This window comes from Chromobacterium sp. IRSSSOUMB001 (assembly GCF_023507765.1).
Classification (GTDB): Bacteria; Pseudomonadota; Gammaproteobacteria; order Burkholderiales; family Chromobacteriaceae; genus Chromobacterium; species Chromobacterium haemolyticum.
Genome location: NZ_JALCYU010000020.1, coordinates 1 through 57310, shown reverse-complemented (window position 1 = coordinate 57310; position 57310 = coordinate 1). Strand labels below are relative to the sequence as shown.

Here is a 57310-nt window from a genome sequence, read left to right as displayed (position 1 = left end):
CCGCTTTTTGCAGCAAGGCAAACGCCGCGGGCGCGTCAAGACGCCGGCAAGCCTCGTCCATGTTCGCCAGCACATCCCGCATTTCCGCTTCCGGCAGACAGTATTCCTGAGCGCGCATGATGCGCTCGTGATCCGTGGCCAGCACGTTGTCGCCGATCAACAGCTCCTCGTACAGCTTCTCCCCCGGCCTCAGGCCGGTGATGCGGATCTCGATGTCGCCGCCGGGCCGGCTCGCGTCCTTCAACTCCAGGCCGGACAGATGGACCATGCGCCGCGCCAAGTCGATGATGCGCACCGGCTGCCCCATATCCAGCACGAACACGTCGCCGCCGTCGCCCATCGCGCCGGCCTGTATCACCAGCTGCGCCGCTTCCGGAATCGTCATGAAATAACGGGTGATGTCGGCGTGGGTCAGCGTGATCGGTCCGCCTGCCTTGATCTGGGCGCGGAACAAGGGCACCACCGAGCCGGAGCTGCCCAGCACATTGCCGAAACGCACCATCACGAAGCGGGTGGCGCTGCCGCGCGCGTGCCGGGTCTGCAGCGTCAGCTCCGCCATGCGCTTGGTGGCGCCCATCACATTGGTGGGCCGCACCGCCTTGTCGGTGGAAATCAGCACAAAGGTGTCCACGCCGCAATCCTCGGCCGCGCGCGCGGTGGTGTCGGTGCCAAACACATTGTTGACGATGCCGGCTACGGGATTGTGCTCCACCATCGGCACATGCTTGTAGGCGGCGGCGTGATAGACGGTGTCCACCTTGAAGGCGCGCATCACCTGGACCAGCCGCTGGTAGTCGGTGACCGAGCCCAGGACCGGCGTGCGCTCCGGCGGCGCGGCGACGCGGCCCAGTTCCTGGTCTATCGCGTACAGCGCGTATTCGGACTGCTCGAACAGGATGATGCGCGCCGGCTGGTTCTTGGCGATCTGGCGCACCAGTTCGGAGCCGATGGAGCCGCCGGCGCCGGTGACCATCACCACCTTGCCGCGGATATTGCGCGCCAGCAGTTCCTGCTTGGGCGGCACCGGGTCGCGGCCCAGCAGGTCTTCGATCTCGACCTCTTTCAACTCCTCCACCCGCGCCTCGCCGGACACCAGATCGGCCATGCCCGGCAAACGCTTGATCGGCACTCGCAGCAGTTCCAGGGTTTCCAGTATCTCGCGCTGGCGGCTGCGGCTGACCGAAGGCATCGCCAACAGAATGCACTTGGCCTCCAGATCTTTGACCAACTGCGGCAGATCGCGCGGCGGATGCACCGCCACGCCTCGGAAAGTGCGGCGATGCAGCTCGGGATTGTCGTCGACAAAGGCCATCGGCCGATATTCGCGGCCGGCTTGCAAGGCCAACATCAACTGCACGCCGGCACGACCGGCGCCGTAGATGATCACGTGCTCGCGCGGCGCGTCCACCGCGTCGATGCGACGCACCAGGCCGCGCAGCAGAAAACGGCTGCCGCCGATATAGGCCATGGCGAACACCCAGAAGATGATCACCGAGGTGCGCGGCATCGCCCAGATATGGGCCATCTGCAGCACCGCCTGCAACACCAGCACCGACAAGGTCACCCCGGAGAACACGGTCAGGATGATTTTGTCGTCCAGGTATTTGAGCACCGCGCGGTACAGGCCCAGCTTGATGAAGATGGGAATCGCCCACAGCGGCGGCACGATGAAAATCCACAAATGCGGATTGAGCTTGGGGTCCCAATAACCGCCCAGGCGGAGGAAGACCGCGCTCCACAGCGCCAGCGGCAACAGCAGCGCGTCCATCAGCGCCAGCATCGCCATCTTGTTGTGGCGGGAGAAGGCGAGCAGTTTTTCAAACATGGTCATTCTTTCGCGTCCGGCGGCCGTTGATACAGCGCATCCGGGCAACATTCCTCGTTATCTTGGCCATCGCTCAGGCTTAGCAGCGCAAAGCCATGCGTCTCGTAGAAGCGGCGCGCGCTTAGATTGGCCTGGAACACGAACAGCCGGCAGGCCGGCGCCGGGGGCGACAACAACTGTTGCAGCAACATTCCGCCGACGCCCGCGCCGCGATGCCCGGCGTCGACATATAGCTGATCCAGCCATAGCACATCGTCTTGCAGCGACGCGGCGGCGAAGCCGGCGATATCGCCGTTCCGTTCCGCCAACCATGCTCCGCCGGACGGCAACAGCGTGCCGGCGAACCAGGCCCTCACCTCCGCCTCGGCATGCGCCAGCGGCGCGTAATTCATCTCGCGACGGCAGGCCAGATAAATGTCCGTTAAAGCGACCGCATCGGCGGGTCCGGCCAAGCGGATGGAAACCGTCATCGGCTGACGATCTTCATCAGCGTGGCGACGATGATGCGGACATCTTCAAACAAGCTGTGGCTTTCGGCGTAGCGCACGTAATACGCCAGTTTCTCCGGCAATACCTGCTCAATGTAAGCGCGCTCCGGATCCTCCGCCCGGCCCAGGATTTCGTTCTCGTCTATCATCTTGATCGACGCCCAGTCAGTGATGCCGGGGCGCACCGACAACACGATGTCGCGGACTTCGTCCGGATAGTGGGCGACGTACTTGGGCACCTCGGGCCGCGGGCCGACCAAGCTCATATCGCCGAACAGCACGTCGATCAACTGTGGCAGTTCATCCAGCTTGGTCTTGCGCAACAAGCGGCCGGCGCCGGTGACGCGCGCGTCCGCGCCGACGGTCAGCTGGCCGTGTCGCTCGGTGTCCACCTGCATGGTGCGGAATTTGTGGATACGGAACAATGTGCCGTTCCGCCCCACGCGTACCTGGCGGAAAAACACCGGTCCTGGCGAATCCAGCTTCACCCACAGCGCCACCGCGAGCAGCGGCAGCGCCAGCACAGCCAGACCCAGACCCGCCGCGACGATGTCGAAACCTCGCTTCAGCAGCCGCGAACCGTGGCGGCGCGGACGGCAGCACGGCGGCAGCAAGCCGCCGCGGTCTGAACCACGCTCGCTCATGCGCTCAGAATCTCGCGCACCGCGGCGATGACCCGGGTCTGGTCATCATCCGTCATCCGGGTGTACAGCGGCAAAGTCACTTCGGCCTCGAAGGCGGCGTCGGCCACCGGGAACTGCTCGCGCGTCAGCTGATAGCCATCGCGCCACACCGGCTGGCGATGCAAGGGAATGAAGTGCACCGAGCAACCGATGCCCTTTTCCGCCATCCGAGCGATGAAATCATCACGGCTGACGCCGGCTTCCGGCTTGATACGCACCGGATACAGATGCCAGGCGTGGTTGCTGCCCGCGTCCTTCGGCCGCGCCGGCAGGATCAGCGGCAGATCGGCCAGCTCGCGGTCGAAGCGCCGGGCCATCCCCTCGCGCAACTCCTGGAAGCGGCGGATCTTCTTCAACTGGTGGATACCCATTGCCGCGGCGGTGTCCGGCATATTGTATTTGAAGCCGGGCGCCACCACTTCGTAAAACCAGGCCGGGGTCTTGGACACATAGCGGTCGAAGGCGTCGCGGCTGATGCCGTGCAGACGCATCACTTTGCAACGCGCGATCAAGTCCTTATTCTTGGACACCACCATGCCGCCTTCGCCGGTGGTCATGGTCTTGTTGGCGTAGAAGCTGAACACGGTGACGTCGGAGTCCAAGGTGCCCACCAGCTTGCCCTTGTAATAAGTAGGCAGCGCATGAGCGGCGTCTTCAACAACCTTTAACCCATGCTCGCGGGCAATGGCGATGATCTCGTCCATCTCGCAGGCTAGCCCGGCGAAGTGCACCGGCATGATCGCCTTGGTCTTGGCGGTGATCGCGGCGCGGATCGCATCCGGGCTGATGTTGAAGGTAGCCGCATCCACGTCCACGCATACCGGATGCGCGCCCAGATAGCGCACCACTTCGGCGGTGGCGGTGAAGGTGTAGCTGGGCACGATGACCTCGTCGCCAGGGCCGATGCCTATCGCTTCCAGCGCCAGATGCAGGCCGGCGGTGGCCGAGTTGACGGCGATCGCCTCGACGCCGTCGCCGATGAATTGCGCGAAGTCGGACTCGAACTGCTTGGTCTTGGGACCGGTGGTGACCCAACCGGAACGCAGCGCGTCGACCACTTCGTTGATCTCTTCCTCGCCGATGTCCGGCAAGGCGAACGGCAGGAATTTTTGTTCGCTCATATCATTCTTTCCGCTATCGTAAGCACGGCGGGCCTCGCCTGCCGTCATATGAAATCTTTTAGCCCCGCCCGGCGCCTTAGCGTCGGCAATCTCCAGAATCGCCGTCATACGGCAACACTCGCGGAGCCCCCAAGCGCACGACTTTCAACAAACGCGCCGTGTCGTTCACGTCGCTAGGCATCAAGTCGGCGATATAACGATCCACCTGTACCGTCGCTTTGCCCCTCAGTTCGCAGGTCTGTTTCAGCTTCAGCAAGGGTAAGACATTAAACATGCGTTTGGCCTGGGCGGTATTCTCAAAACAGAACCAACGACTTCTATCATCGCCTCGCTCTCGCGGAATCCGCTTCGCGGACGATTTCGTCGGCGTGAAACAGAATTGATCACCCACCATGTCCATATCGCTTGCGCCACGGGCGTAAGCGTATTCCCCCTCCAGCTGCACCGAGCCGGAATAGAAATATTGGCTACCCTCCACTTTCTGTTTCACCAAACCATCGGCACAAGCCGGAGTCACGCATGCGGCGACCAGCAAGCCTAGATCCTTTTCCACCTTGCCAAAGTACTGCAGCCGCTTCTTGTAGGCGTCGCGTACGCACAAGGCATCCTCACACTTGTTGCGCACCTGCTTCAGCCAGTGCGCTTGCTCTTTGCCGTAAGGATCAAGCCGTTTGCCGGTATCGCCGTCTATGCCTTGAGTCTCACCCTGAATCAAGGTGAAGCGCTTGGCCAGTTCCGAATCCAGCGACGACAGCTCGGCGTCGGCACAGATCATTTTCTCCACCTCCAGCTTGGCGTAAGCGCAGTTGAAGCCGGCAGACTGGGCTGGCAGCGTAACCAAGCCTATGCAGACGGTCACCCCTGCCATCCAGATTTTCTTCATCATATTGTTCTCTTTCTTCTTATCGCCACATCTAGCGGAACGCCCGAAAACAGGCTTCCTGGCTACAGTTCGGTTACCGCGTCACCGCCGCCAGGAAGCGCCGCGCCAGCACCGCGTAATCATGGTGTTCCAGCACATAGGCCTTGCCCGCCGCGCCCATGCGCCCGCGCTCCTCGGCCGGCAGCGCCGCCATCCACCGCGCCGCGTCGGCGATCGCGGCCGGATCCTCGGCGCCCACGCTGATGCCGGCGCCGGCGTCCTTCACCATATCGTTGCCGGCCTCCACCGAATGGATCACCGGCTTGCCGGCCATCAGGTAGTCGAACAGTTTATTGGGGTTGATGCCAAAGCGATAGATCCGCAGTTTGCGCCAGCCTATGAACAAGGCGTCCATTTCAGCGAGGAAGCCCGGGACCGCGCGCTTGGCGATGGCCGGCAGCAACATCACATTGTCCAGCCCCAGTTCGGCGGCGCGTGCCGCCAAGGCCTCCTTGTCCGGGCCGTCGCCGACCAGAACGAAAGTCACCGGCGCGTCCCGCATCAGCGCCGCCGCTTCCAGCAGGTAATCCAACGCATTGGCCAAGCCATGCCCGCCGGCATAGCCGATCAGGAAACGCCCCTGCGCTTTCAGTTCCGCCAGCCGCATCCGGTGCTCGGCCGGCAGCGCCTCAGCCTCTCCCCGCCATTCCCCGACATCGACGCCGTTGGGAATCACCACGTACTTGGCCGGGTCCATGCCGTGCGCCACCATATAGTCCTTGGCGCAGGGCAGCATGGACACCACGGTGTCGGCCTTGCGGTAGCCGAAATCCTCGGCCCACTGCAGCAGACGGATGAAGGGATGCTTGGGCGACATGCCGCCCACCTCCACCGGCGTCAGCGGCCACAGATCATGCACCTCGTACACCAAGCGCGCGCCGGTCTTGGCGGCGATCCAGGCCGCCGGCACCGTATCCAGCGGATAGGTGGACGAAGCGATCACCACGTCCGGCTTCCAGTGTTTCCGATAGCGGCCGGACAAGCCCATTACCCGAGCCAGGAAGCTGAAGATATTGAGCACGCGGCCCACGCCGTTGCCCTCGTAAGGACGCGTGCGGCACCAGGTGTAACGGATGCCGTCGATATCCTCGTCGCGGTATTTGCCGTCCACTTGCGGATGGGTCTGACGCAGATGGGACACATCGGCGGCCAGCATATTGACTTCGTGGCCGGCCTTCACCCATTCCCGCGCCAGATAATAGGGGCGGAATTCCATGCCATGCCGGGGGCTGCCGGCATAGTGGTTGATGTAGAGAATTTTCATGATTTACAAGGTCGCGTACAGCTTGACCAACTTGTCGGCCTCCGCCGCCCAACTGTATTTGTTCAATACCGCCTGCTTGCCGGCTTCGCCCAGCGCGCGCATGCGCGCTTCGTCAGCCATCAGTTCGTTGACGGCGGCGGCGATGGCCGCCGGGTCCTGCGGGTCCACCAGCAGGCCGCAGCCGGCGTCGGCCACGATTTCGCGCCACACCGGAAAATCCGACGCGATCACCGGCATGCCGGCGGCCATGTATTCGAACAACTTGATCGGCAAGGCATCGACATAATTCGGCGTCGGAAACAGCGTCACCAGGCCGATCTTGCTCTTGGCCAGCACCTCGGCCACGCCCTTGCGGTCCAACACGCCCAGGTCATTGACCCGTGCCCAGCCGGGCCGGGCCGACACCCGGGCCTTCAGGTCACTCTCGCTCCACGGCCCGGCCAGGTTCAAGCGCGTCGCGGTATCCGGCAGCGCCTCGACGATGGGTTCGATGCCGCGGATGCGCGAGATGCCGCCGATATAGCACAATTCGTTGCGGCGCTGTTCCCACGGCGTGTCTCGCACCAGTTCTTCCAGGATGGGGAAGTTGCACACATCCAGTGCGCGCGCGCCCAGTTTCTCGAAGCGCTTGCGGATGTGCGGCGTCGAAGTCACCACCGCGTCGAAGCGGCGCGCCGCCCAGTCCTCCAGCGTTTCAAAGCCGCTGGACACCAGGGGCCGCACCGCGCCGGGTATCCAGTGCTTGGCCAGGATTTGGCGCGGCACGTCCTCGTGCACGTCGTAGACCACCTTGATGCCGGCCTGCTTAAGGCGCAGCGCGGCGGGGATCAGCTCCGGGTCGTGAAAGTGGACCACGTCCGGGCGCAGCTTCAGCGCAGCCTGGTAGACGCGCTTGACGGTGCCGGTCATCCGCGCCAGCCGGCCGCCGGATTTGGGGCCCACATCGTGAAAGCGCACGCCGCGGTTGATCTCCTCGCCCTGGCCGTCGGCCACGATCAGCGTCACCTCATGCCCTGCCGCGGCCAGGCTCGCGCACTCCTTGACGAAGATTCGGATGTCGTGACGGGGATGAGCGGAAGTGAGATGGGCAATTTTCATATTAAGCTCTGTTTTGCGGCCGCCCGGCCCGCAACGATCTCGGGCCCGCGGCAAAATCCTAGTTGTCGGAACCCAGCAGTTCCCGGTACAGCCGGGCAAAGCCGGCCATATTCGGCTGATGCAGCCCCTTGTCGGCCACCAGCCGGCGGTTGAGCGCGGCGGCCTCGTCCAGCTTCGCGTCCTCGCCGGCCCATTCCATCGCGCGCAGCAAGGCCTCGTCCAAACGCCCCACGTCCTCGGCGATCACGCCGTTGAGTCCGTCTATCACCCATTCGCCGTTGGCCGGCAGATTGGACAGCAAGGGCAAGCAGCCGTGGCCCATCGCCTCCAGCAGGCTGATGCTGGTGGCGTCCGAGCGCGGCACGCTGACGAAGACTCTGGACTCCGCGTACATCCGCCCCAGCGTCGCGCTGTCGACGAAGCCCGCGAAGTCGACACGTTGCAGCCCCAGCTCGGCGGCCAGGCGCCGCAGCGCTTCGGTTTCGCTGCCGCTGGCGGCCACGGTCAAGCGCCAATCGCCAAAGCGATCGCCGCGTTCCACCCGCTCCCAGGCGCGCAGAATGGCGTCGATGCGGTACAAGGGCTTGTGCAGCCGGCAGGACAGCACTGTCTTGCTCTTGCCCGCGCTGGCCGCCGGCGCCGGCATGGCGTCCATGCCGTAATTGAGCAGGCGGATGCGGCAGTCCTCGCCGGCCAGCTCGCGGATCTTCGCCGCCATGTGCAGGGAGTCCGAGGTGATCGCGTCGGCGGCGGCCAGATTGGCGCGCACCATCGCCCGCATCAGCGGATTGCGGTCAGGCAGCAGCAGCACATCGGAGCCCCAGGCGGTCAGCGCCATCGGCAAATCCAGGCTGGCGGCCGCGCGGCTGCCGTGCCAGGCCACGCTGTTGGCCTGATGGATGTGCAGCAGCTGCGGCCGCGTCTCGCGCAGCCAGGCGCGCAGGCGCGCCACCGTGCCCAAGGCCGCCAGGCGGAAGTCCACGCGCAGGCTGCCGGCCAGCAAGGGCGCCACATCCGCCGGAACCTCGCCGTTGCAGGCCAGGAATAATTGATCCACATGCGGCGCGATGCCGCGCAAAAAACGCCAGGTATGCACCGAGGCGGCCCCCACCACCGCAACGCTGGCGATCTTGCTTCTCACAGGCTCAATCATGCGCCCATGCCTCGTACAAGGGCAGCAATTCCGGATGCTCGTCCAGCCATTTGGCGTCCATCTCGCGGGTATCGCCCACTACCCGCGCCGGGTTGCCGGCCAGGATGGCGAAATCGGGATAGCTGCCGGCCGGCACATAACTGTAAGCCGACACCATGCTGCCCTTGCCCAGCTCCACGCCCGGCATCAGCACCGAGTGCGGGCCTACGAAACTGTACGGGCCCAGCTTGGTGGGCTTTTTCAGATAGCCGACGTGATTGTTGCTCTCCAGGTAGCGGTCGCCGTACAGGCGGATGGCCACATGGCTGGAGTGGGTCAACAGCGAAACATAGTTGGTGATCTGACAACCTTCTCCGATATACAGGCCGCCGGAGGCGTCGATCAGATTGAAATGGCCGATGTAGACATTGTCGTCCACCATCAGCTTGCCGACATGTTCGATGCGGGTCATGTTGGACACCCGGGTGCGTTTGAGGAACACCCCGTCGCCGCGGGTGAATCCATACACCATTCTGGGCTGCACCCACGCCGACAGGCGGAAACGGATGCGGCGGAATAGAGCGTGCCAATTCATCGGGCTGCCTTGTAAAGCCATGAAAAATAAGCCAGGAAGTACGCGGCCATCACCACCGACACCAGTTGGAAGGTGGCCACCGCGTCGTTCCACAGCATGAAACCGGCCCACATCGTGCCCAGAAACAACACAGCCTGCAGCAAGGACCACAGAAAAGCCTGGCGCTGGCGATTGATCACCGGCGGCACCATGCCCAACGGCGAGGCGACGAAGTGGAACAGGATATAGAGCGACATCGCCTCCGCATAACGTCCGGCGGTAGCCCAGTTCTGTCCGAACACCAGCGAGAACAAGGGTTCCCCGGCCAGTTGTATCACCAGAAAGGGCAGCAAGGCCATGCCGCCCAGCGTCAGCATCATCTTGCGCAAAATGGGCCGCAGCGGCTGACGCTGATTGCGGGCGTCGGCCAGCTCGCGATAGGCCACTTGCGCCACCGCCTGGCCGATCAGCGCCGCCGGCAACTTCAACACACGCATCATCAGGCCATAGAAGCCCACGGAGGCGGTGCCCGCCAGCATGGTCAGCGCCACCAAGGTCGCTGAATCCAGCAAGGCGGTGCTCAAGGCGTGCGGCGCGTTGATCTTGGGAAATTCGATATAGGCGCGCGCCACCTCGCGCATACCGGCGCGGCTGAGTTCATGGCGCCAGGCGAAGCGGGCCTTGAGGTCCTGCCAGGTCTGCGCCAACAGGGAGCCGAGCTGACCGGCCAGTTGGCCCAGGATCAGGCCGGCCGCGCCGGCGCCGGCCCAGCCGAGCCCCACCTGGGTGGCGGCCATGCTCAGCGACTGCAGCATGCGGCCGTTGGCGTTGGCCTGGTAGCGGCGATGGCGGTTGTTCCAGTTGGTCCAGGCCTGCATCAAGCCCGCCAGCGCGACGGACAAGGGCAGCAGCAGCAGCCAGGGCTCCAGTTCCGGCGCGCCCAGATGGCGGGCGATATGGGCGTGGCCGTCAAAGGCCACCACCACGGCCACCAGCAGGGACAAGGCCAGCGCGCAGGCGATGGACAGACCCATCAGATTGCCGGCCCGCTTCTCCTCGGCCGGCAGCACGATGGCCATCTCGTAACGGGCGGTGGCCAGCACCGCCAGCGTGGACAGCCAGGAGACGTAGACCGCCTGCACCCCCACCTCGTGCGGGTTGTACAGGCGGGTGATCAACGGCGACACCAGCAGCGGAATCACCTGCGCCACCGCCGCCCCGGTGATCAGGGTGATGATGTGGCGGATGAAGCCGCTCTTGGGCAGGCGGGACAGCAACAAGCCCATGCGCTCAGGCCAGCGCCTGCTTGACCGCGGCGACGACGGCGTCTTGCGTCGCCTCGTCCAGGAAGGGGTGCATAGGCAGGCTCATCACGCGGCGGCCGGCGGCCTCCGACAGCGGGAAGCTGCCTTCCGGCAGGTTCAGGTGAGCGAAAGCCGGCTGCAGATGCAGCGGAATCGGGTAATGCACGGCGGTGGGCACGCCCAACTCCTTCAGCTTGGCCTGCACCGCCTCGCGATCGTCCACCTCGATGGTGTACTGCGCGTAGACATGACTGTTGCCCTCGGCGATCACCGGCACCCGCGCCACCTCGCGCAGCAGCGCGCTGTAACGCGCGCCGATGCGCTCGCGCGCCGCCACTTCGTCGGCGAAGCTAGGCAGCTTGGCCAGCAGCACCGCCGCCTGTATGGTGTCCAGCCGGCCGTTCAGGCCGATGATGGGGTGGTGATAGCGGCGGTCCTGGCCGTGCACGCGAATCTCGCGCATTTTCTTGGCCAGCGCGTCGTCGTTGGTGAAGCAGGCACCGCCGTCGCCGTAGCAGCCCAAGGGCTTGCTGGGGAAGAAGCTGGTGCAGCCTATGGTGGACAGATTGCCGGACTTCTTGCCGTTCTGGCTGGCGCCGAAGCTCTGCGCGCCGTCCTCGATCACCGCGACGCCGTGTTTGGCGGCGATGGCGTTGATAGCGTCGAAATCAGCGCACTGACCGTACAGGCTCACCGGCATGATGGCCCGGGTGCGGGGCGTAATCGCCGCTTCCAACAGCGCCGGGTCCAGGTTGTAGCTGACGGGATCGATGTCGACGAACACCGGCTTGGCCCCCAGCAAGGCGATCATCTCGCCGGTGGCGATGAAGGTGAACGGGGTGGTGATCACTTCGTCGCCGGGACCAATGTCCAAAGCCATCATCGCGATCAGCAGCGCCTTGGTCCCGTCGCAGACGCCGATGGCGTGCTTGGCGCCGGTGTATTCCGCCAGCCCCTGCTCCACCTCCTTCACCTCCGGCCCCATGATGTACTGGCCGTGGTCCAGCACCGCGTGGATGCGGACGTCGATGTCGGCTTTCAGGTGCTGGTACTGCGCTTTCAGATCAATGAACTGGATGGACATAACGGGATCAACCCCAAATCAATTTTTGAAAGATATCGCATCAATAGCGACACGTAGAACAACTGAGCAGCGCCCTGAAGCAAAGCCGCATCAGGAAGGCTTGTCAGTCGTTCTTGAGCGGCGAGCAGTGATTGCCGCCCACCTCGTAATGCTTGCCGCAGGCCGGGCAGCTGTGGGTGCCGATGTCGTTGGCCAGCCTCTCGCCGCAGGAACACATCCAGCCGATGCGTTTGGCCGGCGTGCCCACCATCAGCGCGTAGGCCGGCACATCGCGGGTCACCACCGCCCCGGCGCCGACGAAGGCGTACTCGCCTATGGTGTGGCCGCACACCACGGTGGCGTTGGCCCCGATGGACGCCCCTCGCTTCACCAGGGTGCGGCGGTACTCATTCTTGCGCGCGACATGGCTGCGCGGATTGTTGACATTGGTGAACACCATGGACGGGCCGCAAAACACATCGTCCTCCAGCGTCACCGCATCGTAGATGGACACATTGTTCTGCACCTTGACGTTGTCGCCGATCAGCACGTCGTTGCCCACGAACACGTTCTGGCCGAAGGAACAGCCGGCGCCGATCTGAGCGCCGCCGCAAATATGGACCCAGTGCCAGACGCGGGTGTTCTCACCGATCTGCGCGCCGTCGTCGACGATGGCGCTGGGGTGGATGTGAACCTGGCTCATTTTTGCCGCTCCCATTTGTCCAAAATCTTATCCAGGCGGATTAGTTGTTGTTCGGAGTGCGCCATGGAGTGCTCCTGGCGCTCCAGTAATTTCTCGCTGCGCGACCATTGATCTTCCACGTCGCCGGATTGGACCGCTCGGGCGTCAGACTGGCGTCCTGCCTGCTGATGGCTGTTGAAGGACGAGAACATCAGCATCAAACCGCCGCCGACCAACCAGAACCCCAAGCCCCACAGCACGCCGTCCAGAATCTTCCGCATCATGCCTAGGTCTCAATAATCCAGCGGCAGGCTGACACGGCGGCCGTCGCGCGCGGACAGGTACATCGCGATAAGCAGCTCAAGCGACTTCAACCCTTCGCGGCCGTCCGTCTCCGGCTCGGCTTCGCCGCGCATGGTCTTGATCACATTGTCGTAGTACAAGGGGTGGCCGAAACCGTAAACGCTGGTGGTGGCGTAGCTGGCCTGCTTGATGTCTTCGTCCATCGCATGCGGCTCGGCGAATTCCCAATGCTGGATTTCATTGACCGCCATGCCGCCCACGCGCACCGAGCCCTTCTCGCCCAGGATGGTGATGCTGCCTTCCAGGTTCTTCGGGTAGGTCAGCATGGTCACGTTCATGCTGCCCAGCGCGCCGCTGCGCCATTTGACGCTGACGGTCCCGGTGTCCTCCACCTCGATATTGCGCGCCAGCGTCGCGGTGTAAGCCTGCACGCTTTCCACCGGGCCGATCAGCCAGTCCAGCAGATCCACGTAATGACTGGCCTGGTTCATGAAGGCGCCGCCGTCGAACTCCCAGGTGCCGCGCCAGCCGGCCGCGTCGTAGTACTCCTGCGGACGGGTCCAGAACACATTGACGTTGACCATGTAGATACGGCCAAAGCGCTTCTCCCGCATCGCACGCTTCAAGAGCTGCAAGGTGGCGTTGCGGCGGTTTTGCTTGACCACGAACAGATGCTTGTTGGCGCGGTCGGCGGCCTTGACCATTTCCAGGCCATCTTCCCATCGGGTCGCCATCGGCTTTTCCGTCATCACGTGGAAACCGGCTTCCGAGCAGGCGATGCTCTGGCTCGGATGCAAGCCGGAGGGCGTGGTCAGGATAACGATGTCGGCGTCGGTCTTGCCCAGCATCTCGGCCAGGCTGGCGTGGCCGCGCGCACCGGTGCGCGCCACCGCCGCCGTCAGGGCGGCCGGGTCGATGTCGCAAACGTCGACCAGCTCGGCGCGGTCGGCGTGCTGCTCCAGCGCGCCGAAGTGGTTCTGGGCGATGCGGCCGCAGCCCACCAGCGCGAAGCGGATCTTGCGGTCGGTAATCGGGGGAAGGTGCAATGTTTGCATGGTTCTGCCTCAAATTCCTTCAAAACACGCGGGCGCATCGCTTAACGATGCACCCGCTTGGGCACTTGTCTCACCACGCCCGGCAAGCGCAGGGACAAGACGCGCGGCGTTGCGGCTTAGGCCTTGACGATGTTGTCCGCCGGCTCCAGATACTTGCCGCGGCTGTCCACCACCAGTTGCGCGTGCGCCTTGATCTGCGCGTAGTCGAACTTGTCGTGGTCGGTGGCCAGCAGCACGCAGTCGTAGCCGGCCAGGCTCTCCGCGCTCAAGGCCACGCTGGACAGCTCGAAATGATGCTCGCGCATCTTGGGGAACACCGGCACGTGCGGGTCGCTGTAGGCCACTTCCGCGCCCAGATCGCGCAGCTTCTCCATCAGGAACACCGACGGGCTTTCGCGCATGTCGTCGACGTTCTTCTTATAGGCGATACCCAGCACCAGCACGCGGCTGCCGTTGATGGACTTCTTGCGCAGGTTCAGCGCGGCCGCCACTTTGGACACCACGTAGTCGGGCATATTGCTGTTCACTTCGCCGGCCAGCTCGATGAAACGGGTGTTGACGCCGTATTCGCGCGCTTTCCAGGTCAGGTAGAACGGGTCGATCGGAATGCAGTGGCCGCCCAGCCCCGGACCCGGATAGTAGGGCACGAAGCCGAACGGCTTGGTGGCCGCCGCGCGGATCACTTCGTGGATGTCGATGCCCATCTTGTCGGCGACGATCTTCATCTCGTTGACCAGGCCGATGTTCACCGCGCGGTGGATGTTTTCCAGCAGCTTGGTCATTTCCGCGGCGCGGGTGGAGGACACCGGCACCACCTTGTCGATCACCGCGCTGTACAGCGCCACGCCGATTTCCTGGCAGGCCGGGGTCACACCGCCGCACACCTTGGGAATGGTGCGGGTGGTGAAGTCCGGATTGCCCGGATCTTCGCGCTCCGGCGAGAACACCAGGAAGGCGTTGTCGCCCACCTTCAACCCGCGCGATTCCATGCGCGGCAGTAGTTCTTCGTCGGTGGTGCCCGGATAGGTGGTGGACTCCAGCGACACCAGGTGGCCTTCGCGCAGATAGGGCACCAGGCTGTCTATGGTGTTCAGCACGAAGGACAGATCCGGCTCGCGGTATTTGTTCAACGGCGTCGGCACGCACAAAATCAGCGTGTCGGCTTCGACAGCGCGAGAGAAATCGGTGGTGGCTTCGAAACCGCGGCTCAGCGCGGTGGCGATGCTGTCCGCGCCGATGTGTTCGATATAGCTTTGGCCTGCCATCAGGGCGTCCACCTTGCCCTGGTCGATATCGAAGCCCAGCACTTTGTAGCCGACTTCGGCGAAGCGCAGCATCAGCGGCAGGCCGACATAGCCCAGGCCCACGATGCCGATGACGGCGGATTTGTCTGCAATCCGATTGAGCAGTTGCTGCTTGATCACGGTATAAGTCCCAACAGTATGTAAATACGATAGCGGCGGATCCGACGACGTTCACGACAAGCGGCGCGAAAGCGAAACCGCCCGCGCCGTGCCTGCCCTAAACTGTCCGATCCACCGCCATAAAGTTCATTCAACGGCAAGCCAGCTTGCCGCCTTCCGTTTCTGTCCGTACTGATCTGCCTCAGAAACCGCTCAAGCGGATTCTCTTCGCAGTTGAGGCGAGGGTGCAAACCATCCCGCAAACACCCTTGGCCGCAGTTAACCGCCCGCTGACGGCATGTATGCCGGCATTATACGCCGCTTACCCACAGCCATTGAGTAAGCAAATGTACGCCGGGCGACATCGTTCAAATCAGCAGATGGCCCGCTGTGTGCTGATTAGTCAACTTCAAGCGATTGACGAACTCTCCGAACTCCAACCCGAAACGGCACTCCATCCGGTCGGCCCGCTCCTTCAAGGCCTCCCATTGAGTCAGCGTCGGGCTTTGACGGAAAGCCATGACCGCCACATTGCCATGACTGGCGGAAGGCAGCTCCAGCACCCTGCCCTCGAATACATTAAGCAAACGTTCGACGAAGCTTTGATAGCGTTTGTCGCCGCTCCACCAATTGGTGACGAACACCCCCTTGGGACTCAAGGCGCGCTTGCAGTCCTCAAAGAAGTCCTCGGTGGTCAACTCGTCAACAATCTGCAAGCCATCGAAACCATCCACCAGGATGGCATCGGTGGAACCGCGGAAAATTTTCACGTAGTCCGCGCCGTCGGCCTCGATGATTTCGAAAAAGTCGCCTTCCTCCGGCAGCTGGAAAAAAGCCCGCGCCACCGCGATCACCTGAGGGTTGATATCCACCGCCACGCTGACCGTGTCCGGCAGATATTCATCGATGAAGCGCGCCAGCGAACCACCGCCCAGCCCAATCTGCAAAATATGCTGCGGTTCGTCGTTCCACAACAGGAAACCCATCATCGCCCGGCTATACGACAACACCAGTTCGGCGGGGTCATCCAGATCCATAGAACTCTGTATGGTTTCCGAACCCAAATGCAGCGAGCGGATATTGCCGGCCTCCGATATCTCCACCTCCGGCATTTCATCCACAGCGGCGCGCACGCGGCGGCGGAACGGATGCAAGGCCCTACGCGCCACAGCCGGAGCCCTCGCCCGCTGGATTACGCGAATCCAGAATACTGATGGTGCGCTTCTTCGGCGCCGCTTCGGCCTCGTCGTCCCTAGGCGGCGGCGGATCGCGGAATTCTTCCTTGTCGAAAGCAGTATCGCCGCCTTCGAACGGGGCGTCGCCGGTCTTCAGGCCGGCAAAGTCGAACAAAGCGGTGTCGGCCAGGTGGGACGGCACCACATTTTGCAGCGAGCGGAACATGCTCTCCAGCCGGCCGGGAAAGCGACGGTCCCAGTCGTTGACCATTTCCTTGACCACTTGGCGCTGCAGATTGGGCTGCGAGCCGCACAGATTGCATGGAATGATGGGGAATTCGCGCAGCGCGGCGTAGCGTTCAATATCCTTCTCGCGGCAATAAGCCAGCGGGCGGATCACCATGTGGCGACCATCGTCGGACACCAGTTTGGGCGGCATGGATTTCAGCTTGCCGCCGTAGAACATATTCAGGAACAGAGTGTGCAGGATGTCGTCGCGGTGATGACCCAGCGCGATCTTGGTCGCGCCCAATTCGTCGGCCACGCGGTAGAGAATGCCGCGGCGCAGCCGCGAACACAGGCTGCAAGTGGTCTTGCCTTCGGGCACCAGCCGCTTGACGATGGAATAAGTATCTTCTTCGACGATGCGGTACTCCACGCCGATGGAGTCCAGATATTCCGGCAGCACATGCTCGGGGAAGCCCGGCTGTTTCTGGTCCAGATTGACCGCCACGATGGAGAAATCGATAGGCGCGGACTTCTGCAAGCCGCGCAGAATGTCCAGCAAGGTATAGCTGTCCTTGCCCCCGGACAGGCAGACCATCACGCGGTCGCCCTCTTCTATCATATTGAAGTCATTGATGGCGTCACCCACATGGTGGCGCAGGCGCTTGGCCAGTTTATTGCCTTCAAACACGGCCTTTTTGGCCTTGTCGTCGAGGACGCTGCTTGCTTCGGACATGGAGTACGGCTAAGAAATTGAAAAACAGGCGATTTTACTGTTTTTCCGCGGCGAAATCCATGACGACGAATATGGCGCGGGCGCGGCCGATCCCTCCCGCGGCTACAACACCACGCTGCGGCCGCCGTCCACCGCCAGAATCTGGCCAGTGACGTAGCCGGCGTCCAACAACAAGAAGGCCACTGCCTGAGCGATGTCTTCCGGCACCCCGGTGCGCCGCAAGGGAATACTGGCCTCTATCGCCGCGCGCTCCGCCGCATCGAAAGACGCGTCGTCCTCCGGCCACAGATTCACCCCGGGCGAGACGCCGTTGACCCGCACCGACGGCGCCAGCTCTATCGCCAGGCTGCGAATCAGTTGGGCATGGCCGGCCTTGGCCAGGTTGTAGACCACGTGCCGAGCCATTGGCCGCTCCACATGGATATCGGCGATGCCGACGATGGCCCCGCGACGCTTGGCCAGCTCGGGAGCCAGCGCCTGGGACAGGAATAATGGCGCCTTCAAATTGCTGCCCATCAGATCATGCCAGGCCGCCTCGTCGATCCGACCCACCTCAGTGGGGAAGAAACTGGATGCGTTGTTGACCAGACCGTCCAGCCGCCCAAATGCCGCCACCGCCCGCGCCGCCAGCGCCGGCAAGGCCTCCGTGTCCAGCAAATCCCCCTGCAGCAGCCGCGCGGAGTCCTGCCGCTCCGTGTTCAACTCCGCCGCCAAGGCCTCCGCCTCGCCGCGCGAACCGCGATAGTGCAGCACCACCCGCAGGCCGCGCGCATGCAAATGGCGGGCGATGCCCGCGCCCACGCGCCGCGCCGCGCCGCTGATCAGCGCCACCCGCTGTTCCCCTGTCGTCCCCTGATCCGCCATTCCCGCTCCTCTGAATCTCCGCCTGCCGCCGCAGGCTCCCATACACGCGTTGCGCCGCGATGACGCCGGCCGCAACGCCTACTTCTTGCCCATGCAAGGCAGGGCCACCGCCAAAGCCGCCTGGCTGGACGGCGGCAGCGTGAAGCGCGCCTCCAATTTGCCGTGCTTGCGGCTAGCTCCGTCTATCGTCACCAGCAGTTCCTTGTGCGTGGAGGACTGCCAGGCGAAGAATTCTCCCTGCGACGGCCACTCGAAGACAAAGCGCCCGTCCGCCTCGTACCAACCCGCGAAATGGCTGTCCGTGCCGCGGCGCAAACCCGCCATGCCCAGCTTGAGCTTGCGGCGCTCGCCCAGACCGCCCGGCCCCTCGAACGGGCGCACGTCCCAACCGCCCAGTTGGTCGGACACATGCAGCGACATCCGCAGCGGCGGGCTGTCGGCTCGGCAGGCCAGCTCCAGCATCGCTGGAAAACGACTGCGCCCCACCGTCGCCTCGCCGTCCAGGCTGGCCACCTGCAAGGGCTTGTCCGGATACGGCTTGCTCACCGTCCACTGCGGCGCAGCCAGCGCCGGTCCCAGCATCAGGCCGCCCGCGCAGCCGGCCATCCAACGGTAAAATAGCGTCACCCTCTTCTCCTGTCCGCCAGTTTCCACCACAATCGCGGCACATTGTAGCAGGATGCCCGCCATGACCACCTTACCCGCCGCCAGCGCCGACGCGCTGGCCATCAGCCAACGCCTCGTCCACGCCATCCAGGCGGAAATCCGCCAGCGCGGCGGCTGGATGCCGTTCTCCCGTTACATGGAACTAGCGCTGTACGCGCCCGGCCTCGGCTACTACGCCGCCGGCAGCCGTAAACTGGGCGCGGCCGGCGACTTCACCACCGCGCCGGAAATGAGCGCCTTGTTCGGCCGCGCGCTGGCGCGTCAACTGGCGGAGTTGCTGCCGCAAACCGCCAACATTCTCTACGAGTTCGGCGCCGGCACCGGCAAGCTCGCCATCGACATTCTCAGCGAACTGCAAGCGCTGAACGCGCTGCCGGAACGCTATTGCATCGTCGACCTGTCCCCGGACCTGATCGAGCGCCAGCAACATAATATCCGCCAAGCTCTGCCCCATCTGGCCGAGCGCGTGCAGTGGCTGGACCAGTTGCCGGAGCAGTTGGACGGCGTGATCATCGGCAACGAAGTGCTGGACGCCATGCCCTGCGAGCTGATCCACTGGACCCCCGAACCACAACAGCGCGGCGTGGCGCTGGACGGCGAACGCTTCGTCTGGGCGGACCGCGCCATCGAAGACCCGCAACTACTGCAACTGGCCCAGGCCATTGAGCCGCGTCACAACGACTATCTGTCGGAAATCAGCCCGGCCAATATCGGTTTCATCCACACCCTGGCGCAGAAGCTGGCGCGCGGCGCCGTGCTGCTGCTGGATTACGGCTTCCCCGCCGCCGAGTACTATCACCCGCAGCGCCATATGGGCACGCTGATAGGCCATTACCGCCACCATACCGTGGACGATCCCTTCTTCCTTCCCGGCCTGATGGACCTGACCTGCCACGTTGATTTCAGCGCGGCGGCCCAAGCCGGCATAGACGCCGGCCTGGACCTGATCGGCTACACCACCCAAGCCCAGTTCCTGATCAACGCCGGCATCACTCAATTGCTGGAGCAACTGGACCCGGCGGACGCCGCCGCTTATCTGCCGCATGCCGCAGCGATCCAAAAACTACTGTCTCCGTCGGAAATGGGCGAGCTGTTCAAAGCCATAGGCTTCGGCAAGGGCGTGAGCATAGACTGGAGCGGGTTTCTGCGCGGCGATCGCTGCTACACACTGTGAGACGGCCGCCGCGAGAATCTTGTTGACAGCCGGCTTTCGGCTGCGTATATTTCGCGTCTCGGTGCACTCGTGCATCGAAAAACGTGGCGAATTAGCTCAGTCGGTTAGAGCGACGGAATCATAATCCGCAGGTCCGGGGTTCGAGTCCCTGATTCGCCACCACAGTTTGCGAAGAATTGTTTTCGACAAGTCTTCATGGCGAATTAGCTCAGTCGGTTAGAGCGACGGAATCATAATCCGCAGGTCCGGGGTTCGAGTCCCTGATTCGCCACCAAAATGAAAAGGGTCAGCGCAAGCTGACCCTTTTCGCATTTCCGCCGCCTTCCCCCTCCCCGCCTAGAGCCGCACCTCGCAGAGAGCCTCGCAAACAGTACAAGTCTTCCCCCCAGGAGGCGCAACGCAGGGTCAGGGGTGTTATGAGCGAGCCTTATCCACAGGATGAAGCGAGAGCGTCAAGTTATCCCCAACCGCCCAGCTATAGTGAAGCATTTCCCGCTGGAGCCTAACCATGCGCCGCCTGCAAGCCGGAACTCTCCGCGCCGCTGTCCACGGATTGATCTGCGCCGCGGCGCTATGTGCCGGCCCAGCCCTGGCCGCGCCTCCACTAACACCGAGCGTCTGCAGCCTGAGCGTAGGGTGGGACAGTTGGCCCCCATACCACTACCTGTCCGCGCGCCAACAGCTGGACGGCTACTCCGTCGCCGTGCTCAACGAAGCCGCTCGCCGGACCGGCTGCCGGCTCAACTATCAGCAAATGCCCTGGCCGCGGACCTTGCTGAGCCTGAAAAACGGATTGGTGGACCTGGCGATGGAAGCGCTGAAAACGCCGGAACGCGAGTCTTTCGCCCGCTTCGTCTGGGCCTACAGCCCCACTACCGTGCGTTTGTGGGGCCTGCGCAGCCGCGTCGCGCAATGGCCGACGCACCGGCTGGAGGACCTGGGCAAGCACGGCAAGCTCATCCTCGGCGTCACCCGCGGCGATAGCTACGGGACGAATATAGACGCTTGGCTGAAACAGCCGCCGCCCACGGTCAGCGTGGATATCGGGCCGACGCTGGACATCAATGTCCAAAAACTGCGGGCCAAGCGGCTAGACCTGTTGCTGGCCAATAGCGCCACCATGCGCGCGGCGCTGCAGGCCCAGGCTACGGAACCGGAGATCGTGCCGCTCGCTCCGGTCTGGAATACCGGAGGCGCTTATTTCATCTTCAGCAAAAGCAGCGTGCCGCGGCCGGTGGTGGAGGCCTTTCAGCAGGCCTTGACCGGCATGTGGCGGGACGGGTCGATCCAGGCCCTGTACCAGCAGCACTTCGAAGCGCCGTATCCGGAGGAATAAGCCGGCGTCGGCCGCCTCAATCCTCGCCGCCGCCCTGCAGCCGTTCCGCCAGCGGCAGCAGCAGTGTTTCCGCCAATTGGGCGAACAGAGGGTCGTCCAGCGGCTGCTGATTGCGAAAGGCCAATGCGATCGCGGCCTCGTCCTTTTGCGCCATGCCGCCTTCGCGAACAAAGCTTGGATCCCACTTCTCCAGCGCCTTCTGCATCGCCTTGTCGCGCCGCTCCGGCTCCGCCGCCAAGGTCTCGGCGTAAGCCCAACTGGTGCGGCCGAACCAAGGTAAGGGCTGATCCTGGCCCTGGCGCCAGCGCGCCAACCAAGGCTCTAGCAAGGCCAGAGCCTCCGGCTCGTCCTCCAGCAGCAGGCTGCCGGTGTCGTCGTAGCAGACGGTGCGGCAAGCCACGCCCGGCGGCCGCGCCGCGCACAGAATCAGGTGGCTCAGCCACAGGGCCACGCGCTGGGCGGCGTTGATCTTGCCGACGACAAAGTCCAGCTGACCTTCGGGACGCAGCCCGGTGAGTTCGCCCACCAGGGTGAGACCGGCCGCGTGCAGATGGACCGGCTGCGGCGGCAGAACGTCCCGGCTCAGAGCGGCCGGCAGCCGCGCCGCCAGCTTGACGCTGGAACGCGCCTCCTCCACCAGCCAGGCCCGGCCCAGCGCGGCTGGCGGCAAAAGGCCGGCGGCGGCGACGCGCTCTCGCACCGGCGCTTGCGGACGGCGGTGCAACATGGCGTCCACCAACTGCCTGCGCACCGCCTGGCTGGCGTCGCCGTCCACGGCGAAGGGCTCGCGCACCGGCAATTCCTCGTCGCCGCCAAACAGACGGATGGCAAGCCGGTCCGCCAACCACGCGCGCACCGGATTGCGCCAGAAGCGGATGAAATCATGCAGATTGACCACACCGCTGAGCGCCGCCGGCGGCAAAACGCCGGCGAAGGAGCGCGGCGCGGCCTCCGGCTGCGACAAGGCCGCGGCGAAGGTGGGCTCGAAACTGGCCAGCCGCGGATCCGCGCCGTCGTAGGCGGCGGGCGAAAACGGCTGTAGCGGATGGCGCACCGTCAACGTCCGGCCGAGATCCTGGCCGCACATGGCGGAGAAGCAGTCCAGCAACTCGGCGATCAACGGCGACGGCGGCAGGGTCTCTCCGCTGCGGGCGGACTGCCCCACATAGGACAAGTACAGTTTTTCGCGCGCGGAGAGGATGGCCTCCAGAAACAGATAGCGGTCGTCGAAGCGGCGCGAGCGGTCGCCGCGGCGCGGATGGCGCGCCACCAGATCAAAGCTGACCGGGCGTTCGTCGCGCGGATAAGCGCCGTCGTTCATGCCGATCAGACACAGCACGCGGAAGGGAATGGAGCGCATCGGCACCATCGCGCAGAAGGTGACCCCGCCGGAAAGAAAGCCCAGCGGAGAGGCCAGCGTGAGCTTGCGCTTGAGCCAATCCCGCACCACCGGCAAGCCCACCGGCTGTTCAAAACCGGCCAACTCCGCGTCCTCCGCCAATTCCGCCAGCGCTCCGCGCAGAACTTCCAGCGCTTTCTCGTCGTCGGCGTCGGCGTCGAACAAACGCTCGCAAGCTTGCTGCAGCCGCTCCGCCCACCGCGCCGGGCTGGCCGGGCGCGCCCACTCCTCCGCCGTGCATTCCAGTTCGCGGTAGCAAGCGGCGAAACGCCCCAGCGCTTCCGCCAGCTGGCCCTGAGCGCTGCTGTGCGGCAGCAGGCCGGCGTACAGACCGCTGTCGTCTCCGGCCAAGGCCGGCGGCAACACCGCGCCCAGCAACAGCCGGTCCAACCCCCAGCGCCAGGTAAACAAAGGATCCGCCGGCAAGCCCAGCGCCGCCTTGTGCGCGGCGTCCCGCCCCCAGCGGATGCCGGCTTCACGCGCCCATTGACGCACAAAGGGCACGTCGGCGTCGTCCAAGCCAAAGCGGCGCAGCAGCGCCGGCGCGTCCAGCAAGGCCAGCACCTGATCGGCGGCGAAGCGGGAGTCCGCCAGATCCAGCAAGGCGGCGTAGCTGGCCAGCAACGGCTCTTCCCGCGCAATGCGGCGGTCGGCGATGCTGTAAGGGATATCCGGCGCCGCGTCCTCCTGCGGACGGGCGCCGAACACCGCGTCGATATAAGGCGCGTAGCTATTGATGTCCGGGGTCAGCACCGCCACGTCTGCGGGATTGAGCCCCGGGTCGTCGCGGAACATCGCCAGCAAGCGGTCTTTCAACACCTCCAATTCGCGCATCGGCCCGTGAGCGGCGTGGATCTGCACCGAATCATCGTCCGCCGCCAGCGGCCGCGGCGCGTCCTTGGGGTCGTTCAATTGCAGGATGTCGCGTTGCAGCCGCGCCAGCAGCGCATCGCCGCGCGGAGCGTCGAACAAGGGGCGCGCATCCAGTTCGCTGTCTTCGGCGATCAACTCGAAAAAATCACGCCCCTGCTTGCCCAAGGAGGCCAATAAAGGATGGCCCTCGGTGGCGAACAAATCGCCCTTTTGCCGCAGCTTGAGCTTGCGGCGCGCGTCGACGATGTCGCCCCAATACGCCTCGCAGGGGTTGAGGGTGAACAGGCAGACGTCGGTGAGTTGGGACAGCCGCTTGACCAGGGCCAGATACATGGGCGCCAGGCTGGCGATGCCGAACAGCGTCACTCGTTCCGGCAAGTGCTCGGCCTTCAGTTCGGCGAAGAACTCGTCCAGCATGCGCACGCGATGGCGGCTGGAATCGCTGTCGGCCAGCCGCCGCCACAGCGCGGCCTGCCAGGCTTCGTCCTCGCCCAAGTCCTGCAACTGACCGGCCTCCCAGGCGCGGATCCAGTCCGGCCGAAACACCAGATATTGGTCGAAGATGTCCGCCACTTTGCCGGCCAGTTCGAAACAGGCCGCCTCGCCTCCCTCAAGATAACGCGACAAAGCGAGAAAAGGCTCGCCCTCCAAGGTTGGCAGCAGCTCCATCAGCCTCCAGCTCAGCACTTCCGGCGCAAACGAGGACTTGCGCGGCAGCTCCGGCATCACCCGCTGCATCAGCCTCCAAGCGAAGGCCGCCGGCAACACGAAGTCCAGATTAGCGGCCACGCCGTTGCTGCGCGCCAGGTCCAGCGTGATCCAGCGCCCCATGCCGCGGCTCTGCACGATCACGGTTTCCGGCGCGAACGGGTCGGACAGCGGCAAGCTCTGGCTCATTCCGCAAAAAAGCTGGCCCAATTGCTCCAAGCGGTTGGACTGGTAAAGAAGCAGCATGAGGGAATCGACGGGTGGTGAAATCAGGCCAAGTGTAGCATCCGCGGCTCGGATCGGCCGCATGCGCCGCGTGCGGCAGATTATGCCGCGTCCCTGTTCATCGTGAGCGGCTAGCCCCTCAATTGGATACTTACAAAGCATATTGATGCCAATCAATACCAATATAAATCCAATGCCGTTAAAATATGACATTTATTTAACGAGGCGATGTCGTGAGCGCGTCCGTCCGGCCTCAAGGCCATTCCGGCTTCACCCTGATCGAGATGATGGTGGTGGCCGCCATCGTCGGCATCCTGCTCTTGGTGGCGGTGCCGTCCTACCAGCGCCACGTGCAGGCGGCCAAGGCCAATACCGCCAAGAGCGACCTGATGGCCTTGAGTCTGGCCTTGGAAAACCACAAACTTCTGCACTTGGCTTATCCCGCCGCCAGCGCGGACAGCGCCAGCGCCATCCGCGCCGCGCTGGGCAACAACAGCTGGCAACCCGCTCAAACGGAATTCAACTACGGTTACCAACCGCAGAGCGGCAGCTTCCTGCTCACCGCCAGCGGCGTCGGCCCGCAGCTGTCCGGCTGCGTGCTGAAACTCAGCGGCGCCGATCACAGCGCCAACACCAGCACCTCCGCGTGCCAGACCCAATGGTGACCCCTCCCCGCCGCCAGCGCGGCCTGACCCTGATGGAATTGTGTGCGACGCTGGCGCTGATCGGCCTGTTGGCCCTGCTGAGCGTGCCGCTGGCGCAAGGCTGGAGCGACGCCCACAAGCTGGCGCTGGCGCGCAGCCAGTTAGCGCGGGCCTACGCCCAAACCCAGGCCGCGGCGCTGAGCAACCCGCAGGCGGCGCCGCCGGACCAAGCGGCCGCGGTATTGATGTCCAGCGCCGAAGGCCAGCTGTGCGTATTCGCCGGCGCGCCGGCCAGCGGCACCCAGGGCGAACGCTGCCGCGGCGCGGCGCTGTGGCGCGCCGCCGCGCCGCGCCCGGTGACGCTGGGGACAAGTTGCCTGACGATGCCCGCCGCGCAATGCCTGGCCTTGAACAACCAGGGCCAGCCGCTGGCGACGCAAGCGGCCGGCGTTGTCTGCGGCACACGGCCCGCCTATTGCATTCGCGGGACTCAACAGGAACTCAGCGGTGACTTATAAGGCGCAAAGCGGCATCAGCCTGCTGGAAAGCCTGATCGCCATGTTGCTGCTGATGCTGACCGGCCTGGGCATTGTTTTTGTCAATGCGCGCAGTCTGGGCAGCCAACAGCAACTGCAACAACACGCGCTGGCCCTGAGCAAGGCGCGGGAACAATTGCAACAAGGCGGCCTGTCCTGCGACAGCGCCGACAACTGGCCGCTGGCCAGCGGCGTCAACGCCACCGCGCGGCTGGCCTGCCGTTCCGCGCCCGCGGTGACCTTGCGCGGACAAGCGCAAAACGGCGGGGCCGAGATCTCCGCCAAGGCCGCGCTGCGCGGCCAGACCTTGCAGCTGCAAGACGCGGCATCATCCACTCTCACCCTGAGCAATCATGAATAAACGCGCCTCTGGCTTTAGTCTGCTGGAGCTGCTGATCGGCATGCTGCTGGCGCTGATCACCACCCTGGCGATGCTGACCCTGTATCGACAGACCGCGCGCAGCGTGTTCGACCCGGACCAAGGCAGCGCCAAGCTGGCGCAACGGGACAGCCAGCTGATGGCGGCCTTGCTTAGCGTGCAGCAGCAGGCGCAGGAAGCCGGCTTCGCCGCCGGCGGCGGCCGCGAGCAGAACCTGCTATTGCTGTCGATAAGCGATTTGCGCCTGAACGCCGACGGCGCCGTCACGGCGCTCAGCGCCGCGCCGGTGGCCTCCGGCAGCGGCAACGCCGCGGTGTGGCGCTACCGCCCGCAACTGGACGCCGGCGCTTACGCCTGCCGCGGCGTGGCCCGGCTGGGCGAAGCCGGCCAGAACAGCGTCGTGTACCAGCTGCAAGCCGACGACTGCGCCGTCATCTCAGACGCTCTAAGCCAGCCTTCGCAATGGCGGGCGCAGGCGCTGACCGGCCCGCTGCCGCCGCGCCATAGGCTCAACATGGCTTTGCGGCTGGAGCAGCCCTGCTGGCCCTATGCGGCGGCAACGGCGGCGAGCCAGACCTTTCCCCAGCTGCTGCTCAATTACGACAACGCGCAGCAAGGCGAGAGCCGCAGCTTCGCCAGTTGCCTGACCAATCTGGCGGCCCCCTCATGAAGGCTCGCTCCCTCCCGCCGCGCCGGCAACGCGGCGTCGCCGCGGTGCTGATGGTGCTGCTCACCGGCATGGCCCTGACCGCGCTGGCCCTGGGCGGCATGCACCACCTGCGCGGCCAGCAGGAACTGACCCGCTCCTTGCGCGGCAATAGCGAAGCGCAGTGGCGCGCCTGGACCGGCGCGGAACTGGTGCGGCAATACCTGTCGGCGCTGACGCCGGCGCAACTGAAGACGCTGGAGCAGGACGGCGCCGCGCTGAGCCTGGACCGCGCCAGCTTGCCGCTTGCAAGCCAGGGGCTGGCCGACGCCCTCCAGATCAAACTGCTGCCGGCGCCGCGCGCCGGCGGCGCCGTGGTCGACGACGACAAAGCGGCGGCCTGGATCACCGCTCGCAGCGGCGACGCCACGGTGACGCTGGAGGTGGTTTACCAATTAAACGGCGCGCCGCCGCCTCCGACCGCCAACGCCGCGGCGCAAATCCGCGGCGGCCTGTCCACCAGCGGCAATATTGTGGTCACCGGCGCCAAAGACGCGCTGCTGCAAGTGGAGGGCGCGGTGGACACCAGCGGCAGCCTGACCGGCGTCAGCGCGATCCAGGCCACCGGCGACATCCTGTTCCAGGGCAATCCGGCCCGCGGCGACGGCCAGGCCCCGCTCAGCCTGTGGAGCAACGGCGACATCCGCGTCAACAGCGGCCAGTTTCTGACGCTGAAAGCGCGCGGCGACATCACCATGGGCAATGGCAGTGATGTGGAAACCGCCGCCGCCAACGGCGCGGTCAGCAGCAGCGGCGAGCGGGTGGGCCGGCTGACGGCCATCGGCGACGTGACGCTGGCCGGCAACGTCGCTATTTCCGCCCAATTGCTGAGCCAGGGAGATGTGCGCTCCAGCAGCAGCAACCGGCTGAACGCGCTGCGCGCCCAGGGCCTGCTGGACACCCGCGGCAACGCCAACATCGACGACGGCATCATCGGCGGCGCTTTCACCCACAACGGCGCGCAGATCTTCGACGCCGCCGGCCAGCCGCGCCAAGCGCCGCCGAACACCGTGCGGGTGCGCCACCAAGCCGGCTTGAAAGTGCCGCTGGAGCCCGTACCGGAATTCCGCCTCGGCGCCACCCGCATCAATGCCAACGATTACCGCGACGCCGCCAACCTCATCGTCTACTGGGACCCGGCGGACCGCTCCGCCGACGCGCTGCAGCGCATCCGGATCCGGCTGCAACACGTCGCCGGCGTGCCGGACGGCGCGGTCTACCGCCTGGGCCGGGAGCGGGCCGACGACTGGCAGCGCAATGATCTGTGTCCAGCCTTGCAGGCCGACGGCAGGCGCTGCGCGACGGTGACCGGCCAGCCGGTTTTGCGTCTGTGCGAAAGCGATGCGGAAAGCTGCCTCGCTGGCAGCAGCGCGCAGCAGTGGTTGCTAAAGCTCAAGCTGCCGCAAGGCATGCTGCCCGGCGTGGTGCTGTTCGAAGGCAATCTGTCGCTGTACGGCCGGCTGGACAACGCCATCCTCGCCACCGGCCACATCGAAACCAGCAGCAATGTCGAACTGTGGAGCCTGCGCCAGGCCGGCGCGGCGCGAGTATGCCGCAGCGCGGACTTCCCGGAGGTCTATCCGCTGAACCATTGCGGCGCGGACCGGAGTTCGCTGCGCGAATCCCCTCTGCTCGGCATCGCCTTGCTGGCCGGCGGCTACGATGCGGCCCAAGCTTTCAGCGGCGGCAAGATCAAGCTGGGCGCCAGCAATCGGATACACGGCGCGGTGCTGGCAGGCGACACGCTGGACACCGCCGGCAGCACGCATATCTACGGCCCTGTCAGCGCGGCGCTGCAAAGCCGGCCGCCCGGCGCTCAGCCGCCGAACCGGCCGCTGAACAGCCTGGGCGCTGAAACCGTGATCGACATCAGCGGTCAGAACGGTTTGCCGGGCGAAGGCGGCGGCGGCACGCCGAACCCGCAAACGGGCGCGGCGCGGGTATTATGGGCGCGCTATCGTTAAGCGCGCTCAAGCCCTAAAGCTTGCCCAAGGTTTCACCAAGCGCAGCGGACATTCAACAGGTTTTTAACTTCCGGACGCCTATGTATCCTTATCTGATCGTCAAACACGCCCACATGGGCTTCGCCTATCTGTCGATTCTCTTGTTCGCCGTGCGCGGCGGCCTGATGCTGGGCGGCAAACAGCACCTCCTGGCGCTAAAGCCGGTGCGCATCCTGCCCCACGTCATCGACACCCTGCTGCTGGGCTGTGCCATCGCGCTGGTGGTCATGGGCGGCTGGCCCATCCTGCAAAGCCCGTGGCTGCTGGCCAAGATCGTGGGCCTGGTGCTCTACGTGGCGCTGGGCACCATCGCGCTGCGCCGCGGCAAAACGCCGCAAACCCGGCTGATCGCCTTCCTCTGCGCGCTGGTCGCGGTGTTCTACATCGTGCTGGTGGCCAAGACCAAGATGGTAGTGCCCTTCTTCTGATTCTCCAGGCGCCCGGCCTGCGCTTGACCCAGAACAAGGCCCCGCGACGCGGGGCTTGTTATCGTCGGCGGGTTTTAAACCGGACCGACCAAGATGGCTCTGCACACATCCCTGCCCGAGCTGGTCTGCCCCGCCGGCAGCCTGCCGGCGCTCAAGGCCGCGGTGGACAACGGCGCCGACACCGTTTACCTGGGCCTGAAAAACCAGACCAACGCCCGCAATTTCGCCGGGCTGAATTTCGACGACGCCAGCGCGCGCGAAGGCATCGCCTATGCGCATCGCCACGGTCGCAAAGTGCTGCTGGCGATCAACACCTTCGCCCAAGGCGCCGACGCCGGCCGCTGGCGCGCGGCGGTGGACCAAGGCGCGGCCCTGGGCGCCGACGCGCTGATCCTGGCCGACCTGGGCCTGATGGCCTACGCCGCAGAACGCCACCCTGAATTGCGCCTGCACATGTCGGTGCAGAGCTCGGCCACTAATTACGAAGCCATCAATCTGGCGCGCGACATGTTCGGCATCCGCCGCGCCGTGCTCCCTCGGGTGCTGACCCTGGATCAAGTGCGCCACGTGATCGAACACACCGACGTCGAAATCGAAGTCTTCGGCTTCGGCAGCCTGTGCGTGATGGTGGAAGGCCGCTGTCAACTGTCCAGCTACGCCACCGGCGAATCGCCCAACACACACGGGGTGTGCTCGCCGGCCAAATTCGTGCGCTGGGAACCGGACGAGCGGCGCATGAACGCCCGCCTCAACCACATCCTGATCGACAGCTACCGCGACGACGAACCCGCCGGCTACCCCACGCTGTGCAAGGGCCGCTTCCAGGTGCGCGACGAAACCTATTACGCGCTGGAAGAACCCACCAGCCTCAATGTGCTGGACATGCTGCCGCAAATCATCGCCAGCGGCGTGGCCGCCATCAAGGTGGAAGGCCGCCAGCGCAGCCCGGCCTACGTGGCTCAGGTGACGCGAGCGCTGCGCGAAGCGCTGGACGCCGCCGGCCGCGACGGCGCGCGCTTCCAGGCGCGCCCGGCCTGGCACCAGGCGCTGAACAAGGTGTCGGAAGGACAGCAGCAGACGCTGGGCGCCTACAACCGGCCGTGGAAATGAGCGCCGCCCCCATGGAAAACCGACAATGACAACCCTCAATCTGCAATTGACGCTCGGGCCTGTGCTGTTCTTCTGGCCGCGCGACACCCTGCTGGACTTCTACGCCGCCGCCGCCGACTGGCCGCTGGACCGGATTTATCTGGGCGAAGTAGTGTGCTCGCGCCGCCAGCAGATGCGGCCGCAGGACTGGATCTCGCTAGCGCGCGACCTGGCCGCCGCCGGCAAACGCGTCACCCTCAGCTGTCAGGCGCTGCTGGAGAGCGAATCCGATCTGCGCCGCGCGCGCCAGTTGGCCGCCAACGGCGACATCGCGCTGGAAGCCAACGACCTGGGCGCGATCAAGCTGGCCCGCGAACACGGCCTGCCCTTCGTCGCCGGCCCGCATCTGAACATCTACAACGCCGACACCCTGAAACTGATCCGCGACTGGGGCGCCGAACGCTGGGTGCCGCCGGTGGAAATGGACCGCGCCACGCTGGCCGAACTGCTGGCCCGCTACGCCGAGATCGGCACGCCGATCGCCACCGAGCTGTTCGCCTGGGGCAAGCTGCCGCTGGCCCTGTCCGCGCGTTGCTTCACCGCCCGTCATTACAATCTCAGCAAGGAAGACTGCCAGTTCCGCTGCCTGGAACACCCGGACGGGCTGACCATGCGCACCCAGGACCAGCAGGACTTCCTCACCCTCAACGGCATCCAGACCCTGTCCGCCAGCTGCCATAGCCTGCTGCCGCATCTGCGCGGCCTGTCCGCCATCGGCGTCGACGCCGTGCGCGTCAGCCCACAGTCTCGCGCCACCGGCGACATCGTCGCCCTGTTCCGCCAAGCGCTGGACGGCGCGGACCCGGACACGCTGCTGTCCGCCAGCAGCCGCCACGCCGACTCCGAACTGGTGGACGGCTATTGGCGCGGCCAGGCCGGCAACCAAGCCATAGGAGCCTCCCATGCGCATTCCTGATCTAGCCCTGCCCTCCGCCGCCGCGGCGCTGCTGTCCCGGCTGCCGGCCGCGCCGCCGGCCTGGCTGCTGGCCGCCAGCCTCAATCAACTGGCCCGGCGCGGCGTGCTGCCCGCGGACATGGCGCTGTTGACCGGCCGCCGCTTCGCCATCCGCGTGCTGGACGCCGGCCTGACCCTGCGCTTCCGCGCCGACGAGCAAGGCTTCCGCCGCGACCAGGAAAACCACGCGCCGGATTTGCAGCTCTCCGCCACGCTGGCCGACTTCGCCCGGATGATGCTGCGCGAGGAAGACCCGGACACGCTGTTTTTTCACCGCAAACTGCTGATTGAAGGCGACACCGAGCTGGGGCTCATCGTCAAGAACCTGCTGGACAGCGTGGACTGGAGCGCCACGCCGCTGGGGCGCTTCATGGCCGTTTAATCACCTGTTAAACGTCTCGCGAGCAAAGGCGAAAACGAGCGAAAAAGCGGAATACACGAGTGGTGCATGAATGTTTTTAGCTTGTTTTCAACACCGTATCGCCAACGCTCAGCAGTTCGTGAACAGGTGCTTATAACGTGTTGCCGGCGCGCACTCCTTGTGGCCGGGCCAAGTTTGGGCTAATCCGAAAAGAATCAACGCAATCTAACCGCCTCCCGGCGGCCTGCACTCATCGGAAACGGCCCAAGCCCCATGAAGCCACGCCTGTTCAGCCTCCGGCAGATCTTGCTCGACTTGGCCACCCTGCTCCTGGCCAATCTGCTGATATTCTGGCTGGCCCAGCGTTACCAGTGGCTGAACTCCGGCGACGTCAATGCGCAAACCATGGCGCTGGCGCTGCTGCTTTGCGTCAACCTGGCCGTATCGCTGGCGCTGTTCGCCTACCGCCGCGCCCGCGAATCCCACGCCATGCTGCAAGAGCTCAACACCATCGCCGGCCAAGACGCGGTCACCGGCCTGGCCAACCGTCGCCAGGCCAACACCATCCTGGAACGCGAAACCGAGCGCTCCTACCGTACCCGACGCCCCTTCTCCGTGCTGCTGTTGGACATCGACCACTTCAAGGACGTCAACGATAATTTCGGCCACCTGGCAGGCGACCAAGTGCTGGCCGCCTTTGGCCAACTACTGCAAAAACGCGCGCGCCAGTTGGACACGGTGGCGCGCTGGGGCGGCGACGAATTCTTGCTGATTTGCCCGGAAACCGAGCAGAGCGGGGCGATGGCGCTGGCCGATGATATCCGCCAGCGCTTGGCGCAGACCGAACTGCCGGCGGTGAACCGCCTGACCACCAGCATCGGCGTGGCCACCCAAACCCTGGACGACATGCCGGAGACCCTGCTGCACCGCGCCGACATGTATCTGTACGCGGCCAAGAACGCGGGCCGCAACCGCGTGGTGGGCGAAGCCGGCAGCGCCAACCGCGAGCGGCGCCTCGCCCCCGACGACTAACTCACAGCCCCAAGCGGTCCCTGAGCCCGTACCACCACGCTCCCATGGTCAGCATTGGCACGCGGAACGCGCGTCCGCCAGGGAAGGGATAGTGCGGCAGGCCGGCGAAACGATCAAAGCGCCGGCTGTCGCCGTCAATGGCCTCCGCCAGCAACCGCCCGGCCAGATGGGTGTAAGTCACGCCGTGGCCGCTGCACCCCTGCGAGTAATAGACATTGTCGCCAATGCGCCCGGCCTGCGGCAGCCGCGACAAGGTCAGCGAGAAATTGCCGGTCCAGCCAAACTCGATCTTGTAATCCGCCAACTGCGGAAAGGTTTTCAACATTTTGGGGCGGATCAGCCGCTCCACCTCGCCCGGATCGCGCGCGCCGTACACGGTGCCGCCGCCGTACAACAGCCGGTTGTCGGCGGTCAGCCGGTAATAGTCCAACAGGAAATTACAATCCTCGACACAGTGGTCTCCCGGCAACAGGCTCTTGGCCAGCGCTTCCGGCAACCGTTCGGTCGTCAGCACCTGGGTGCCGCAAGGCAGACTCTTCTCCGCCAAAGCCGGCAATAGATCGCCCAGATAAGCGTTGCCGGCCACCACCAGAAAGCGGCAACCAACCTCGCCGCCGGCGGTCTCCACCCGCACCCGGCCGCCAGGATGAATCTTCAGCGCCGCGGACTGCTCGAAAATCCGTCCGCCAAGGGACTCCAGCGCCGCCGCTTCGCCCAGCGCCAGGTTCAAGGGGTGAATATGCCCGCCCCAATTGTCCAGCAAAGCGCCGACGTACTGATCCGACGCCACGATGCCCCGCATGCTCTCGCGATCCACCAACTGCAAACCGGTATGGCCGTAGCGCTCCCACAAACGCTTCTTCGCCGCCAGTTCATCCAACTGCTTCTGGGTGAAAGCGGCGAACACATTGCCGTTTTTCAGATCGCACTGGATGTTGTACTGCTCGATGCGCTCGCGAATGATGCGCCCGCCTTCGAACGCCATCGCGCCCAGCCCCTCGGCCGCCGCTTTGCCGTGCCGGCGCTCGATGACATCCATATCGCGGCTATAGCTGTTGACGATCTGGCCGCCGTTGCGGCCCGATGCGCCCCAGCCCACCCGCGCCGCCTCCAGCACCGCCACCTGATAACCGCGCTCCGCCAAATGCAACGCCGCGGACAAGCCGGTGTAGCCGGCGCCGATCACGCAGACATCGACCTGCAAAGCCCCCTGCAAGGACGGGCGCTCCGGCGCCGGATTGGCCGATGCGGCGTAATAAGAGCGGGTATGTTCTTGTCGGGCCGGCGCGTTCATAGCTGTCTCCTTGGCAAAGCGAACGCGTGGCGTCCGTTCATGATTGGTATAAAAACACAATACACGCGCTCATTATATTTAACAACACCTGGGAGAAAGGATGGCTCTCAGCGGTAAAAAGACAACAAAAAAGCCAGCGCGAGCGCTGGCTTTCGGATGAAGCGGAGACGGGATCAGACTGAGTTTTTCTGAGCCGCCTTGCGTTTGGCGCTCAAATCCAGGCCCGGCAGATCCGCCATGATGTCCGGATGATCCGCCAATTTCTCCACGACGAAATCAACGAACACCCGTGTGCGCGGCGCGATGTGATCGCGATGCGGGAAGCAGATGTAAATCGAGCGCTCCAGCGACACCATATCGGTCAACACCGGCTCCAGCTCGCCGGAACGGATCAGATGCACCACTTCATGGCCCGGCAACTGGGCCACGCCCATGCCCAGACGCGCCAGCTCGGCCACCGCCTCCATCTCGTTCAGCGTGTAAGTGCCGTTGACCTCCAACGGAATCCGCTCGCCCTTGCGATCGAACTCCCACTTGAACAGGCGGCCGGAAGTCGGGAACTGGAAATTGATGCAATCGTGGTTGCTCAACTCCTCCGGAGCGCTCGGACGGCCATGCAAATCCCAATACCCCGGCGACGCCACCACGTATAGCGGCATCTGGGCCAAGTTGCGCGCCACCATGCGGCTGTCCGGCATCATGCCGGAACGCACGCCCACATCGTAGCCGTCCTCGATCAAATCGCTGAAATGGTCGTCCAGGCCGAAGAAGACCCGCACCTTGGGATAGCGCTCGCAGAACTCGCCCATGATGGGCAAGATGAAACGCCGGCCAAAGGAGTTGGGCATGCTGACCCGCAGATGACCGGCCGGCTCGTCGCGGCTGGCCTTCAACTGATTGATAGCCGAATCCAGATTGTTCACCGGCCCGCGGCACTGGGCGTAGAAACGGCGCCCGTCCTCGGTCAGCGTCAATTGGCGCGTGGTGCGGTTGAACAGGCGAACCTCCAGTTCCTGCTCCAGCCGGGCGATGCTCTGGCTGATAGCGGCCGGCGATACGCCCAGCTTGCGCGCGGCGTCGGAGAAACTGCCGTTTTCCGCCGTGGTCATGAAGACCATCAATGCTTTTAAGGTGTCCATAATCAGGGATGTTCCAGGCTCGGCATCGCCTACCCTTCACGCCCGGACGGACGCCCTGGATTTGACAATGCTGATAACATTATTAAGTAGTATATCTTTAAAAAGGGTACACCATACCCTCTAATGATTAAAGAAGAACTTGCAAATTGTTGTGAATGCATCTTCATGGACAAATCCACGCCAGGAACAGAACCGACCGCAGCTTCCCCGCTGCACCGCTCACGGAGCGCACTTTGTCATATAGTTTTTACAGCTTGCTTGAAAATACATCGCCCTATTTTCTATGCAATCCAAGTATGCACCTGATCCGGGCTGAATGCCATGAGTTTGTTGCAACAGACTCAATGAAACAGCATCAAGTTGGCAACAATATGCCGCAGGAGCAACGATGATCGCAGAGGAGCGGCATCGGCTGCACGACGGCACCCATCCAGCATAAGCCATGCGTCGCCGCAAACAACACGATAATCGCGTTCAACGACCCATTTTCACCGGCCTGGCAAGCGCAGCCGCAGCCCAAAAACACCGCGCTTGATCCGCGTCAAGTTATCGCCACCTCGGCCACACAGCCCGTAAAACACAATTTATAGTGTCGCCAATTCGATAACTTCACTAGATATAGAAATGAGCACAGCTTCCGCGCCCGCCGCCATGGTGGATGCCATCTCCGCGATCGACGAATATCTGGACCGGGCCGACTGGCGGGTCAACGCCAACGCCAACCAGGGCTACAGCCTGGGTGGCCTGATCCTCAACATCGCAGGCAAACTCACCGCCAATTACTGGCTGGAGCGGGTGCTGGCGCCGGAAGTTGCCATTGCCCACCGCCAGGGGGATCTGCACATCCACGATCTGGACATGCTGTCAGGCTACTGCGCCGGGTGGTCGCTGCGCACCCTGTTGCAAAATGGCTTCAACGGCATTCCCGGCAAGGTGGAATCCGCGCCGCCGCGCCATCTGTCTTCCGCCTGCGGCCAAATCGTCAACTTCCTCGGCACCCTTCAAAACGAGTGGGCCGGCGCCCAAGCGTTTAGTTCCTTCGACACCTACCTGGCCCCCTTCGTCAAAAAAGACGGGCTGAGCTACGCCGACGTGCGCCAGTGCGTTCAGGAACTGATCTACAACCTCAACGTGCCCAGCCGCTGGGGCACCCAAACCCCGTTCACCAACCTGACCTTCGACTGGACCTGCCCAGACGACATCGCCGAGCAGATTCCGGTGCTGGGCGGAGAGGAAATGCCGTTCCGCTACGGAGATTGCGCACGCGAAATGGCGATGATCAACCGCGCCTACATCGAAGTGATGCTGGCCGGCGACGCCAAGGGGCGCTCCTTCACCTTCCCCATCCCCACCTACAACATCACCCGCGACTTCGACTGGCACGGCGAGAATACCGATCTCTTGTTCGAAATGACCGCCAAATACGGCCTGCCCTATTTCCAGAACTTCGTGAACTCCGACCTGGAGCCGCAGATGGTGCGCAGTATGTGCTGCCGGCTGCAACTGGACTTGCGGGAACTGCTCAAGCGCGGCAACGGCCTGTTCGGCAGCGCCGAACAAACCGGCTCCGTCGGCGTGATCACCATCAACTGCGCGCGTCTGGGCCACCGCTTCGCCGGCGACTACGCCGCGCTGCTGGCCGAAACCGACCGCTTGCTAGAGTTGTCCCGCGACGCCTTGGAGAAAAAGCGCAGCGAAGTGCAAGCGCGCATCGACGACGGCCTCTACCCTTACACTCGTCACTTCCTGGGCTCGCTGCGCAATCATTTCAGCACCATAGGCGTCAACGGCATCAATGAAATGATCCGCAACTTCAGCGCCGATCGCATCGACATCACCAGCGACGAGGGCCACCAGTTGGCCTGCGACTACTTGGACCACATCCGCCAGCGCATGGTCGAGTTCCAGGAAAGCACCGGCCACCTGTACAACCTGGAAGCCACCCCGGCGGAAGGCACCACCTACCGCTTCGCCAAGGAAGACCGCAAACGCTATCCCGGCATCCTGCAAGCCGGCAGCGACGCTCATCCTTATTACACCAACTCCAGCCAATTGCCGGTGGGCTTCACCGACGACCCGTTCGAGGCCCTGCAACGTCAGGAACTGCTGCAACGCAAATACACCGGCGGCACCGTGCTGCACCTTTATATGACCGAGGCGGTCAGCAGCGCCGACGCCTGCCGCGAACTGGTGCGGCGCGCGCTGTCCCGCTTCCGCCTGCCCTATATCACAGTAACCCCCACCTTCTCGATCTGCCCCAAGCACGGCTATCTGTCCGGTCACCACGAATTCTGCCCGCGCTGCGACGCGGAACTGCTGGCGCGCCAGTCTTCATAAGCCCTTTAAGAAAGGAAAGCCCATGACCCCTCCCACCCTCATCCCCGGCCAAGACGCCGCCCCGCTCAATGACGAGCAGCGCACCCGCTGCGAAATCTGGACCCGTGTGATGGGCTATCACCGCCCAGTGCAGTCCTTCAATATCGGCAAGCGGGGAGAATTCGACGAACGGGTCTGCTTCAGTGAACATGCGGGCCGCTGACCCCGCAGCAGCCCGCATCGGCGGGCTAACGCCGTTCTCCAGCTGCGACTGGCCGGGCAAGCTATGCGCGGTGGTCTTCCTAGCTGGCTGCCCTTGGCGCTGCGACTACTGCCACAACCCGCATCTACTGCAGCGCCGGAACGGCGAAACCCGCTGGCCGGACATTCTGCGCTGGCTGCAAAGCCGGGTCCGTCTGCTCGACGGCGTGGTGTTCTCCGGCGGCGAACCGCTGCAGGAACCGGCGTTGCCGGCTCTGCTGGAACAGACCCGCGCGCTGGGCTTCGCCACCGGCTTGCACACCGGCGGCGCCTATCCGCAGCGCCTACGCCGGGTTCTGTCTCTGCTCGATTGGGTCGGCCTGGACATCAAGACCGATTTTGGCGCCTACCCGGCACTGACCCACCTGTCGCGCAGCGGCGAGCAAGCAGAGGCCGCGCTGCATTGTCTGTTGCAAAACAACATCAATTTTGAATGTCGCAGCAGCATACACCCTCACTGGCACAGCGAACCCCAACTGGCGGCGCTGGCGCGGCGTCTGGCGGCGCTGGGCGTCGCCGACTATCACTGGCAACGCCTCCGCCCGCCTCCATCCGCCGCCTTTCCCCCAGCCCCCGCCGGCTGGCCCGCGCCGAAACTGGTAGAAGAGATCGCGCCTTTGTTCCAGCGCTTCAGTTATCGGGAACACTGACAGAAGGTCCAGTTTTCCGGGCTTGTCCCAGCGCCTCCCTTATGACACCCCGAGTTCTCCCCTTGTTTGCCCCCCTCCGGATAGCACCAAATAAGTCATTGATCAATATAATTATTTCTACTTACGGATTTTTGGACAGGCAATTTGTTATAATGTCGGCGACGAATGCAACAGTCGCTGTTCTTGGCACCAGAACAAGGAGTTAGCGCTTCCCATGCCTTTTGCATGTGGGCTACTATCCAGCAGCGTAAAACCACAAGATCAAGAAAGATTTGCTCATGGTCATCTCAAATTCCGCGATAGCACGGCCGCTGCCCAGCGGTCTGTCCGCGAGTCAGCAATGGACATTGCTGGAATGGATTCACCTTGCCGGACAAATCGAAACCGAAGCCGAGCTCAGGGGGTTTCTGGACATGTTGCTCAGCCAGGCACCCTCCGAACACATGGTGCTAGCGCTGGGTCGCATCAACCAGCACCAGCAGATTCAGCGGCTGGAGCGGGTCTTGAATGTCAGCTATCCCACGGAATGGCTGAAGCATTACATGGAGGAAAACTACGCCCAGCACGATCCCATTCTGAAGATCCATCTGGGCAGCGGCCCGGTGCAGTGGCAAGAACGCTTTAGCCGCGCCAAAGGTAAGGAAGAGCGCAAGTTCATTGCCGAGGCCGCCACCGTTGGGCTGGAAAGCGGCGTCACCTTCAGCGCCGCTTCCAAACGCAATAATCTGGGTTGCATTTTCTCCGTCAGCGGCAAAGACGCTAGCGCCGATCCCAATCTGGTAGCCATGCTTGAATGTCTGACGCCACACCTGCACCAAGCCGCTGTCCGCATAGCCAATCTGGCTCCGGCCACTCCCAGTTCCATGCCGCTATCGCAGCGCGAATACGATATTTTCCACTGGATGAGCCGCGGCAAGACCAATTGGGAAATCGCCACCATTCTGGACATCAGTGAACGCACCGTGAAGTTTCACGTCGCCAACGTCATCCGCAAGCTGAATGCCAACAATCGCACCCACGCCATCGTGTTGGGTATGCACTTGTTGCCGCCCCCCGGAGGACTGCAGGTCAGCGATTAGCTGAAGCCGGCCAGCTTAAGCCCACGCGGGAGCATGCGCACGGTCGTATTCCATCCAGGAACGGACGCACTCTCTTGGCGCCGCGACTTCCCGTCGCAGCGACTTGATGAACTCCGGATCAGCCTGCTCCCAGTCAAAGCATCCCGCAACCGACATCACCCCGCCATCCAGCGGCTGCGGCACGCCTACCGGCAGTATTGGAAAGCCCATTCGCGACAGATGCCGATAAAAAGACGGCTCCACCACGAAATACAACCAACGCACCTCATTGGCGCGCGACCACTCCCATAAGCTCAGATACAACAAGCGTGCAATCGCTCTCGTCTCAGAACCGGAAATCGTTTTCCCCACTGCGAAGCGAGTGATTTCCCCGCAGCCCTCGCCTTTGCGGATACGTTCCCCCGGTGCCAGCAAACGGGAAAATTCCCGCTCGATCATGAATGGCTTATCGCCGGCGGTGAAACGGGCCGATCCCACCACTTGATTCTGAGCAATCACCGCCAGATTGTCGGAGAACGCGTCGTAATCATCCAGGTCGAGGCCGTCCGGCCTAATGGGCACCCACCTCAGTTGCTCACGAAATACTTGGTGGCGAAACTTCAACAAATCGATTTCATACGACGTTGCATTGACCTTCTCCATCAGCAAACCTCCCAGTTCCAGTGGAAAGAAATGCGCCATTTTATTTTCTCCAATCATCACGTTACTGGCACGGGCACTGTAAAAGCAGGGCTGAACTGGGAAATCTGACCAAATGGACAGGAGTCGATTTTTTGAAATGTGCTACGGCAAGGAAAAACGGAGAGTTTTTCCCCTAGTTGTCGTAAGACTTCCCCAGTTTTACTCTCTCACCAAAAAAATTCCATACGCATAGCAATGCACGCACAAATGGCTTAACTAAAAATATCATCACTAAAATCAAAAGTTTGCGTACTATCTTCAGTCGGGACAACAACACAAGCCATTGAAGAATCAACCTTTTTCTCTAGTTAAAAAGCGAGCTGTCCTTAGTTTTTTTGCCCTAGAGCAAAGACTCTTAATCCCACCGCACTTACGATCGCCTAGTTATTCACCCGTACCCGCATCGTTGCTAAATGACCACAAATTCCTCGCTCTACGCTCCCTTGCAGATAGGGCAACGCGCTCTGCTTCCCATCGTGCAAGGGGGAATGGGCATAGGCGTCTCCGCCAAAAGCCTGGCCGGCCACGTCGCCCGAGAGGGCGCGCTGGGCACTGTGGCCAGCGTCGATCTGCGCCATCTGCACGCTGATCTGGTCGAGCAGTCGCAACACGCTCGCGGTCAGGCCGAACTTGATCGCCTCAACCTGATTGCGCTGGATCGCGAAGTGAAGGGCGCGCTGACTTACGCCCAGGGCCGCGGCATGGTGGCGGTCAATGTGATGAAGGCCGTGGCCTCTTATCCGGACTACGTGCGTCAAGCCTGCGAATCCGGCGCGGAAGCGGTGGTAATGGGCGCGGGCCTGCCGCTGGACCTGCCGGAGATGACCTCGGGCTTTCCCAAGGTGGCCTTGATCCCCATCCTGTCCGAGGCGCGCGGCATCGGCATTGTGCTCAAGCGCTGGATGAAAAAAGGCCGGCTGCCGGACGCCATCGTCATCGAGCATCCCAAACACGCCGGCGGTCATCTGGGCGCGGCCAGTCTCGCCGAGCTGGACGCCGAACGCTTCAGCTTCCAGAAAGTGCTGGACGAAACCCGACAGCTGTTCAAAAGCCTGCAACTGGAGAGCGAGCGCATCCCGCTGATCGTCGCCGGCGGCGTCAACAGCTTCGAGAAGATGAAGGCCTGCATCCAGGACTTCGGCGCGTCCGCGGTGCAGATAGGCACCGCCTTCGCCGTCACCCGCGAGGGCGACGCGCACGACAACTTCAAGCGCACGCTGGCGGAGGCCAAGCCGGAAGACATCGCCGAATTCATGAGCGTGGCCGGCCTCCCGGCGCGCGGGGTGCTGACGCCCTTCCTGAAAAGCTATCTGAAGCGCGAGGCCATCTTGCAGGCCAACGCCAAAGCCGACCCGGCGCGCTGCACTCAAAGCCTCAATTGCCTGAGCGCCTGCGGCCTGCGCGACGGCGTGGCCAAGATGGGCCAGTTCTGCATCGATCTCAAACTCGCGGCGGCTTTCCGCGGCGAAGTGAGCAAGGGGCTGTTTTTCCGAGGCGCCGATCCGCTGCCTTTCGGCGATGCGATGCGCAGCGTCAGCGAAACCATCCGCTATTTCCTGACCGGAGAGAAACCGGCCGATCTCGCCGCGACATGAGTCGGCGTGAAGACGCCGATAAGACAAAGCCCCGCAGAGCGGGGCTTTGTCGTTCAAACCCAGAGATACCGGGCGCCTAAACAAGAAGTTCAGAACGCCGGGATCACCGCGCCTTGGTACTTGCTCTCGATGAATTTGCGCGCTTCCGGGCTGGCCAGCGCGGCGGCCAGCTTCTTCACGCCCACGCTGTCCTTGTTGTCGGCGCGCGTCACCAGCAGGTTGGCGTACGGCGAAGTGGTCTCGATGAACAACGCGTCGCGCTTGGGATTGAGCTTGGCTTCCAGCGCGTAGTTGGCGTTGATCAGCGCCAAGTCCACCTGCGGCAGCACGCGCGGCAACGTGGCGGCTTCCAGTTCCTTGATCTTCACCTGTTTAGCGTTGGACGCGATGTCTTTCACCGTCGGGTACAGATTATTGCGGTCCTTCAACTTGATCACGCCGCCCTGGTCCAGCAGCAGCAAGGCGCGGCCGGCGTTGGTCGGGTCGTTGGGAATGGCCACGGTCGCGCCCTTGGGCAGGTCCGCCACTTTCTTGAACTTGCTGGAGTAAGCGCCAAACGGTTCGATATGCACCGGCTTGCTGGCCACTACCAGCTTGGTGCCGCGATCCTTGTTGAACTTGTCCAGATAGGGAATGTGCTGGAAGAAGTTGGCGTCCAACCGCTTCTCGGACACTTGCAGATTGGGCTGCACGTAGTCGTTGAACACCTTCACCTCCAGCTTGACCCCTTGCTTGGCCAGGGTCGGCTTCAACGCTTCCAGGATTTCCGCGTGCGGCACCGGGGACGCCGCCACGGTGACGGTCACCAGGTCTGCGGCCAGCGTCTGAGCGCCCCACAGTGCGGTCACGGCGGTAAAGGCGAAGCGAGCGATATTCTTTTTCATGATGCGTTTTCCTCTATTCAATACAGGTTTTGGATTCAAATCTGTTCGAGTTTCCGATGGCGGCCGATGCGCGCTGCGCTCAGCCGCGTTGACAGCGCAGCACTAGCCGGTCGCCGAAACTCTGGATCAACTGCACCAGCAACAGCAGCAACACCACGGTCACCACCATCACCTCGGTCTGAAAACGCTGATAGCCGTAGCGAACCGCCAAATCTCCCAGGCCGCCGCCGCCGATGACGCCGGACATCGCGGTGTAGGACACCAGCGCCACCGTGGTCACCGTCGCCGCGCCCACCAGGCCCGGCAAGGCCTCCGGCAGCAGTACATGGCGCACGATCTGGCCTAGGCTGGCGCCCATGGACTGGCTGGCCTCGATCACCCCCCGGTCCACTTCGCGCAGCACGTTTTCCACCAGTCGAGCGAAAAAGGGCGAAGCACCGGCCACCAGCGGCGGAATCGCGCCCGCCACACCTATCGAAGTACCCACCAGCTTCAGCGTCAGCGGGATCATCACGATCAGCAAAATCACGAAGGGCAAGGAGCGGAACACATTGACCAGGAAAGACAGCGTGGCGTACAAGCGCGGCCGCGACAGCAATTGACCCGGCGAGCTAACGTACAGCACCACGCCCAGCGGCAGGCCGAACAGCACAGTGAACAGCAACGAGGCGCCCAGCATGGTCAGCGTGTCCAACGTGGCCTGGCCTATTTCCAGCCAGTCCATGCTCAATAATTGGGTCCAGTCGAAACCTTCCATCACAGCACCTCGCAACGCACGCCATGACTGGCGAATAATTCAGGCAGGCTCTCCAGCGGAGCCTTCGACTCGATCACGCCGGCCACCAATTGGCCAAACGGCGTGCCCTTGATCTCGGACAGCGTGCCGCTGACCAGGTTGAAGCGGGCGCCCGCTTCCTTGCCCACCACATCCAACACCGGCTGCAAGGTGGGATCGCCAACGAAAGTCAGCTTGATCAGCGGCGCGCCCACGCGCTGCTGCCAGGTCTGGCGCGCTTCTTCGTGATACAAGCCGGTTTCCGCCAATAGCCCGCGGGTCACCTCGTGCCGCGGGTGCAGGAACACGTCCAGCACCGGCCCCTGCTCCACCACGCGGCCGTGGTCCAGCACCGCCACCTGATCACACAATTGGCGGATCACGCGCATCTCATGGGTGATCAACACAATGGTCAGGCCAAGCTGGCGGTTGATGTCGGCCAGCAAGGTCAGAATGGAGTCCGTGGTTTCAGGGTCCAACGCCGAGGTCGCCTCGTCGCACAGCAACAATTCCGGATGATTGGCCAGCGCGCGGGCGATGCCGACGCGCTGCTTCTGGCCGCCGGACAATTGCGCCGGGTATTTGTCGCGATGCCCGGACAGTCCCACCAAGGTGAGCAGCTCTTCGACGCGGGCGTCCATATCGGCCGCGGACACGCCGCCGGCCAATTCCAGCGGAAAGCGCACATTGCCGGCCACGGTGCGCGACTTCAGCAAATTGAAATGCTGAAACACCATGCCGATGCGCTGGCGGCGCAGTTGCAATTGCCGGCTGTCCAGCGCGGTCAGATCCGTGTCGCCCAAGCGCACCGCGCCGCGGTCCGGGCGCTCCAGCAGGTTCAAGCAACGCACCAAGGTGCTCTTGCCCGCGCCGGAACGGCCGATGATGCCGAACACCTCGCCCTTGGCCACCTTCAGGCTGACGTCAGCCAAGGCCGGCACTTCGCGCCCGTCCACCCGGTAATGTTTGTATAAATTCTCTATTTCAATCATGCCTTGCCTCTGAATCCCGCCATCCGTCAACGCCACTGCTTGGCGATTGCAAACCAGTCTATAAGCAAGTCACATAAAACCTAAAGAACTATAAATTTAACCATTTATTCAAATTAGAAATATAACAAGCAAATCGCCGCGGAATTGACGACGCTCACCCCCGGGTCCGGGGATTTTTGCTACATTGTGTCTTTGCTTGCATACCAATACAGCACGTCATGACCGCCTTTACCAGCTGCAACCCCGCCACAGGAGAAGTCGTCTACACCCGCGCCGCCTGGCCGGAAACCCAACTGTCCGTCGCTCTCGCCCAACTGCGCGAGGCGCAGCGCCTGTGGCGCGAGCTGACCGTGGCCGAACGCGCCGGACAACTGCTTCGCCTGGCCGATCAACTGCAGGCCCATCGCGAAGAACTGGCCGGCCTGGTCACGCTGGAGGTGGGCAAACGCACCGCCGAATGCCTGGCGGAAATCGACAAATCCGCCCAGTTGATCCGCTACTACGCCCAGCTGGCGCCGGAGTTGCTGGCCTCGCTGGAAATCCCTACCCAGGCCAGCCGCAGCGGCGTGGCTTTCGAACCGCTGGGCACCGTGCTGGCGGTGATGCCGTGGAATTATCCGATCTGGCAGGTGCTGCGCTTCGCGGTGCCGGCGCTGATGGCCGGCAACGCCTGCCTAGTCAAGCCGGCGCCGTCGGTTCCGCAATCCACCCAGCGTCTGCTGGAGTTGGCGCGCGCCTCGGGCCTGAGCGTGCTGGACGTGGCCTGGATAGATCATGATCAAGTGGAAGAGGCCATCCGCCAGTGCGACGCGGTGGCCTTCACCGGCTCCACTCAAACCGGGCGCGCCATCGCGGCGCTAGCCGGTCGCCACCTGAAAAAGACCGTGCTGGAGTTGGGCGGCAGCAACCCCTTCATCGTGCTGGCCGACGCCGACGTCGCCGCCGCGGCTCAGGACGCGGCCAACTCCCGCTTCCGCGACGCGGGCCAGAGCTGCAATGCGGCCAAGCGCATGATCGTGGTGCCGGAAATCGCCGAAGCGTTCATTGACGCCTTCTGCGCCGAAGCCACCAAACTGCGCGCCGGCGACCCGCGCCACCCCGCCACCACCTTGTCGCCGCTGACCCGCGCCGATCTGCGCGAAGCGCTGCACGCCCAAGTGCTGGACGCCGTTGCACACGGCGCCGAGCTGCGGCTGGGCGGGCAGATGCCGGCCAGCCCCGGCTTCTTCTACCCGGCCACGGTGCTGGACCGGGTCAACCCGGATTGCCGCGTTTACCACGAGGAAGTGTTTGGCCCGGTGGCCGGCATTTTGCGCGCGCGCGACGAGGCCGACGCGTTGCGGCTTGCCAACGACACTCCATTCGGCCTGGGGGCCAGCATTTACAGCGCGGACAAGGAACGCGCCTGGGCGCTGGCGCGCCAGATCGAAGCCGGCAGCGTGTTCATCAACCGCCACACCAGCTCGGACTTGCGCCTGCCTTTCGGCGGCGTCAAATCCTCCGGCTATGGCCGCGAGCTGTCCGAGTTCGGCCTGTACGAGTTCGTCAACGTCAAAACCTACTGGCAAAAATAAGCCGCCGTCGCAACGGCGGCCGGCGGGCCTTTAGTCTTCCGACGAAAAGCGCGCCAACAACGCGCCGCGTCGCGCCTGCCATTGCAGCAGGCGCTGTTGCAGAGCGTGCAAGGCCTCGTCCTGGCGCGTCAATTCCTCCACTAGCTTGCGTTGCTCGCTCAACGGCGGCACGGGCAGCGGGATTTCCGCCAGCGCCTCGAAGCCGAACTCGGCCCCCTCCACCGCCGCGCCCAGCCGCTCCAGACAAAAGCGCCACCCTTCCGACTGCCGGTAGCACTCCAGGAAAGCCGGCGAGATCCGGGCCTCGTCCAGCGCGAAAGCCCTCTGGTCCGCCGTGGTCAGCACCGGAGCGTCGTCGGCGTTGCGCGCCAGCGCGCCCTGATACAAACGCGCCGGATCGAAGGCGAAAGCGTTGGGCGGCAGCGCCGTGCCCAAGCCCTCTCCTGCACGGCGCCAGCCGCCGCCCTCGGTGACTTCCAACAGTTCGCCCTCGGCGGTGGCCTCCAGCGGCGCGGCCAGCTCTCCCAATTTGCACACTTCCCAGTTGCCGGGAATCACCCCCAACGGACTCGGTTTGAACGATTGATGCGGACTCCACTTGCCCATGCGCCGGGTGCCGTAGCCGCGGTTGAGCAAAGCCTGGATGCCGCTAGGACGCAGCTTGCGCTTGGCGGCGAACTGGCAAGACAGCAACTCCAGCTTTTCATCCGTCAAGGCCAGGCACCCCTCCAGTTCACCCTCCTCCACGCGCCAGCCCTGCTCTTCCGTGAAGAAGGCCGCCAACCGCGAGTCCAGCGCCTGTTCCTGCTCTTGCAAGGCGGCCAGCTCAGTGGCCAAAGCCTCGGGGTCCACGATCTCGGCCGCCTCATCCTGGGCGAAGTAACGCTGTACGTTCAAATTGCCCCGGTGGCCTTGCTTGATCTCGCGCAGCCCCACCAGGCGCAGATAGTCCGGCTCCTCCGTCTCCTGCTCCACCGCGGCGCGGTAGGCGTGTAGAATATGCTCGATGTCCTCTTGCCGCAGCGTGTTCTGCACCCGGCCGCGGCCGAATTCCTTGCTGGCGTCGACAATAATCACCTTGTTGCGCAGGCCCGCCGGTTTGTTCTTGTTCAACACCACCACGCAGGTGGGCATGCCGGAACCGTAGAACAAGGCCGGCGGCAAGGCGATCACTCCCTCGATGCGATCGCCGGACTGGCCTTGGCTGCCAAACAGCAGGCCGTTGCGGATGCGGCCCTCGTCGCCGTCGCGGAACAGCACGTCGTGCGGCATCACCAGCGCGGCGCGGCCATCCTCTTTCAAGGTGGCCAATACGTGCTGAACGAAGGCGTAATCGCCGAAGCTGCGCGGCGGAATGCCATAGCCAAAGCGCTTATGCTCGTCCGTCAGCTTCTTGTAATTGGGCTCGGCCGGACGCTTGCGGCGGCGCTTCTTGCCGTCGGCGGGCGGCGGTTCCACCACCTCGGCCTCCAGCGGCGTCCACCAGTTTTTCACCGTGAACGGCAGCTGCGCCACGATGCGGTCGAAGCGAGGCAGCCAGCCTTCCGGGGTCAGGTGCTTGGGCTCCACCAGGGTGTCCCCCAATTCCAGACTCATCTCCACGCCGTGGAAATAAGCGCACAGCTTGGCCATCGCCCAAGTGGCCGGCAGTTTTTCCTGGCCGAACAACTCCAGCGCAACCCGGCCGTCCGGCAAGCGGCCGCCCGGCCGCGCGCCCATCATGCGCCAGGCGTCAAGCAAGGTGCCGGCCGCGCCGCAGCTGGGGTCGTACAGGCTCTGGCCAGGCTGAAGCTCCGCCAGCCGCAGCAGCAACTGGCTGACCGGCGCCGGCGTGGAAAAGGCGCCGCCGCGCTTGCCTGACTCCGCCGCGTAGCGGCGCACCAGCCCTTCGCAGACCTCGCCCAGACGGGACGGGTCCTCCAGATCGGCGTCGCCCAGCTTCAGCGCGCCGATATGGTTCATCAAGGGGTGCAGCACCTCGTCGCTCAAACGCTTGTGGCCCTGATATTGCGCAACGCTGAGCACGCCGGCCAGCGCCGGGTGATGTTCCTCGATGGCGGCCACCGCCTTGTCAAGCGCCTCGCCTATGCCTTTCTTGCGCTCTTGCAGGCCGGGCCAGCGCGCGTGCTGCGGATAGACGCCGTACTGTTCCTGCACCACGCCCTCGGCGCGCTTGCGGCTCATGCCCTCGGCCGCCACCCGCGCCTGAACCCTCTCCACAAACACATCGTGCAGGCGCTTGAGCACAAATAGGCCAAACACGTGGTTCTTGTAGTCGTACAGGTCCACTTGCTCGCGCAGCAGTTCCGTGGACGCCCACAGCTCCTGTTCCAACTGGTCCGGGGATAGCAAAGTCATAAGCCAACAACCAAGTTAAATGACAAACCCGGCTATTTTAGCCGCAACGTCGCGCAGCGTCGGCAAAGAATGGTCGCGGCAATATGGTTCCCTACAGGACAATTCATCTTCACGTCATTCTACCGTCATCCGGCGCGCCTAGACTGCGACTCTCCTGTATCGCAACGCACGACATCATCATGACTTTGGCCAAACGCCTGTGGCTGACCATCTTCTTCACCCTCGCCAGCCTGGCGCTGGCTCTCATCCTCACCGGACAGCAACTGAGCGGCCTGACCCGCGCGGTGGACCGCCACAGCGCGCGTCAGCAATTGAGCGCCAGCCTCTACCAACTCAAAGCCGGCGTGTTGCAGCTGTCGCGGCTGGACCCGCTGCTGCCGGACAGTCCTGCGCGGCTGCGGGATACCAGCCTGGCCGTGGCGCGCCTGACCGGCGACATCGCCGCCGGCCTGCCCGCCAATGAAGCCGCACCCTTTCGTCAGGCAGTGAGCCGGCTGTGGCAGGACTACGAGCGCAATCTGAGCAGCGCGCTGGCCATTGCCGAGACCGCGCCTCAGGACGCGCTGTCCATTCCGGAACAAGCCTGGCAGCAAAGCCTGCAGCCGCTGGCGGCCTTGCTTGACCGCCAACAGGCACAGGAACAAGGGCGGCTGGCCCAGGAAACCGCGCAATTGCAGGACACACTGCAAGGCATGGCCTGGCTGACGCTTGGGCCGCTGGCGCTGGCCAGCCTGGTGGTGGCGGCGATTCAGTTGGCGCTGGCGCGGCGACTGAAGCGGCAGTTGCAGGCGATGGCCGCTTCAGCCGACGCGCTGGGGGAAGGCAATCTGGCGGTGCGGCTACCGGCCCAGGGCCGCGACGAGCTGGCCGCCACCGCCGGCCGCCTGAATCAGTTTCTGAACAAGCTGAGCGACTTGCTGCGGCAGGTGGAAGCCGACGCCCACCGTAGCGGCGGCGACTGCCAGCGCCTGCAATTGCTGACTTTGCAAGTGGCCGACGCCAGCCGCCAGCAAAGCGCCAAGGCCAAGCTCAGCAACGAGGCGGCCCACGCGGTGGCCGACAGCGCCCAAACCGTGGCCGGCCATCTGCAACAGGCGGACGCCCACACTCGTCAAGCGGCGGACGATACCGGCCGCGCGCGCGAACTGGGCCGGCTCAACGCCGAGGCGATGCGGGCGCTTGCCGACACTATGGGATGCGCGCAAACGGAAATGCGCCAGCTCCAACTCAGCCTGGACGACATCGCCGGCGTCAGCGGACTGATCCGCGACGTGGCCGAGCAAACCAATCTACTGGCGCTCAACGCCGCCATCGAGGCCGCGCGCGCAGGCGAAAGCGGCCGCGGCTTCGCCGTGGTGGCCGACGAAGTACGCAAACTGTCGGAGCGCACCCGCGCCGCCACCGGCAGCATCTTCGACGCGCTGGGCCGCGTGGAGGGCGCCACCGGCTCGCTGCACGCCGCGCTGGAGCAAGCCGGCCACGCCTGCGCCGACAAGCTGGACTCGCAACAGGCGCTGGATCAGGCGCTGCTGCAAGTGGACACGGGGCTGGAGCGCTTGAATCGCTTGATGGCCGACATCCGCGAGCACAGCGCCGCCCAGGCTCGCGCCGGCGGCGATATTCGCCAACACGGTCACGAGGTGGCTCACCTCGCCGCCGCCATCGACCAGCACATGCAGCAAGCCGCGCCGGTGATGCAGCACTTGGCCGCCGGGGCGCAGGATTTGAATCAGACCCTGAGTTGGTTCCGCATCGACGCGCCGGACGCCGAGCCAGCGCCTTCCGCTGCGGCAACCGATTGGCGGCTGCTGCAACAACCGGCTTAGCCGCCGCGCCGGCGTCAATTAGGCAGAAAATTGCCGCCGGATCACGCCTAGAGCATTTATTCAATTTAAACCCTTGCCATTCGCCTAAACACGCAATAGATCACCCATTTCCTCGCCACTTTCAATCTTTTGTCATGCTTGAAATAAGCTAGCGAGTACATTTCGTTACATACCGTAATGAAAAGCAAAGGTAGATTAGCCCCCTCTTATAAAAGAGCACATTAGACCGGGCCCACCCGGCATCCGGGACAAGCTCGCCGGCGCCCTCCGCGCCGACGCATCCAGCACGCCGTCATTCTCCATGCCATGCCCTCCGCCCCGGACGGCCGGGCGAGCGCGTCGTGGCCGGAACTTGTCCCCATCGCTTGCCCGCCGCGTCCGGGACTGACTCTACCGGGCCGTCGGGTTTTCAGACAGGAGATACCTTTGACACAGCAACACTCCCGCCATATCGGCCCCGTCGCCCTGATGCTGACCGGCCTGGGCTCCATCATCGGCTCCGGCTGGCTGTTCGGCGCCGCCCACGCCGCCCAGATCGCCGGCCCAGCCGCCATCGTCGCCTGGATAGTCGGCATGGTGATCATTCTCTCCATCGCCCTCAGCTACGCGGAACTGGGCGCCATGTTCCCGGAAAGCGGCGGCATGGTGCGTTACGCCCGCTACTCCCACGGCTCCCTGCTCGGCTTCATCGCCGGCTGGGCCAACTGGATCGCCATCGTGTCGGTGATCCCGATCGAGGCCGAAGCCTCGGTGCAATACATGAGCTCCTGGCCTTACGCCTGGGCTCAACACCTGTTTTCCAACGGCGAACTGACCCCGCCCGGCCTGATGCTGGCCGCGCTGCTGGTCATCGTCTACTTCCTGCTCAACTACTGGGGCGTGCGCCTGTTCGCCAAGGCCAATAGCGCCATCACCATCTTCAAGGTGATCGTGCCGGCGCTGACCGTGGGCGCGCTGATCTACAGCGGCTTCCACCCCGGCAACCTGGGCGGCGACACCCCGGGCGGCTTCGCGCCGTTTGGTTGGGCCAGCGTGATGACGGCGGTGGCCACCAGCGGCATCGTGTTCAGCTTCAACGGCTTCCAAAGCCCGATCAACCTGGCCGGCGAGGCCCGCAACCCGGGCAAGAGCGTGCCCTTCGGCGTGGTGGGTTCCATCCTGCTGGCGGCGGTGATCTACGTGGCGCTGCAAGTGGCCTTCATCGGCGCGCTGTCGCCGGCGGACCTGGCCCACGGCTGGCAGGGTCTGAACTTCAGCTCGCCCTTCGCCCAGCTGGCGATGGCGCTGGGCCTGAACTGGCTGATGCTGCTGCTGTACTTCGACGCCTTCGTCAGCCCCAGCGGCACCGGCGCCACCTATATGGCCACCACCTCGCGCATGATCTACGGCATGCAGCGCAACGGCACCATGCCGGAGATCTTCGGCCGCATCCACCCGCTATATCACATTCCGCGTCCGGCGATGTGGTTCAACCTGGCAATCTCCTTCGTATTCCTGTTCTTCTTCCGCGGCTGGGGCACGCTGGCGGCGGTGATCTCGGTGGCCACGGTGATTTCCTACCTGACCGGCCCCATCAGCGTGGCCGCGCTGCGCCGCTGCGCGTCCGATCTGCCGCGCCCGCTGCGCCTGGCCGGCCTCGGCGTGGTCGCGCCGTTCGCCTTCGTCTGCGCGTCCCTGGTACTGTACTGGGCGCGCTGGCCGCTGACCGGCGAGATCATCTTCCTGATCGTGGCCGCCTTGCCGGTGTACTTCTGGTATCAAGCCCGCGCCGGCTGGCCGGAGTTTGGCCGCGAACTGAAAGGCGCGCTGTGGATGGTGCTCTACCTGCCGACGATGGCGCTGCTGTCCTACATCGGCAGCCAGGACTTCGGCGGCATCGGCCTGTTGCCCTACGGCCCCGACATGGCGGTGGTGGCGGTGGTATCTCTGGCCTTTTACTACTGGGGCGTCAACAGCGGCTGGCGCACGCGTTATCTGGACGCCGAGCATGACGCCCACGCGGTAGCCAATATGGAAGCCGCCGAGAGCGCTGCGCGCGGCAAGCTGGCCGGCCAGCAAGCCTAAACCTCTCCCGGGAGCCGCTCAGCCGGCTCCCGCCGCGGGCGGCCTCGCGCCGTCCTCGGCTTCCAACTCCTCTCCCAAAGCATCCAGCACCGGCAGAAACGCCCGCAAAGCGGCGCTGCGATACGCGGCCTTGCGCGTCAGAACCGCCGCCGTGCGCGCCGGCAACGGTGTTTGCAATCCCACTGCCCCCAGCTCCGGATGCCGCCGCGTGATCGCCCTCGGCAGGATGGTGGCGCAATCGCTGTGGCGGACGATTTCCATCACCGCGCCGATGCTGTTGGCCTGCGCCGCGATCCGCGGCTTTAGGCCCAGATCCCGGAAATAGCGATCGATATGGCCGCGGGTGGCGAAATCCGCGCTCAACAGCGCCCAGGGCGTCTGCGCCAAAGCCTCGGCGTCCACCGCTTCCGCCTGTCGTCGCCATGGGTGGCCCTCGCCCACCACCACGGCCAGGGTTTCGCTGAACAGCGGCCGCGCATCTATCTCCGCCGAACGCGCCTGATCGAACGCGATACCCGCGTCGATCTCGTCCTCCAGCAAGGCCAGCTCGATGGCATCCAGCGTCGCCTCGAGCACGCATAGTTCTATGCCGGGGTAGAGGCTGCGCAGCCGCGCCGCCAGCGGCCCCAACAAGTAACTGGCGAAAGTCGGCGTCATCGCCAGCCGCAAACTGCCGCGCGACAAATCGCCGACATCCCGGGTGGCTCGCCGCGCCGCCTCCAACTCGCGCAACGCGCGGCGCGCGTATTCCAAATAAGCGGCGCCGGCGTCGGTTGGCCGCACCGTCCGCCCGCCGCGGTCCAGCAACTGCGCGCCCACCGTCTCTTCCAATTGCTTGATCTGCTGCGACAACGTGGGCTGCGAGACATGCAGCGCTTCGGCTGCCCGGGTGAAGTTGCCGTGCTCGACGACAGCCTGCAGGTAACGGATATGTCGAAGAATCATGCGCCCAAACTATAGGAAATAATTATGGAAATCATTCTATATCGGTCTTGGACCCTATAGAAAAAAAGCCTCATCCTTGGCACATCCCTTCCCCGCCAAGGAGCAAGCCATGCAAGCCCTCATCGACGGCTTTCTGAAATTCCAACAGGAAGCCTATCCCCAGCGTTCAGCGCTATTCCGCCAACTGGCCGACAGCCAGGCCCCCGGCGCACTGTTCATCACCTGCTCGGACAGCCGCGTGGTGCCGGAACTGCTGACGCAACAAGAACCCGGCGGGCTATTCGTGATCCGCAACGCCGGCAACATCGTTCCCTGCTACGGGCCGGAACCGGGCGGCGTCACCGCCTCGGTGGAATACGCGGTGGCCGCGCTGGGCGTCGCCGACATCGTGGTCTGCGGCCACTCCGACTGCGGCGCGATGACGGCGATCGCCAACGGCCATTGCCTGGACCATCTGCCAGCGGTGGCCGGCTGGTTGCGCCATGCCGACTCCGCCAAAGTGGTCAACGCGGCGCGCCGGCACGACAACGCCCGCCAGCGGCTGGACGACATGGTCAAGGAAAACGTCGTCGCGCAACTAGCCAATCTCAAAACCCATCCAGCGGTGGCGCTGGCGATGCGCCAGGGCCGGCTGACCCTGCACGGCTGGGTCTACGACATCGAAACCGGCGCCGTCCTGGCCCTGGACCACGCCAGCCAGCGCTTTGTTTCCCTAGCGGATTTTCCGCTGACCCGCGCCGCCTGAAAGCGGCGCGTCTCCCGCAAACCCAAAGAAAGGACCATCCCATGCAACACTCCAATATCAATCAGGATCTCCGTATAGAACTGACTGCCCGCGCCCTCGCCGCCAAGGCCTTGAAAGACCTGAGCTGGGAGCAAGTGGCGGCCGACACCGGCCTCAGCCTGGCCTATGTCACCGCTGCCGTGCTGGGTCAGCATGCGCTGCCCAAACCCGCCGCGGAGCTGGTCTGCCAACGGCTGGGCCTGAACGCGGCCGACGCCTTGCAGCTGCAAACCATTCCCTTGCGCGGCAGCATTCCCGGCGGCATTCCCACCGATCCCACCATTTACCGCTTCTATGAAATGATCCAGATCTACGGCACCACGCTGAAGGCGCTGGTGCACGAGAAGTTTGGCGACGGCATCATCAGCGCCATCAACTTCAAGCTGGACATCCGCAAAGTGGAAGACCCGGACGGCGGCGAGCGCGCGGTGATTACACTGGACGGCAAGTTCCTGCCCAATAAGCCGTACTAAGACCCGCTAACAAAACCCCTGATCCTGCATTGCGTCGATTTGTCGTACTCAAGTACTGCCTGCGTCGGCGCGCCTTGGCTCAGATAGGCTGCGCGGTTTTGTTAGCGGCTCTAAACCTCCCTCCAGCCTTGCTGGATTCAACTCCGCTTCACGGATAGCGATGGGCCAGCCCCATTCCGCCTAGCGGCGCATCTTGCGCCGCTATTTTTGCTCACCGCAAAACACCGGCAGCGCTCAGGCCGGGCCGACCAAGGCCGCTTGACACCGCTGACGCCGCCCTTTTAGTTTGCAAGTTAACTTTCTCAAAGAGCGCAGCCTGCCGCGCCGCAAGCCAATCAGGAGGTCACGCCATGCAAGAGGACAAACCGGTCACGGGCATCGCCACCCTGGCCATGCTGCTTGCGCTCGCCATCCTGGGCGCCATCATCGGCATCCAGTTGCTGAGCACCCTGGGCATCACGCCCAGCACCTCCATCATTGGCGCGCTGCTGGCGATGCTGCTGTCGCGGCTGCCCTGGCGCGTATTCCGGCCTTACCGTTCCATTCATACCCAGAACCTGGCGCAGACCGTAATCTCCTCCGCCACCTTCGGCGCCGCCAACAGCCTGCTCATGCCCATCGCGGTGCCTTGGGCCATGGGCATGCCCGAGCTGATCCTGCCTATGTTCTGCGGCGTGGCCGCCGCCATGCTGTTGGACGGCTATCTGCTCTACCGCATGTTCGACACCCGGGTCTTCCCGGCCGGCAACGCCTGGCCGATAGGCACCGCCACCGCCGAGGCCATCCTCGCCGGGGACCGGGGCGGCCGCAACGCGCGCCTGCTGCTGGCCGGCATGAGCACCGGCATCGTCGGCGCCCTGCTCAACATACCGATGGCGGCCTTTGGCACCGCCTTCATCGGCAATATCTGGGCGCTGAGCATGTTCGGCCTAGGCCTGCTGCTGCGCGCCTACGCCGAACCCATCGCCGGCCTCGACCTCAACGCCCACTACCTGCCGCACGGCGTAATGGTGGGCGCCGGCCTGGTCGCCTTATTCCAAGTGGCCAGCGCGATCCGCGGCAAGCAGGCCGATAGCGGCCGCGCCGCCACCCCGGACCGCGAGGTGCGTCACGCCTTGGGCCTGGGCGCCGTCGGCTATCTGCTGATCTCCATGCTGCTGGCGCTGGCTGGCGGCCTGTGGAGCGAGATGGCGCTGCCCATGCTGCTGCTGTTCGTGCTCTACGCCGCATTCGCCGCCTTCGCCCACGAACTGATCGTGGGCATCGCCGCCATGCACTCCGGCTGGTTTCCGGCATTCGCGGTGGCGCTGATCACCTTGATCATCGGCATCTTGCTCGGTTTTCCCCCGTTGGCGCTCTGCCTGTTGACCGGCTTCACCGCCGCCACCGGTCCGGCCTTCGCCGACATGGGCTTCGACCTGAAAGCCGGTTTCATCCTGCGCGGCCACGGCCGGGACCTGGCGGCGGAGCTGCATGGACGGCGCGTGCAGATGTGCGCCGCCATGGCCGCCTTTATCATCGCCATCCCGGTTGTCTGGCTGGTCCACACCGGCTATTTCGCCCAGGATCTGCTACCGCCCGCCGCGCGGGTGTTCGCCAAGACCATCGCCGCCGGCAGCCAGACAAACCTGGCCTACTCCCTGGGCCTGTGGGCTATTCCCGGCGCTCTCATCCAATGGCTGGGCGGCCCCCGCCGCCAACTCGGCGTGCTGCTCTCCACCGGCCTGCTGATCAACAGCGCGGCCGCGGGCTGGGCGGTGCTGCTCGGCATCGCCTTGCGCCTCTTCATCCACCGCCGCTGGGGGGAGGCAGCCCGACCGCCGATGGAAGTGATCGCCGCCGGCTTCATCGCCGGCGACGCGCTCGCCAGCTTCTTCGGCTCCCTATTCACCACGCCCGGCAAACGCTGAGGACCGGCTCGCGCGCTCACCGGCGGCGAATATCTGCGACACCAGACAAGGAGACATGGCATGAGCTTGCAACAAACCCTACAAGCATTTGAGCTGCTGGATAGCGCCAAGGTGGGCGGCCGGGACATCGTCGAACTGTTCGCCGCCGATCCCGGCGTCCGCGCCGTCAGCACGCGCGTCCAGGGCGCCAAGGGCGGCACTGACTTCGTCCGCATCGACCTCCCCGGCGCCCAGGGCAAAAGCGTCGGCGGCACCGCCCCCACATTGGGCATCGTCGGCCGCCTGGGCGGCATCGGCGCCCGCCCCGGCCGCATTGGTCTGGTGTCCGATGGCGACGGAGCCGTCGCCGCCGTCGCCTGCGCGCTGAAGCTGGCGCAGATGCGGCGCAACGGAGATCAACTGGCGGGCGATGTGATCGTCACCACTCATATCTGTCCCGACGCCCCCATCCTGCCGCGCCAGCCGGTGGATTTCATGGACGCGCCGGTAGACGACGCCACGATGAACCGCTACGAGGTGGCGGCCGAAGCGGACGCCGTGCTGTCGATAGACACCAGCAAGGGCAACCGCATTCTCAACCACAAGGGCTATGCGATCTCCCCCACCGTCAAGGAAGGCTATATCCTGCGCGTGGCCGAGGACCTGCTGCGGATCATGGAAAGCAGCAGCGGCCGCCGGGCGGTGACCTTTCCCATCACCACCCAGGACATCACGCCTTACGGCAACGGCGTCTACCATTTGAACAGCATCTTGCAACCCGCCACCGCGACGGCGGCTCCCGTCGTCGGCGTCGCCATCTGCGCCGAAACCATCGTGCCTGGCAGCGGCACCGGCGCCAGCCATGAAACCGATATCGCGCTGGCGGTGAAATTTGCGCTGGAAGTGGCCAAGGAGTTTGGCCGCGGCGGCTGCCAGTTCTACGACGCCAAGGAGTACGCCCGCCTGCTGGAGCTGTATGGCAGCCTGTGCCATCTACAAGCCCGGCAGTGAGCGAGGACGCTCCATAGCACTCGCTGCGCGGATGAGGACTCGCCTTGCCGATATCGCCTACAGCTTCACCCATGGGGCGGGCTGGCTCCGGACGACTAAAGGCGCCGGCGCGCCCACCAGCGCCTGACGGGCAGTGACCATATTCTTGAACCCCGCCAGGCGATAACACTGCCGCACACAGGTATCGCGGTTGGTCCACTTCCCGGACGCCCACATCTCCAATAAAGCC

The 57310-nt window shown here is 64.2% G+C and carries 52 protein-coding genes and 2 tRNA genes (1 of these 54 cut by a window edge); 26 read left to right on the top strand and 28 right to left on the bottom strand.

Features of this window, described 5'->3' with window-relative positions; translation table 11 throughout:
* From MOV80_RS21195 to MOV80_RS21105, 19 genes are all read right to left on the bottom strand, one after another.
* Positions 1-1825, bottom strand: the 5' portion of a protein-coding gene (locus tag MOV80_RS21195; protein ID WP_107732917.1) for a nucleoside-diphosphate sugar epimerase/dehydratase. The gene continues 65 nt to the left of window position 1, outside the view; only the first 1825 of its 1890 coding nucleotides appear in the window; its start codon is at positions 1823-1825; its stop codon lies off the left edge, out of view.
* 2 nt (positions 1826-1827) lie between these two features.
* Positions 1828-2295, bottom strand: a complete 468-nt coding sequence (locus MOV80_RS21190; RefSeq protein WP_161523133.1) for a GNAT family N-acetyltransferase — start codon at positions 2293-2295, stop codon at positions 1828-1830.
* Entirely contained in the window at positions 2292-2957 is a 666-nt protein-coding gene (locus tag MOV80_RS21185; protein WP_019103664.1) for a sugar transferase, read from the bottom strand. Before MOV80_RS21185 ends, MOV80_RS21190 begins: the two co-directional genes overlap by 4 nt.
* The gene (locus tag MOV80_RS21180) at positions 2954-4117 is read right to left on the bottom strand and encodes a DegT/DnrJ/EryC1/StrS family aminotransferase (protein ID WP_161523132.1); all 1164 of its coding nucleotides are present in this window, start codon (positions 4115-4117) and stop codon (positions 2954-2956) included. The genes MOV80_RS21185 and MOV80_RS21180 overlap by 4 nt, the downstream gene beginning before the upstream one ends.
* A 76-nt stretch (positions 4118-4193) precedes the next feature.
* Entirely contained in the window at positions 4194-5003 is an 810-nt protein-coding gene (locus MOV80_RS21175; RefSeq protein ID WP_081576315.1) for a hypothetical protein, read from the bottom strand.
* 70 nt (positions 5004-5073) lie between these two features.
* The gene (locus tag MOV80_RS21170) at positions 5074-6303 is read right to left on the bottom strand and encodes a glycosyltransferase family 4 protein (RefSeq protein WP_043594542.1); all 1230 of its coding nucleotides are present in this window, start codon (positions 6301-6303) and stop codon (positions 5074-5076) included.
* Between the two features lie 3 nt (positions 6304-6306).
* Positions 6307-7401, bottom strand: coding sequence for a glycosyltransferase family 4 protein (locus MOV80_RS21165; protein ID WP_043594540.1), 1095 nt, complete (start codon positions 7399-7401; stop codon positions 6307-6309).
* A 58-nt stretch (positions 7402-7459) separates the two neighbouring features.
* A complete protein-coding gene (locus MOV80_RS21160; protein ID WP_249605460.1) occupies positions 7460-8554 on the bottom strand; it encodes a glycosyltransferase family 4 protein in 1095 nt (364 codons plus the stop codon).
* Positions 8547-9128, bottom strand: a complete 582-nt coding sequence (locus MOV80_RS21155) for an acyltransferase (protein WP_043594537.1) — start codon at positions 9126-9128, stop codon at positions 8547-8549. Before MOV80_RS21155 ends, MOV80_RS21160 begins: the two co-directional genes overlap by 8 nt.
* Positions 9125-10393, bottom strand: coding sequence for a lipopolysaccharide biosynthesis protein (locus MOV80_RS21150; RefSeq protein WP_019102708.1), 1269 nt, complete (start codon positions 10391-10393; stop codon positions 9125-9127). Before MOV80_RS21150 ends, MOV80_RS21155 begins: the two co-directional genes overlap by 4 nt.
* A gap of 4 nt (positions 10394-10397) precedes the next feature.
* Entirely contained in the window at positions 10398-11495 is a 1098-nt protein-coding gene (locus MOV80_RS21145) for a DegT/DnrJ/EryC1/StrS family aminotransferase (RefSeq protein ID WP_019102707.1), read from the bottom strand.
* A gap of 103 nt (positions 11496-11598) precedes the next feature.
* The gene (locus MOV80_RS21140) at positions 11599-12177 is read right to left on the bottom strand and encodes an acyltransferase (RefSeq protein WP_118266483.1); all 579 of its coding nucleotides are present in this window, start codon (positions 12175-12177) and stop codon (positions 11599-11601) included.
* Positions 12174-12440 (bottom strand): hypothetical protein, encoded by a 267-nt coding sequence (locus MOV80_RS21135; RefSeq protein WP_019102705.1) that lies wholly within the window; start codon positions 12438-12440, stop codon positions 12174-12176. Before MOV80_RS21135 ends, MOV80_RS21140 begins: the two co-directional genes overlap by 4 nt.
* A 9-nt stretch (positions 12441-12449) precedes the next feature.
* The gene (locus tag MOV80_RS21130) at positions 12450-13514 is read right to left on the bottom strand and encodes a Gfo/Idh/MocA family oxidoreductase (protein WP_019102704.1); all 1065 of its coding nucleotides are present in this window, start codon (positions 13512-13514) and stop codon (positions 12450-12452) included.
* 116 nt (positions 13515-13630) lie between these two features.
* On the bottom strand, positions 13631-14935 hold the full coding sequence (locus MOV80_RS21125; RefSeq protein ID WP_039755644.1) for a nucleotide sugar dehydrogenase: 1305 nt from the start codon (positions 14933-14935) through the stop codon (positions 13631-13633).
* A gap of 350 nt (positions 14936-15285) precedes the next feature.
* Complete coding sequence (locus tag MOV80_RS21120) at positions 15286-16086, bottom strand: polyamine aminopropyltransferase (RefSeq protein ID WP_039755638.1); 801 nt, start codon at positions 16084-16086, stop codon at positions 15286-15288.
* The gene (ttcA, locus tag MOV80_RS21115; protein WP_019102701.1) at positions 16076-17053 is read right to left on the bottom strand and encodes a tRNA 2-thiocytidine(32) synthetase TtcA; all 978 of its coding nucleotides are present in this window, start codon (positions 17051-17053) and stop codon (positions 16076-16078) included. The genes MOV80_RS21120 and ttcA overlap by 11 nt, the downstream gene beginning before the upstream one ends.
* A 102-nt stretch (positions 17054-17155) precedes the next feature.
* Complete coding sequence (locus MOV80_RS21110; protein ID WP_249605459.1) at positions 17156-17917, bottom strand: pteridine reductase; 762 nt, start codon at positions 17915-17917, stop codon at positions 17156-17158.
* 78 nt (positions 17918-17995) lie between these two features.
* Complete coding sequence (locus tag MOV80_RS21105; protein WP_157222119.1) at positions 17996-18544, bottom strand: hypothetical protein; 549 nt, start codon at positions 18542-18544, stop codon at positions 17996-17998.
* A gap of 61 nt (positions 18545-18605) precedes the next feature.
* Between MOV80_RS21105 and MOV80_RS21100 the strand changes: the two genes are divergently transcribed.
* The 4 genes from MOV80_RS21100 (at position 18606) to MOV80_RS21085 (ending at position 21093) form a co-directional block, all read left to right on the top strand.
* Positions 18606-19757 carry an SAM-dependent methyltransferase gene (locus MOV80_RS21100; protein WP_019102698.1) on the top strand — a complete coding sequence of 384 codons (1152 nt, stop codon included), beginning with the start codon at positions 18606-18608 and terminating at the stop codon, positions 19755-19757.
* Between the two features lie 85 nt (positions 19758-19842).
* Positions 19843-19919: transfer RNA gene (locus tag MOV80_RS21095), tRNA-Met, on the top strand.
* Positions 19920-19954: 35 nt separating this feature from the next.
* A tRNA-Met gene (locus MOV80_RS21090) sits at positions 19955-20031 on the top strand.
* 234 nt (positions 20032-20265) lie between these two features.
* On the top strand, positions 20266-21093 hold the full coding sequence (locus MOV80_RS21085) for a transporter substrate-binding domain-containing protein (RefSeq protein WP_019102697.1): 828 nt from the start codon (positions 20266-20268) through the stop codon (positions 21091-21093).
* A gap of 16 nt (positions 21094-21109) precedes the next feature.
* Here the strand turns inward: MOV80_RS21085 and recC are convergent, their stop codons facing one another.
* The gene (gene recC / locus MOV80_RS21080) at positions 21110-24319 is read right to left on the bottom strand and encodes an exodeoxyribonuclease V subunit gamma (protein WP_043594041.1); all 3210 of its coding nucleotides are present in this window, start codon (positions 24317-24319) and stop codon (positions 21110-21112) included.
* A 212-nt stretch (positions 24320-24531) separates the two neighbouring features.
* Between recC and MOV80_RS21075 the strand changes: the two genes are divergently transcribed.
* From MOV80_RS21075 to MOV80_RS21030, 10 genes are all read left to right on the top strand, one after another.
* Positions 24532-24963, top strand: coding sequence for a type IV pilin protein (locus MOV80_RS21075; RefSeq protein WP_019102695.1), 432 nt, complete (start codon positions 24532-24534; stop codon positions 24961-24963).
* The gene (locus MOV80_RS21070; protein ID WP_043594042.1) at positions 24957-25460 is read left to right on the top strand and encodes a prepilin-type N-terminal cleavage/methylation domain-containing protein; all 504 of its coding nucleotides are present in this window, start codon (positions 24957-24959) and stop codon (positions 25458-25460) included. Before MOV80_RS21075 ends, MOV80_RS21070 begins: the two co-directional genes overlap by 7 nt.
* Positions 25450-25839: a hypothetical protein gene (locus MOV80_RS21065; RefSeq protein ID WP_019102355.1), complete on the top strand. Its 390-nt coding sequence runs from the start codon at positions 25450-25452 to the stop codon at positions 25837-25839. The genes MOV80_RS21070 and MOV80_RS21065 overlap by 11 nt, the downstream gene beginning before the upstream one ends.
* Positions 25832-26527 carry a hypothetical protein gene (locus tag MOV80_RS21060; RefSeq protein ID WP_249605458.1) on the top strand — a complete coding sequence of 232 codons (696 nt, stop codon included), beginning with the start codon at positions 25832-25834 and terminating at the stop codon, positions 26525-26527. Before MOV80_RS21065 ends, MOV80_RS21060 begins: the two co-directional genes overlap by 8 nt.
* On the top strand, positions 26524-28527 hold the full coding sequence (locus tag MOV80_RS21055) for a hypothetical protein (RefSeq protein ID WP_118266478.1): 2004 nt from the start codon (positions 26524-26526) through the stop codon (positions 28525-28527). Before MOV80_RS21060 ends, MOV80_RS21055 begins: the two co-directional genes overlap by 4 nt.
* An 80-nt stretch (positions 28528-28607) precedes the next feature.
* On the top strand, positions 28608-28994 hold the full coding sequence (locus MOV80_RS21050; protein ID WP_019102352.1) for a SirB2 family protein: 387 nt from the start codon (positions 28608-28610) through the stop codon (positions 28992-28994).
* 93 nt (positions 28995-29087) lie between these two features.
* Positions 29088-30104: a peptidase U32 family protein gene (locus MOV80_RS21045; protein WP_019102351.1), complete on the top strand. Its 1017-nt coding sequence runs from the start codon at positions 29088-29090 to the stop codon at positions 30102-30104.
* A gap of 25 nt (positions 30105-30129) precedes the next feature.
* Positions 30130-31059, top strand: a complete 930-nt coding sequence (locus MOV80_RS21040; protein ID WP_249605457.1) for a U32 family peptidase — start codon at positions 30130-30132, stop codon at positions 31057-31059.
* Positions 31046-31480 (top strand): SCP2 sterol-binding domain-containing protein, encoded by a 435-nt coding sequence (locus tag MOV80_RS21035; protein WP_081576085.1) that lies wholly within the window; start codon positions 31046-31048, stop codon positions 31478-31480. Before MOV80_RS21040 ends, MOV80_RS21035 begins: the two co-directional genes overlap by 14 nt.
* A 252-nt stretch (positions 31481-31732) precedes the next feature.
* Positions 31733-32491 (top strand): GGDEF domain-containing protein, encoded by a 759-nt coding sequence (locus MOV80_RS21030; protein ID WP_019102348.1) that lies wholly within the window; start codon positions 31733-31735, stop codon positions 32489-32491.
* A gap of 1 nt (position 32492) precedes the next feature.
* On the opposite strand, the gene MOV80_RS21025 is transcribed toward MOV80_RS21030, so the two are convergent.
* Both MOV80_RS21025 and MOV80_RS21020 read right to left on the bottom strand, forming a co-directional pair.
* Complete coding sequence (locus MOV80_RS21025) at positions 32493-33785, bottom strand: FAD-binding oxidoreductase (RefSeq protein WP_019102347.1); 1293 nt, start codon at positions 33783-33785, stop codon at positions 32493-32495.
* 173 nt (positions 33786-33958) lie between these two features.
* Positions 33959-34924: a LysR family transcriptional regulator gene (locus tag MOV80_RS21020; RefSeq protein ID WP_039755418.1), complete on the bottom strand. Its 966-nt coding sequence runs from the start codon at positions 34922-34924 to the stop codon at positions 33959-33961.
* Positions 34925-35548: 624 nt separating this feature from the next.
* Between MOV80_RS21020 and MOV80_RS21015 the strand changes: the two genes are divergently transcribed.
* From MOV80_RS21015 to MOV80_RS21005, 4 genes are all read left to right on the top strand, one after another.
* On the top strand, positions 35549-37261 hold the full coding sequence (locus MOV80_RS21015) for a ribonucleoside triphosphate reductase (RefSeq protein ID WP_081576086.1): 1713 nt from the start codon (positions 35549-35551) through the stop codon (positions 37259-37261).
* Between the two features lie 22 nt (positions 37262-37283).
* Entirely contained in the window at positions 37284-37463 is a 180-nt protein-coding gene (nrdD, locus tag MOV80_RS23510; RefSeq protein ID WP_275975388.1) for an anaerobic ribonucleoside-triphosphate reductase, read from the top strand.
* Positions 37450-38151, top strand: a complete 702-nt coding sequence (locus tag MOV80_RS21010; protein WP_081576087.1) for an anaerobic ribonucleoside-triphosphate reductase activating protein — start codon at positions 37450-37452, stop codon at positions 38149-38151. The genes nrdD and MOV80_RS21010 overlap by 14 nt, the downstream gene beginning before the upstream one ends.
* Before the next feature lie 278 nt (positions 38152-38429).
* Positions 38430-39230, top strand: a complete 801-nt coding sequence (locus MOV80_RS21005) for a LuxR family transcriptional regulator (RefSeq protein WP_118266473.1) — start codon at positions 38430-38432, stop codon at positions 39228-39230.
* 15 nt (positions 39231-39245) lie between these two features.
* Here the strand turns inward: MOV80_RS21005 and MOV80_RS21000 are convergent, their stop codons facing one another.
* The gene (locus MOV80_RS21000) at positions 39246-39911 is read right to left on the bottom strand and encodes an acyl-homoserine-lactone synthase (RefSeq protein WP_191186278.1); all 666 of its coding nucleotides are present in this window, start codon (positions 39909-39911) and stop codon (positions 39246-39248) included.
* Positions 39912-40324: 413 nt separating this feature from the next.
* Here MOV80_RS21000 and MOV80_RS20995 point away from each other — a divergent pair, with 413 nt between their 5' ends.
* Complete coding sequence (locus tag MOV80_RS20995) at positions 40325-41506, top strand: nitronate monooxygenase family protein (RefSeq protein WP_081576090.1); 1182 nt, start codon at positions 40325-40327, stop codon at positions 41504-41506.
* A gap of 89 nt (positions 41507-41595) precedes the next feature.
* Here the strand turns inward: MOV80_RS20995 and MOV80_RS20990 are convergent, their stop codons facing one another.
* The 3 genes from MOV80_RS20990 to MOV80_RS20980 form a co-directional block, all read right to left on the bottom strand.
* Entirely contained in the window at positions 41596-42390 is a 795-nt protein-coding gene (locus MOV80_RS20990; protein WP_019104596.1) for a MetQ/NlpA family ABC transporter substrate-binding protein, read from the bottom strand.
* Positions 42391-42469: 79 nt separating this feature from the next.
* A complete protein-coding gene (locus tag MOV80_RS20985; RefSeq protein WP_019104597.1) occupies positions 42470-43147 on the bottom strand; it encodes a methionine ABC transporter permease in 678 nt (225 codons plus the stop codon).
* Positions 43147-44157, bottom strand: coding sequence for an ATP-binding cassette domain-containing protein (locus MOV80_RS20980; protein WP_019104598.1), 1011 nt, complete (start codon positions 44155-44157; stop codon positions 43147-43149). Before MOV80_RS20980 ends, MOV80_RS20985 begins: the two co-directional genes overlap by 1 nt.
* Before the next feature lie 218 nt (positions 44158-44375).
* Between MOV80_RS20980 and MOV80_RS20975 the strand changes: the two genes are divergently transcribed.
* Positions 44376-45731: an aldehyde dehydrogenase family protein gene (locus MOV80_RS20975; protein ID WP_107732927.1), complete on the top strand. Its 1356-nt coding sequence runs from the start codon at positions 44376-44378 to the stop codon at positions 45729-45731.
* A 30-nt stretch (positions 45732-45761) separates the two neighbouring features.
* Here the strand turns inward: MOV80_RS20975 and MOV80_RS20970 are convergent, their stop codons facing one another.
* Positions 45762-48089, bottom strand: a complete 2328-nt coding sequence (locus MOV80_RS20970) for an N-6 DNA methylase (RefSeq protein ID WP_052052274.1) — start codon at positions 48087-48089, stop codon at positions 45762-45764.
* Positions 48090-48268: 179 nt separating this feature from the next.
* Between MOV80_RS20970 and MOV80_RS20965 the strand changes: the two genes are divergently transcribed.
* Together MOV80_RS20965 and MOV80_RS20960 are read left to right on the top strand one after the other, a co-directional pair.
* Complete coding sequence (locus MOV80_RS20965) at positions 48269-49915, top strand: methyl-accepting chemotaxis protein (RefSeq protein ID WP_249605456.1); 1647 nt, start codon at positions 48269-48271, stop codon at positions 49913-49915.
* A 426-nt stretch (positions 49916-50341) separates the two neighbouring features.
* A complete protein-coding gene (locus MOV80_RS20960; RefSeq protein ID WP_043594059.1) occupies positions 50342-51979 on the top strand; it encodes an APC family permease in 1638 nt (545 codons plus the stop codon).
* An 18-nt stretch (positions 51980-51997) separates the two neighbouring features.
* On the opposite strand, the gene cynR is transcribed toward MOV80_RS20960, so the two are convergent.
* A complete protein-coding gene (cynR, locus tag MOV80_RS20955) occupies positions 51998-52924 on the bottom strand; it encodes a transcriptional regulator CynR (RefSeq protein WP_249605455.1) in 927 nt (308 codons plus the stop codon).
* Between the two features lie 109 nt (positions 52925-53033).
* On the opposite strand from cynR, the gene MOV80_RS20950 reads away from it, so the two are divergent.
* The 4 genes from MOV80_RS20950 (at position 53034) to MOV80_RS20935 (ending at position 57081) form a co-directional block, all read left to right on the top strand.
* Positions 53034-53669, top strand: coding sequence for a carbonic anhydrase (locus MOV80_RS20950; RefSeq protein WP_200123120.1), 636 nt, complete (start codon positions 53034-53036; stop codon positions 53667-53669).
* Between the two features lie 41 nt (positions 53670-53710).
* On the top strand, positions 53711-54181 hold the full coding sequence (cynS, locus tag MOV80_RS20945) for a cyanase (RefSeq protein ID WP_043594065.1): 471 nt from the start codon (positions 53711-53713) through the stop codon (positions 54179-54181).
* Between the two features lie 350 nt (positions 54182-54531).
* A complete protein-coding gene (locus MOV80_RS20940; protein ID WP_019104605.1) occupies positions 54532-56091 on the top strand; it encodes an OPT/YSL family transporter in 1560 nt (519 codons plus the stop codon).
* 60 nt (positions 56092-56151) lie between these two features.
* A complete protein-coding gene (locus tag MOV80_RS20935; RefSeq protein ID WP_019104606.1) occupies positions 56152-57081 on the top strand; it encodes a DUF1177 domain-containing protein in 930 nt (309 codons plus the stop codon).
* Positions 57082-57310: the final 229 nt, after the last annotated feature.

Coding starts and splice junctions, on each gene's coding strand:
- MOV80_RS20940 (WP_019104605.1), top strand. CDS start 54,532: ATGCAAGAGGACAAACCGGTCACGGGCATCGCCACCCTGGCCATGCTG.
- MOV80_RS21020 (WP_039755418.1), bottom strand. CDS start 34,924: ATGGACACCTTAAAAGCATTGATGGTCTTCATGACCACGGCGGAAAAC.
- MOV80_RS21040 (WP_249605457.1), top strand. CDS start 30,130: ATGACAACCCTCAATCTGCAATTGACGCTCGGGCCTGTGCTGTTCTTC.
- MOV80_RS21180 (WP_161523132.1), bottom strand. CDS start 4,117: ATGAGCGAACAAAAATTCCTGCCGTTCGCCTTGCCGGACATCGGCGAG.
- MOV80_RS21000 (WP_191186278.1), bottom strand. CDS start 39,911: ATGGCGCATTTCTTTCCACTGGAACTGGGAGGTTTGCTGATGGAGAAG.
- MOV80_RS21100 (WP_019102698.1), top strand. CDS start 18,606: ATGACCACCTTACCCGCCGCCAGCGCCGACGCGCTGGCCATCAGCCAA.
- MOV80_RS21050 (WP_019102352.1), top strand. CDS start 28,608: ATGTATCCTTATCTGATCGTCAAACACGCCCACATGGGCTTCGCCTAT.
- MOV80_RS21130 (WP_019102704.1), bottom strand. CDS start 13,514: ATGCAAACATTGCACCTTCCCCCGATTACCGACCGCAAGATCCGCTTC.
- cynR (WP_249605455.1), bottom strand. CDS start 52,924: ATGATTCTTCGACATATCCGTTACCTGCAGGCTGTCGTCGAGCACGGC.
- MOV80_RS21060 (WP_249605458.1), top strand. CDS start 25,832: ATGAATAAACGCGCCTCTGGCTTTAGTCTGCTGGAGCTGCTGATCGGC.
- MOV80_RS21010 (WP_081576087.1), top strand. CDS start 37,450: ATGCGGGCCGCTGACCCCGCAGCAGCCCGCATCGGCGGGCTAACGCCG.
- nrdD (WP_275975388.1), top strand. CDS start 37,284: ATGACCCCTCCCACCCTCATCCCCGGCCAAGACGCCGCCCCGCTCAAT.
- MOV80_RS21190 (WP_161523133.1), bottom strand. CDS start 2,295: ATGACGGTTTCCATCCGCTTGGCCGGACCCGCCGATGCGGTCGCTTTA.
- MOV80_RS20975 (WP_107732927.1), top strand. CDS start 44,376: ATGACCGCCTTTACCAGCTGCAACCCCGCCACAGGAGAAGTCGTCTAC.
- MOV80_RS21170 (WP_043594542.1), bottom strand. CDS start 6,303: ATGAAAATTCTCTACATCAACCACTATGCCGGCAGCCCCCGGCATGGC.
- MOV80_RS21155 (WP_043594537.1), bottom strand. CDS start 9,128: ATGAATTGGCACGCTCTATTCCGCCGCATCCGTTTCCGCCTGTCGGCG.
- cynS (WP_043594065.1), top strand. CDS start 53,711: ATGCAACACTCCAATATCAATCAGGATCTCCGTATAGAACTGACTGCC.
- MOV80_RS21005 (WP_118266473.1), top strand. CDS start 38,430: ATGGTCATCTCAAATTCCGCGATAGCACGGCCGCTGCCCAGCGGTCTG.
- MOV80_RS21150 (WP_019102708.1), bottom strand. CDS start 10,393: ATGGGCTTGTTGCTGTCCCGCCTGCCCAAGAGCGGCTTCATCCGCCAC.
- MOV80_RS20970 (WP_052052274.1), bottom strand. CDS start 48,089: ATGACTTTGCTATCCCCGGACCAGTTGGAACAGGAGCTGTGGGCGTCC.
- recC (WP_043594041.1), bottom strand. CDS start 24,319: ATGCTGCTTCTTTACCAGTCCAACCGCTTGGAGCAATTGGGCCAGCTT.
- ttcA (WP_019102701.1), bottom strand. CDS start 17,053: ATGTCCGAAGCAAGCAGCGTCCTCGACGACAAGGCCAAAAAGGCCGTG.
- MOV80_RS21070 (WP_043594042.1), top strand. CDS start 24,957: ATGGTGACCCCTCCCCGCCGCCAGCGCGGCCTGACCCTGATGGAATTG.
- MOV80_RS20935 (WP_019104606.1), top strand. CDS start 56,152: ATGAGCTTGCAACAAACCCTACAAGCATTTGAGCTGCTGGATAGCGCC.
- MOV80_RS21035 (WP_081576085.1), top strand. CDS start 31,046: ATGCGCATTCCTGATCTAGCCCTGCCCTCCGCCGCCGCGGCGCTGCTG.
- MOV80_RS21140 (WP_118266483.1), bottom strand. CDS start 12,177: ATGAGCCAGGTTCACATCCACCCCAGCGCCATCGTCGACGACGGCGCG.
- MOV80_RS21045 (WP_019102351.1), top strand. CDS start 29,088: ATGGCTCTGCACACATCCCTGCCCGAGCTGGTCTGCCCCGCCGGCAGC.
- MOV80_RS21185 (WP_019103664.1), bottom strand. CDS start 2,957: ATGAGCGAGCGTGGTTCAGACCGCGGCGGCTTGCTGCCGCCGTGCTGC.
- MOV80_RS21055 (WP_118266478.1), top strand. CDS start 26,524: ATGAAGGCTCGCTCCCTCCCGCCGCGCCGGCAACGCGGCGTCGCCGCG.
- MOV80_RS21110 (WP_249605459.1), bottom strand. CDS start 17,917: ATGGCGGATCAGGGGACGACAGGGGAACAGCGGGTGGCGCTGATCAGC.
- MOV80_RS21030 (WP_019102348.1), top strand. CDS start 31,733: ATGAAGCCACGCCTGTTCAGCCTCCGGCAGATCTTGCTCGACTTGGCC.
- MOV80_RS21160 (WP_249605460.1), bottom strand. CDS start 8,554: ATGATTGAGCCTGTGAGAAGCAAGATCGCCAGCGTTGCGGTGGTGGGG.
- MOV80_RS21165 (WP_043594540.1), bottom strand. CDS start 7,401: ATGAAAATTGCCCATCTCACTTCCGCTCATCCCCGTCACGACATCCGA.
- MOV80_RS20980 (WP_019104598.1), bottom strand. CDS start 44,157: ATGATTGAAATAGAGAATTTATACAAACATTACCGGGTGGACGGGCGC.
- MOV80_RS21025 (WP_019102347.1), bottom strand. CDS start 33,785: ATGAACGCGCCGGCCCGACAAGAACATACCCGCTCTTATTACGCCGCA.
- MOV80_RS21145 (WP_019102707.1), bottom strand. CDS start 11,495: ATGTCCATCCAGTTCATTGATCTGAAAGCGCAGTACCAGCACCTGAAA.
- MOV80_RS21175 (WP_081576315.1), bottom strand. CDS start 5,003: ATGATGAAGAAAATCTGGATGGCAGGGGTGACCGTCTGCATAGGCTTG.
- MOV80_RS20985 (WP_019104597.1), bottom strand. CDS start 43,147: ATGGAAGGTTTCGACTGGACCCAATTATTGAGCATGGACTGGCTGGAA.
- MOV80_RS20990 (WP_019104596.1), bottom strand. CDS start 42,390: ATGAAAAAGAATATCGCTCGCTTCGCCTTTACCGCCGTGACCGCACTG.
- MOV80_RS21135 (WP_019102705.1), bottom strand. CDS start 12,440: ATGATGCGGAAGATTCTGGACGGCGTGCTGTGGGGCTTGGGGTTCTGG.
- MOV80_RS21085 (WP_019102697.1), top strand. CDS start 20,266: ATGCGCCGCCTGCAAGCCGGAACTCTCCGCGCCGCTGTCCACGGATTG.
- MOV80_RS20950 (WP_200123120.1), top strand. CDS start 53,034: ATGCAAGCCCTCATCGACGGCTTTCTGAAATTCCAACAGGAAGCCTAT.
- MOV80_RS20995 (WP_081576090.1), top strand. CDS start 40,325: ATGACCACAAATTCCTCGCTCTACGCTCCCTTGCAGATAGGGCAACGC.
- MOV80_RS20965 (WP_249605456.1), top strand. CDS start 48,269: ATGACTTTGGCCAAACGCCTGTGGCTGACCATCTTCTTCACCCTCGCC.
- MOV80_RS21015 (WP_081576086.1), top strand. CDS start 35,549: ATGAGCACAGCTTCCGCGCCCGCCGCCATGGTGGATGCCATCTCCGCG.